Genomic DNA, 57,671 nt, shown 5'->3' on the forward strand with positions numbered 1-57,671 from the left:
GGCTCCCCCCCCGTCCCCCCCCCCTCGCCCTCCCGCCCCCCCCGCGGGGGGGGGGGGGGGTCTTTCATGGGGGGGCCCCCGCGGGGGGGGGGGCCCCCCCCCCCCCCCCCCCCCCACCACCGGTGTATCCGCATACGGTCGTCCCGCTGCGAGCCGCCGGGCAACGGCGGCTGACCACAAGGGAGATCGGGGGGTGTACTCGTGCGGATCGGACTCCTCACGGACGGTGGCTACCCGTACGCGACGGGTGAGTCCAGACTCTGGTGCGACCGTCTGGTGCGCGGTCTTCCCCAGCACGAGTTCGACCTCTTCGCGCTCAGCCGCTCCGCCCAGCAGGAACAGCAGGGCCGGGTGAAGCTCCCCGACCAGGTCGGCCGGGTGCGGACGGCGCCGCTGTGGACGCACGGGGGGAGCGCCCGGCACGCCGGCCGCTCCCGAGGAGGCCTGACGGGCAGACTCGCCACCGGCCTGGGGCGTTCGTACGGACGACGGGACCGACGGCGCTTCGAGGCACACATGACGGCGCTCGTCGGCGCGGTCCGCGCCTGCACGGGGGTCGTGCCCACCGCCGGCGGCCCGGATTCCGAGGCGGCCGCCGGCCTCTTCGCGGACGGCATCTACGGCCTCGCCGAGCTGGCCGGGGAACGCGGCGGCCTGCACGGCGCCCTGCGCTCCGAGACGAGCGTGCGCATCGTGGAGTCGGCCTGCCGTGCCCCGGGAACCGGGCGCACCCTCCACGACGCCACCGTCCCCGATCACCTCGCCTTCACGGCCGAGCTGGAACGCACCCTGCGCCCCCTCTCCCTCGACTGGTACGACGAGGACGGCCTCGGCGCGGTCGATCTCTGCCACGCGGTGTCCGGCGGAGCCGCGGCTCTCCCCGGACTGCTGGCCAAACGCTTCTTCGGGGTGCCGCTGCTGGTGACGGAGCACGGTGTGCCGCTGCGGGCCCACTACCTCGCGGCGTCCGAGGCCCCGCTCGGTGCGCCGGCGCGCGCCCTGCTGGCCGGCCTGCACGGACTGCTCGCCTCCGAGGTCTACCGGCAGGCCGCGCTCATCACCCCCGGCAACACACACGTCCGCCGCTGGCAGGAGCGGCTCGGTGCCGACCGGAGCAAGCTGCGCACGGTCTACCCGGGTATGGAGGCGGAGCGGTTCGGGACCGTCGGCGGCGCCGGGGACGGGGGCGGCCCCGGGACGCTGGTGTGGATCGGGCGGATCGAACCCGCCAAGGACCTGATCTCCCTGCTCCACGCCTTCGCGGAGGTGCGCAGGGCGGAGCCGGACGCCCGGCTGCGGATCTTCGGCGCGCAGGCCCGGGGGAGCGACGGTGAGACCTACCTCGCCCACTGTCAGGCACTCGCCGCCCAGCTCTTCCCCGGCGAGGTCGCGGACGCGCACGCCGTCGGCGGCAACCCGGTCACCTTCGAGGAGATCGGCGGCCCCGAGGCGCCCGGTCTGGCGGAGGCCTACGCCGCCGGCGGCGTCGTCGTCCTGTCCAGCGTGGTCGAGGGCTTCCCCATCAGCCTGGTCGAAGCGATGTTCTGCGGCCGGGCCACCGTCTCGACGGATGTGGGCGCCGTGGTCGAAGTCGTCGGCAGGACCGGGCTGGTGGTGCCCCCGCGTCATCCGCGGGCGCTCGCCGACGCCTGTGTCACGCTCCTGCGCGACCCGGAGCGCCGCGCGCGCCTGGGTGCGGCGGCGCGTGCCAGGGCGCTCGAACTCTTCACCGTCGAGCAGAACATCACGGCGTTCCACGGCATCTACCTGGAACTGGTGGGGCACGCCCCGGCCCGTTGGGCGATGCCGCCGGATCCCCTGGACCCAGCCGTCCCTCCGCGCCCGTTCGCCACGCCCCCGGAGGCCCACGTACGGGGCGCCCTGCCTCCCGCACCGGCCGTCGGGGCCTCGGCCGGTGCCTCCCGGGTGCCGAGCTGGGCCATCGGCGCGGAGAGCGTGCGCGCGGGCGCACACGGAGCGGGGGACGGCGATGCGTGACGACCTGAGCGGACACGACCACGGAGGAGCCCCCATGGGCAGAGCGGCCGGTGCCACGGAAGCCGGTGGCGAGCCGGCGGACGCGGGCACGGGCGCGGCCCGATCCGTCGTCCGGGCGCCCGAGATCAGCTGTCGCCCCGCCCGCGGACCCGCGGGCAGGCGGGGTCCCGCGGACCCGGTGAAGGTACTCATGCACCGGCACCGGGCCCTCTGCGAGCGTGCCGTCGACCCCCTGGAGATCGCGGCCGGTCTCGAGGCGCACGGCCTCACCGACCGGACCGTCGCGCGCTACCGGCACCGGGACGTCTTCTCGCTCGCGGAGGAACTCCACGTCCGCGTCCCCGCCGCGGGCGGGCCCGTACTCCGCGCCCCGGGGCCGGAGCGGGACCCCGGCAAGGGCGCGCGGGCCGGACGGGTGCTCCCGGCGCTGCTGCCCGGAGGCGCCTGCCTCACGACGGCGGGGGTGCTCAGGGCCACCGAGGGAGTGCTCGGCGGCGAAGCCCGGTTCGCGGTGACCGCGGCCGGAGGGCTGCTCACCCTTCTCGGGCTCCGGTTCTGTCTGCGCGGGGGCCCGCTGCACGCCCCGGGTGGTACTGGGGGCATCACGCCGTACGTCTGCTGGCTCCTCGGTTACGCCGTGTACGGCGACGGCCTGCTCGCCCAGGTCATCAGCGGCGGTCCCGACGGTCACTGGACCGCCGTGCCCGGCGCCCTGCTCGGACTGGTGCCGGCCCTGGCCCCCGCAGCCTGGTGCGCCCACCTGTTCGCCACGCGGGCACGCCACCGGCTCGCCGCGGCCCACGGCCTGTCGGAGTTCGGCGCAGGCGTACGTCCCCTGCTCCTCGGCACCGTCGCGCTCTTCCTGTGCGCACTGACCGCGCTGCTGTTCCTGGCCGGCCTCGGCCACCCCGGTGCGAGCGGCGGCCTCGCGGGCCCGGTCGTCCTCGGCGTCCTGCTCTTCCTGGCCCGGCTGCTGGCCGTCCACGGCTTCCCGGAACCCGCCGCCACCGGGCTCGCCGCCGCCTGCGCCCTCGAAGTGGCGGCCCTCTTCCTGGTCCTCGCCGGGCGGCTGCCCGGCCTCGGCCTTCTCGCCCGGCCGGTCGAGGTGACCGTCGCGGCGGCCGGCCCCGGCGGTGTACCCGTCCTCGCCTGCGGCGTCGCCACCTTCGGGCTGCTGGTCCACGCATCGGTCACCCTCACCCGGGCGTCCGCCCACGCCTCGGCCTAGCCGGGCCGCTCCGCCCCGTGGAGCCGACGCCGCAGGCCTTCCGCACCGCACACACCTTCCTCAAGGAGACACCGGACATGATCCCCCGATCCCCCGCACCGGCAGCCCGCCGTCGGCACCGAGGGGGCGCACGATGAGGGTTCTGCTGCTCGGAGCGAACGGATTCCTCGGCCGCTTCGTCGCCGACCGCCTGCTCGCCGACCCTGCCGTGCACCTCACGGCACTCGGCCGCGGCGACGACGCCGACGTGCGCTTCGACCTCGCGAGCGGCAGCCCCGGAGCGCTCACCCGTTTCCTGGACGCCGTCCACCCCGGGGTCGTCGTCAACTGCGCGGGCGCCACCCGCGGTGGCGCCCGCGACCTGACCCGCCACAACACCGTCGCCGTGGCCACCGTCTGCGAGGCCATGCGCCGCAGCGGCTGCAGCGCACGGCTCGTCCAGGTCGGCTGCGCGTCCGAGTACGGGCCCTCGCAGCCGGGCTCGTCCACGGCCGAGGACGCGGTGCCCCGCCCGGGAGGCCCGTACGGCGTCAGTAAGCTCGCCGCCACCGAACTGGTCCTCGGCTCCGGTCTGGACGCGGTCGTGCTGCGGGTCTTCTCACCCGTGGGGCCCGGAACCCCGGCCGGCTCCCCGCTCGGCAGGCTGGCCGAGACGATGCGCCGCGCCATGCAGACCGGCGACCCCGAGCTCAGGCTCAGCGGCCTCGGGGTGCAGCGCGACTTCGTCGACGTACGCGATGTCGCGCGCGCCGTGCACGCCGCCTCGCTCTCCGCCGCCCAGGGCGTCGTCAACATCGGCACCGGCAGAGCCGTACGGCTGCGCGACGCGGCCGCGGTCCTCGCCAGGGTCGCCGGCTACGCGGGCGCACTCCACGAGCTCGACACGCCCCCCGGACGGCTGCCCATCGGTGCCCCCCGTACGTCGGCGGAATCGGGTGTGGAGCACCTCGCGGCGACCCCGTCCCCCTATCCCGACGGCTGCGGTGCCTGGCAGCAGGCCGACGTGCGTACCGCCCGGGACCGGCTCGGCTGGCGTCCCCGCATCAACCTGGAGGAGTCCCTCGCGGACATCTGGATGGAGGCGGCATGCCGCATCTGACCAGTACCGGCTCCACTCTGCGGAGCGGCGGCACGGAGCAGCTCGGGGTCGGGGTGCCCGGTTACGCCCATCCGCTGCTCACGCCCGCCGAATGGGACCGGCTCAGCCGGCCGGACACACCGCTGCACTGGGCCGTCCTCACCCTCGACGACGGACCGGGCACCCGGCCCGACCCACACTGCCTGGAGGCTGCCGGCCGACTCCTCGGCACCCGTGAGCGGGCCCTGCGCGGAGCGGAGCCCGAGAACACCGTCCGGGCCTCGGGCGGCAGGCTGCTGGGCCGCATCGACCTGGCCTTCGGCAGCCGGCCCTTCGGTGAACTGATCACCGAGGCCCGGTCCTGCATCGACTGGTACCGAGTCGGCGGCTTCTACCTGGACCACTGTCCGGCCGAACGCGACGGACTCCCGGCGGTCCGCCGGCTGACCAGCACGCTCTGCGCGCTCCTGGCCGACAGCGACAGCGCGGACGAGGGGGGCGGGCGGATGGTCCTGGGCCACGGCACCCACCCGCACCCGGGCTATGCCGAGGCCGCCGACCAGCTGGTGACCTTCCGGGGGCCGTGGACCGACTACCGCTGGTCGCAGGTGGCCGAGTGGACCGCGGCATACGAACCAGGACGCTTCGCGCACTTCGTCCACGGGGTCCCGCGCACGCATCTGGAGGAGGCCATGCGCATCGCCCGATGGCAGGGCGCCGACACGATCTTCTTCACGGATCGGGACGGCGCACACGGACAAATCGATCCATTCTCGGCACTGCCCAGTTACTGGGACGAATTCGTCTCGCGGATCGGACCCGGTATCTCGGAATGAGGAGCGGCGTGGCAGTGTTACGGGAGAACAACCGTACGTAGACGAAGTACGTAGAAACCGACCACCTGCATTGTTGAGGTTCCTGTGTCGCTGCCACCCTTGGTCGAGCCAGCTGCTGAGCTCACCGTCGACGAGGTCCGCAGGTACTCCCGCCATCTGATCATCCCGGATGTCGGGATGGACGGACAGAAGCGGCTGAAGAACGCGAAGGTGCTCTGTGTCGGCGCCGGCGGCCTCGGCTCACCGGCTCTGATGTACATGGCCGCAGCCGGCGTGGGCACGCTCGGCATCGTCGAGTTCGACGAGGTCGACGAGTCGAACCTGCAGCGCCAGGTCATCCACAGCCAGGCCGACATCGGCAAGTCCAAGGCCCAGTCGGCCAAGGAGACCGTGCAGGGGATCAATCCCCTGGTGAACGTGGTCCTTCACGAGGAGCGGCTCGAAGCCGACAACGTGATGGACATCTTCGCCCAGTACGACCTGATCGTGGACGGCACGGACAACTTCGCCACCCGCTATCTCGTCAACGACGCCGCGGTCCTGCTGAACAAGCCGTACGTCTGGGGCTCGATCTACCGCTTCGACGGCCAGGCGTCCGTCTTCTGGTCCGAGCACGGCCCCTGCTACCGCTGCCTCTACCCGGAGCCGCCGCCCCCCGGCATGGTCCCCTCCTGCGCCGAGGGCGGTGTCCTGGGTGTGCTCTGCGCGTCGATCGGCTCCATCCAGGTCAACGAGGCCATCAAGCTGCTCGCCGGCATCGGCGACCCGCTGGTCGGCCGTCTGATGATCTACGACGCGCTGGAGATGCAGTACCGCCAGGTCAAGGTCCGCAAGGACCCCGACTGCGCGGTCTGCGGCGAGAACCCCACCGTCACCGAGCTCATCGACTACGAGGCCTTCTGCGGCGTCGTGTCCGAGGAGGCACAGGAGGCGGCGGCCGGTTCCACGATCACTCCCAAGCAGCTCAAGGAGTGGATCGACGGCGACGAGAAGATCGAGATCATCGACGTCCGCGAGCCGAACGAGTACGAGATCGTCTCGATCCCGGGCTCCCGGCTGATCCCGAAGAACGAGTTCCTGATGGGCAACGCCCTGCAGGACCTTCCGCAGGACAGGCGCATCGTCCTGAACTGCAAGACCGGCGTCCGCAGTGCCGAGGTCCTCGCGGTCCTCAAGTCGGCGGGCTTCGCCGACGCGGTGCACGTCGGCGGCGGAGTCATCGGCTGGGTCAACCAGGTCGAGCCCGCGAAGCCGGTCTACTAGACCGGGACATGACGTAGGAAGGGGCCGGTTCCTCCGCGGAACCGGCCCCCCGCGTATCCGGGCCCGTGACCTCAGGGACAGGTGCGTCCGTCCGCCGGGACCTTCCCTTCCAGGAGGTAGGCGTCGACGAGCGAGGTCACGCAGGCGCTCTCGCCGTAAGAGCCGTGGCCCTCGCCCTCGTTGGTCAGCATGACGCCGACCCCCTCACCCAGCTCGTCCGCCATCCGCCGTGCGCCCTCGTACGGGGTCGCCGGATCCCCGGTCGTCCCGATGACCAGGACCGGAGCGGCACCCGGAGCGCTCACCTCCGGGGTGTCGTGTTCCCCCTCCACCGGCCACCCCGCGCACCAGCCGGCCGTGTCCCAGGCCAGGAACGGGCCGAAGACCGGCGACAGCTTCCGGAATCCGGGGAGCAGCGCCCGGGCCTCGGCGGCCGTCGGCCTCGCCTTGGCGTCGGCGCAGGAGATCGCCCGCTGGGAGTGGGCCTGGGTGTCGTGGTGCCCGCTCCCGTCACGTCCGTTGTACGAGTCGGCCAGCTGGAGGAGGCGGTCACCTCTGCCGCTTTTCTCGGCCTCGTCGAGCGCGGCCGTCAGGGCGGGCCAGCCGCTCTGCGAGTAGAGGGGGGCCACGATGCCGGTGACGGCGAGCGATTCGTCGAGCTCACGGCCCGAGGCGGTCGGCAGCGGCTTCCTGTCGAGCCGCTCCAGCAGATCCGCGATCCGCCGGGTGCCCGCCGCCGGGTCCTTGCCGCGGTCCTTCAGGTAGTTCTCCAGGGCCCGCTGGAAGCCCGTCGCCTGGTTGCGGGCGTGACCCACCGAATCCACTGTCGGGTCGACGACGGCGTCCAGGACGACTCTCCCGACCCTCTCCGGGAAGAGGTGCGCGTAGGTTCCGCCGAGCTGCGTACCGTACGAGACGCCGAAGTACGACAGCTTCTCGTCGCCGAGTGCCCGGCGGATCGCGTCCATGTCCCTGGCGGCGTTCGTCGTGCCGACGTGGGGGAGCACGGCGGGGGAGAGACGCCGGCAGCCGGCGCCGAAGTCCGCGGCGTCCGCGAGGAACACGGCTTCCTCCGCCGCCGTGTCCGGCGTCCTGTCGACCTCGTGGTAGGCCTTCTCCTGCTCCTCGTCCCCCCGGCAGCGGACCCCCGCGCTGGCGGCGACCCCGCGCGGGTCGAAACCCACCAGGTCGTAACGGGTGTTGAGCTCCCTGTACGAAGTGGCGGCGCGCGGCAGGGTGCCCACTCCGGAGCCGCCCGGTCCGCCGAAGTTGAACAGCATCGAACCGAGCCGCTCGCTCTTCCGCGTGGCCGTCTTGCGGATCAGCGCGATACCGATCGTCTCCCCGTCCGGCTTCGCGTGGTCCAGTGGTACGTCGAGGGTGGCGCACCGCCAGCCGGGGCCGGGGGCGGTGCCGCCCTCCGGGGCGTCGCAGTGCTTCCAGTCCAAAGACCGCGGGAGGCCGGGCGCCCCCGAACCGGCCGCCGGCTCCTTCGACTCCCGCGACGGGCCGTCGTCGCACCCCGCGAGGACCGCCGCCACCAGCAGGGCCGCGACAGGCCCCGCCGAGGCGGCCCGGCCCCGTCCCCGTACGCGCATGCGCGCTCCCTCCCCGTGCCCGGAGGCAGCCGCCCGGGAGCGTCCCGGGCGCCGCCGATGTCCGGCCGTCCAACGAACGGTCACCCGCAGACCGTTCCCGGCTCCGGTACCTTCCCCTCGATCAGATAGCCGTCCACGGCCCGCTGCACACAGGTGTTGCCGCCGTTGTACGCACCGTGGCCCTCGCCCTTGTAGGTGAGCTCGATCCCGACTCCCTCGCCGAGCTCGGCGGCCATCGCCTTCGCGCCGGCGTACGGTGTCGCGGGGTCCCCCGTGTTGCCGATGACCAGGATCGGGGCCGAACCGGGTGCGCTGACGTCCGGGGTGTCCCAGGCGCCCTCGACGGGCCAGCCGGTGCAGGACATCAGCCCCCAGGCCAGGTAGTCCCCGAACACGGGGGACACCTTCCGGAATCCGGGGAGGGCCTTCCTGGTCTGTTCCAGGGTGAACCGCTGCTTCGAGTCCGCGCAGTTGATGGCCGTGTTGGCGGCGTTGGAGTTGTCGTAGCGCCCGTCCTCCGAGCGGCCGTTCAGGGAGTCGGCGAGCGCCAGCAGCAGTCCGCCGTTGTCACCGTCCGCCTCGTCCAGACCCTGTTCGAGCAGCGGCCAGGTCTCCTCGGAGTAGAGGGCCGACGCGATGCCGGTGGTGGCCTGGGTCTGCGTCAGCTCCCGTTCACCGAGTCCGGGGACGGGCTTCTTCTCCAGCTGGGCCAGGAGGCGGGCGATCCAGTCCTGGACCTCCTGCGCGGTGGCGCCGGGGAGTCTGCAGTCGTCGCGTCCGGCGCAGTCGGCGGTGAAGTTGTCCAGAGCGAGCTGGAAACCCTCCGCCTGGCCGAGCGAGGACTGCAACGAGTCCTCCTCCGGGTCGACCACGGCGTCCAGGACGGCCCGGCCCACCTTCCCGGGATACAGGTGGGCGTAGACACCGCCGAGTTCGGTGCCGTACGAGATCCCGAAGTAGTACAGCTTGTCGTCGCCGAGTACCTGGCGCATCAGGTCCATGTCCCGGGCCGCGTTCGTCGTGCCGACGTAGGGGAGCTCGTCCCCGGAGTTCTCCTCGCAGTCGGCGATGTAGGACTCCTGGTCGTCGACGAACGCCTTCTCCTCCTCGGCGTCGTCCGGTGTGCCGTCCTGCTCGTACCGGGCGTCGAGCGTCCTGTCGTCCGAGCACTCCACACCCTCGCTGCGCCCGACCCCGCGAGGGTCGAAACCCACCAGGTCGTAGCGGGTGCGGAGCGTGTCGTAGGCGGTACCGAAGGACGGCAGCGTGGCCACACCGGAGGCACCCGGACCACCGAAGTTGAAGATCAGCGAGCCGATCCGCCGGTCCTGGTTCCTGGCGGCGGCGCGGATGAGGGCCAGTTCGATGGTCCGGCCCCCGGGATCGGCGTAGTCGAGGGGGACGTCCATGAAGGAGCACTCCCAGGCCGCCCCGCCCGGCAGCGGCGAAGGGGATGTGCCACCGCCCTGGGCCTGGTTGGGGGCCGGGCAGGGCTTCCAGTCGAGCTTCTGGGAGGTCAGCTCCTCCGTCGTCGTGGTGGGGGCCGCCGTCGACGCGGCCGGCCTCTCCGTATCCCCGTCGTCACCGTCGTCCGAACAGGCGGCCAGCGACAACAGCACGGCGGCGGTGGCGGCGAGGGCAGCGGTACGCGGAGTGGGAGAGGTCCTCATGGACCCATCGTGCGACGGGGCGCGGGGGAACGCGCGGGACGCGGTCCATGCGAGTGGCGCACCCCGCGCGTGTGTTCTAGAGCTCGCCCTTGCGGGTCAGCTGGTTGAAGCAGATCCAGCCGGGGAGCACCGGCAGCCACAGCGTCATCACGCGGTACAGCAGCACGGCCGGCGCCGCGACCTCCTTCGGGAGGCCCACCGCGATCAGACCCAGGGTCAGCGCCCCCTCGACCGCGCCCATACCACCCGGGGTGGGCGCCGCGGACCCGAGGGCGTTGCCCGCGAGGAAGACCACGGCGATGCTGGCATAGCTGAGCTGGGGGACGTCGGGGCCGCTGAACGCGCGGATCGACGCGTCGAGACACAGCACGAACAGCCCGGTCAGCAGCAGCATGCCGCCGATACCGGTGACCAGCTTCTGCGGACGCTGCACCACGTCGAGCATGCGGGGCACCACACCGGCGAACAGCGACCGCACCCGGGTGACGACGAACTTCCGCAGGAACGGGATCGCGGTCACCACCAGCACGAGGACGGCGACCGTGAGCAGGCCCGCGATGACCGTCCTGGACGGGGTGAGCGAGTCCGGGGTCTTCTCCGTGCCCGTCAGGTACCCGAACAGGGCGAGCAGCAGGATGTGACAGCCGAGGCCGAAAAGCTGGGACGCGCCCACGCTCGCGACGGCCAGCCCCGGGCGTACCCCGGCGCGTTGCAGGAAGCGCGTGTTCAGCGCCACACCACCGACCGCCGCGGGCGCCACGATCTTCACGAAGGACCCGGCCACCTGCGCCAGCACGGTCTTCCCGAAGGCGACCCGCTCGGGAACGAAGCCGAGCAGGCTCATGGCCGCGGCGACGTAGCTCAGGGCCGAGAAGCCCAGTGCCGCCGCCACCCAGCCCCACTCCGCCTGCTCCACGACCGTGCCGAAGTCGGCCTCGGTGACCTGCGAGATCAGGAAGTACGCGGCGATCGCACCCGCGATGAAGCTGAAGAGCGTACGCGGCTTGATGCGCTCCAGCCGCACCGGCTCGACGGGCGCCTGCGGCCTGATCAGCAGCACCTGGCGGCGGATCTGGGCCAGCATGTCCTCCTCGCGGGCCTCTTCCAGGGCATCGTCCATCGCCCGTTTCTCGGCCTGCTTCTCCGTGCGCAGCGACTTGCGGACGGCCTTGCGGCCGCCGGCGTCCGGGCCCGCTTCCCCGGCCTTGGTCTGCTTCGCCGCCTGCGAGGCCTCCAGCACCGCCTCCCGTTCGCGCTGCGAGCGCTCCCGGGCGATCCTGCGCAGCGTCGCCCGGGTGGAGCGGCTGAGCGCGATCGGCTGGAGCAGCGGCAGACAGTCGGCGACGGCGTCCGGCCCGAGCACGGCGAGTGCCCCGGTGACGGCCCGTTCGGCTCCCACCCGGAGCCCGGTGGTGGTGAGCAGCTGGGCGACGTCCATGCGCAGGACCAGGTCGCCGGCCGCGATCTCGCCGCCCCGGAGGTCGGTGACGAACACCGTGCCGGAACCATCCACCAGGAGGGCGTCCCCGGTGAGCCTGCGGTGCGCGATCCGTCGCGACTGGAGCGCCTTCACCTGACGCCAGGCTCCCCGCACCAGGTCGTCGGTGATCTCCTCGTCCTCCATCGCGTCCAGCGAGCGCCCGCCGATGTGCTCGTACACGAGCATCACGGCGTCGGGGCCGAGTTCGGACGTGGCGATCAGCTTGGGCGCGTCGGCGCCGGCGGCGATCGCCGCGTACGCGAGGAGCGCCTCCTGCTCCAGGGCCTGGCGCAGCGACTGGATGGAGCGGCGCTGGGTGATGCTGCGGAGGGTGAGCCTGCGCCACACCCGGTAGAAGAAGCCCTGGGCCTGCTGTTCACGGTCGACGACCGTGACGTCCAGTGGTGGCCCGTCCTCCAGGGTGACCAGATAGCGGCGGCCCCGGTCGCTCTGCTCGACGTGCTCGGGAGCGTCCTCGGTGCGCATCGCGGCGACCGGACGGAACCCGACATGGCGCAGACCGGCCATCAGGTGCTGGCCGGTCGGGCGCACGTTCGGCGAGCCGACCGCGTACAGCGTGCCGTACGCCACCGTCCAGCCGATCAGCACGGTGAGGACGATCGAGAACGGCGTGGTGTAACCGCCGACCAGCATCGCGAAGGCGTCCAGGAGCAGCACCACCCACAGCACGACCCGCCAGCGCGGTCTGCGGGCCATCCCGACCGCCGTCATGTAGGCGATGACGGGCGCGAGATACCCGTGCACGGGGTCGGTGAGCGCGTCCCCCGGCTGGGGCTGGGTCAGGGCCTCCCGGATCGTCCCGGGGGCGGACCGGGCGACCCAGAGGTCGGTGGCCAGGGTCACCCCGTGGGCCAGCACGGCGGCCAGCACCCCGTCCGCGATCCGCAGCCCGTCGCGTTTCACCAGGCGCTCGATCGCGAAGGCGACCGGCACGAGGAGCACGGCGATGCTGGACACCAGGCCCGCGAGTTTGATCAGCAGGTCCGGGGCCTGGTCGGTGCCCTTGGAGATGTCGTCCTCGAGACCGGTGGTGGTCCCCTGGGCGAACGCGGCGAGGAAGAACAGCAGAGCGATCGCGAGGACTCCGACGAGGAGCCGCAGCAGATCGGAGGGACGGTGGACCCGGGCGGGCAGCAGGGGCTCGTCACCCGAGACCCGGTCGGTCAGACCGGCACCGCCCGACGCGAGGGTCGAGCCCGAGAGGTCTTCCTGGGCGCGCGCGGGAGCGTCCTCGGCGTCCGGGGCACCCGCGGTCCGGGCGTCCGGGGTGTCGGACGCGTCCGGACGCGGCTCGGCGTCAGAGGCGTCCGCCGCCTTCGGTGGCTGCACGCCCTGCTCCTTAGCCTCTGATGGATCTTCGTGTTCTCGTATCACCGGTCACCGCCCGCACGATGGTGGCACGGCCTGCAGACAGAGGGGGGCATCAGGGTGCATTGCGCGGGTGCGATGCGCAACATACGCGGCTTCGCCGACGCGCGCACGGTGTGTGACCGGCACGACACCGGGGAGGCCGGTTGTCGGTGGCGTACGGCAGGATGGGCCGGATGAGCGAAGACCGGACCAGCGGCAGCCGGACCGGGGCCGCGCCCGCCGGCCCCGTGACCGCCGAGCTGCCCGTCTACGCAGAGCGGGTCCTGGACGTGGCGGACCTCATTCCGCCCGGCCGCGTCATGACGTACGGCGATGTCGCGGAGTGGCTCGGTGACGGCGGGCCGAGACAGGTCGGCCGGGTGATGGCTCTGTACGGCTCCGCGGTGCCCTGGTGGCGTGTGGTGCGCGCCGACGGGGCCCTGCTGCCGGGCCATGAATTGCGGGCGCTCGGCCACTACCGCGAGGAGGGCACCCCGCTGCGCGCATCGCCGCGCGACACGGACGGGCACGTCCCGCGCCTCGACATGAAGCGCGCGAGATGGGACGGCGTGACCGGCCACCCGGACGAGGAAGCTCACACCTGACAGCTTCCGCCACCGCGCCGCGCCGGGCCGGTGAGCGGGGCGCACCGGCGCGCCGGACTCCACACGGGACGGGGGACGATGTGACCGGGGACGCGTCCCGTCGCCTGATTTCCGCCTCACCGCTGGCGTAGCGTCGTCCACACGCGGCACGCTCCGCTCCCTCATCCGTCTCCCCGTCACCGGGCCGTCTCCACCAGGCCCACGACCCGGCACCGTCCAACGACCACCGACCCGGCCCGTCACCCCACGGCCGGTAACCGCGCAGACCCAGTACACCCACCAGGACCGGCGACCCACGTGAGCTCCTCCTCCACCACCCGGAACAGCCCGCACCGTCAAGCACGGCGGCGGGCCCCGGGCGCGTACCGGCTGGTGCGCACGCCACCGGGCTCCGTGGACCCCCCTCTCCTGGACGCACCGCAGCGCGCCGTGGTTGATCACCGGGACGGCCCGCTGCTGGTCCTCGCGGGCCCCGGCACCGGCAAGACCACGACGCTGGTCGAGACGGTCGCCCGGCGCGTGGCGCGGGGGACCGACCCCGCCCGCATCCTCGTCCTCACCTTCAGCCGCAAGGCGGCGGTCGAACTGCGCGACAGGATGGCGGCCCGGCTCGGCGGCACCCGGGGTCCGCAGGCCACCACCTTCCACTCCTACTGCTACGCCCTGGTCCGTGCGCACCAGGACGCCGACCTGTTCGCCGAACCGCTGCGCCTGCTCTCCGGACCCGAACAGGACGTCACCGTCCGCGAACTCCTCGCCGGCCAGCTCGGCCTGGAGCAGGCAGGGCTGGCCCATGTCCGCTGGCCCGACGAGCTGCGGGCCTGTCTGACCACCCGGGGCTTCGCCGACGAGGTGCGCGCGGTCCTGGCCCGCAGCCGTGAACTGGGCCTCGGCCCGGACGCTCTGGCCGCCTTCGCCCGCCGCACCGGCCGCCCCGACTGGAGCGCCGCCGCCCAGTTCCTCGCCGAGTACCTGGACGTCCTCGACGCCCAGGGCGTCCTCGACTACGCGGAACTGGTCCACCGGGCGGTCCTGCTCGCCGAACGGCCGGAGGTGGCGACGGCACTGGCCCGGAATTACGACGCGGTCCTCGTGGACGAATACCAGGACACGGACCCCGCCCAGGTCCGGCTGCTGCACGCGCTGGCCGGCAACCCGGGGAACGCCGCGCCGGGCGCCGGCGGAGGCCGGACGCTCATCGCCTTCGGCGATCCCGACCAGTCGATCTACGCCTTCCGGGGCGCCGACGTGAACGGCATCCTGGACTTCCCGGACACCTTCCGCCGCGCCGACGGAGCACCCGCCCCCGTCGGGGTCCTCACCACCTCACGCCGCTCCGGCGCGAAGCTGCTCGAGGCCACCCGGCTGCTCACCCGCCGGATGCCGCTCACCCGCCTGCCCTCGGACAAGGTCCGCGCCCACCGCGATCTGTCCGCCGTGCGCGGAGGCGGCCGCGTCGAGACCTACACCTATCCGACGCCCTCCACCGAGCTGGAGAACATCGCGGATCTGCTCCGGCGCGCACACCTGGAGGAGGGCGTGCCCTGGAGGGACATGGCGGTCCTCGTACGCGCCGGCGGACGCTCGATCCCAGCCGTGCGCCGGGCACTCACCTCGGCCGGAGTCCCGCTGGAGGTCGACGGCGACGACCTCCCCCTGCGCCACGAGCCGGCCGTCGCCCCGCTCCTGACCGCCCTGCGGGCCGTCGCCACCGCGGCGCTGCACACCACCGCGCCCGGAGACCCGAAGGACGGTGCCGGAGCCGACGGTGACGAGGCGGCACCCGGCCGGCTCGACACCGAGACCGCCCTCGCCCTCCTCACCTCGCCCCTCGGTTCCATGGACGCCGCCGACCTGCGCCGTCTCGGCCGGGCCCTGCGCGACGAGGAGAGAGCCGCCGGGAACCGTGTACCACCGCCGTCCGGGGAACTCCTCGCCCGGGCGCTCGCCGAGCCCGAGCGCCTCGTCACGCACGACCCGGCGTACGCCCGCGGAGCCCAGCGGCTGGGGACGCTCCTGCGCATGGCCCGTGAGCTCCTCGAGGGCGGCGGCACCGCCGAAGAGGCCCTGTGGACCCTGTGGAACGGCACCCCCTGGCCCGGCCGTCTGGAGCGCGCCGCACTGCGCGGCGGTGCGGGCGGCCGGAACGCGGACCGGGACCTCGACGCCGTGTGCGCCCTCTTCGAGACCGCCGCACGTGCCGAGGAACGTACCGGAGGGCGCGGCGCGCTCAACTTCCTGGAGGAGATCGACGCCCAGGAGATCGCCGCCGACACCCTGTCCCGGCGTGTCGTGCGTCCCGACGCCGTACGCCTGATGACCGCGCACCGCTCCAAGGGCCTGGAATGGCGCCTGGTGGTCGTCGCCGGAGTGCAGGAGGGGCTCTGGCCCGACCTGCGCCGCCGGGGATCGCTCCTGGAGGCGGACCGGATCGGCCGCGACGGTCTCGCCGAACCCCTCACCCCCGGAGCCCTCCTGGCCGAGGAGCGCCGTCTGTTCTACGTCGCCGCCACCCGGGCCCGTGAACGCCTCGTGGTCACCGCTGTCAAGGCACCCGCCGACGACGGTGACCAGCCCTCGCGCTTCCTCAGCGAGCTCGGCGTCGAACCCCGGGACGTCACCGGACGCCCCCGGCGCCCGCTCGCGGTCGCCTCACTCGTCGCCGAACTCCGGGCGACGACCGTGGACCCCGCCGCCTCGAAAGCCCTGCGCGACGCCGCCGCACTCCGGCTCGCCCGGCTCGCGGCGCTCACCGACGACGAAGGCCGGCCGCTCGTGCCCGCGGCGCACCCGTACCGCTGGTGGGGCCTGGACGAACCGACCCGCTCCGAGGTCCCGCTGCGCGACCGGGACCGCCCCGTCACGCTCTCCGGCAGCGCGCTCGACCAGCTCGCCAACACCTGCGCCCTCCAGTGGTTCCTGGGCCGCGAGGTGAAGGCCGACGCCCCGGCGACGGCGGCGCAGGGCTTCGGCAACGTGGTCCACGTGCTCGCCGACGAGGTGGCCTCCGGACGTACCGCCGCCGACCTGGACGTCCTGATGGAACGCCTGGACTCCGTCTGGGACGGCCTGGTCTTCGACGCCCCCTGGAAGTCGCAGCAGGAGAAGGACCAGGCGCGTGCCGCCCTGGAACGCTTCCTGCGCTGGCACGTCATGGACCGCACCGGCCGCACCCCCGCCGCCAGCGAGCACGACTTCGACGTCACGCTCGAAGCGGGCGAGTACGCGGTGCGTGTCCGGGGTTCCATGGACCGTGTCGAACAGGACACCGAAGGCCGGGCCTACGTCGTCGACTTCAAGACCGGCAAGGGAGCACCCACCAAGGACGAGGTGGCCTTCCACCCCCAGCTCGCCGTGTACCAGCTGGCCGTCAGGGAGGGCGCCGTCGACGAGGTCTTCGACGGCCGCCGTCCGGAACCAGGAGGCGCCGAACTCGTACAGCTGCGCCAGCCCGCCCCGAAGAAGGAGGGCGGCGACGCCCTTCCGAAGGTGCAGGCGCAGGAACCCCTCTCCGGAGAATGGGTCCATGACCTGCTGGCCACGGCCGCCGGCCGGGTCCTGGACGAACGGTTCACCCCCACGACCGGCCAGCACTGCACACACTGTGCCTTCAAGAGCTCGTGCAGCGCGCAGCCCGAAGGCCGGCAGATCATCGAATGAGCGTCCCGCGCGGGACCCGCGTGGAACCGCCTTGTCGGTGTGTCCGGATAGCCTCTTCTGAATGTCCTCCCGCATCAGCGATCCCGAGCAGCTCAAGGAGCTCCTCGGGATCCCCTTCACCCCCGAGCAGACGGCCTGCATCACCGCGCCGCCCGCCCCACAGGTGATCGTGGCCGGAGCCGGCTCCGGGAAGACCACCGTGATGGCCGCCCGGGTGGTGTGGCTGGTCGGGACCGGGCAGGTCGCCCCGGAACAGGTCCTCGGCCTCACCTTCACGAACAAGGCCGCCGGCGAACTCGCCGAACGGGTCCGCAAGGCCCTCGTCGCGGCCGGGGTCACCGACCCGGACGTCATCGACCCGGACAACCCCCCGGGCGAGCCCAGCATCTCCACGTACCACGCCTTCGCCGGCCGCCTCCTCACCGACCACGGCCTGCGGATCGGCCTCGAACCCACCACCCGCCTCCTGGCCGACGCCACCCGCTACCAGCTCGCGGCCCGGGTGCTGCGTGAGGCCCCCGGCCCCTACCCCGCACTGACCCGCTCCTTCCCCACCCTCGTCAGCGATCTGCTGGCCCTGGACGCCGAGCTCGCCGAACACCTCGTCCGCCCCGAACAGCTCGCGGTGCACGACACCGGGCTCCTCCAGGCCCTGGAGACGGCGAAGCTCACCAACGCCGAACTGCGCAAGATCCCCGAGACGTCCGGGGCGCGACGCGAGCTCCTCGAACTCACCCGGCGCTACCGGGCGGCCAAACGCAGCCGCGACCTCCTCGACTTCGGCGACCAGATCGCCCTCTCCGCCGAGCTGGCCCTCACCCGGCCCGAGGTCGGCGCCATCCTCCGCGACGAATTCCGGGTCGTCCTGCTCGACGAGTACCAGGACACCTCGGTGGCCCAGCGACTGCTCCTGGCCGCACTGTTCGGCGGGGAAGGCGAGAACGGCACGACAGGCCACGCCGTCACCGCCGTCGGCGACCCCTGCCAGGCCATCTACGGCTGGCGCGGCGCCTCCGTGGCCAACCTCGACGACTTCCCGCACCACTTCCCGCACGCCGACGGCACCCCGGCCACCCGCTACTCCCTCAGCGAGAACCGCCGCAGCGGAGGCCGCCTCCTCCACCTCGCCAACGGCCTCGCCGAACCCCTGCGCGCCATGCACGAGGGAGTCGAGGCGCTGCGCCCCGCGCCCGGAGCGGAGAGGGACGGCACGGTCCGGTGCGCCCTCCTGCGCACCCACGCCGAGGAGATCGACTGGCTCGGCGACTCACTCGCCCACCTCGTACGGACAGGAAAGGCACCAGGGGAGATCGCAGTCCTGTGCCGGACCGCGGGAGACTTCCCCCGCATCCAGGCCGCCCTCGTCGCCCGGGACATCCCCGTCGAGGTCGTCGGCCTGTCCGGACTGCTGCACCTCCCCGAGGTCGCCGACCTCGTCGCCGTCTGCGAGGTCCTGCAGGACCCCGGGGCCAACGCCTCCCTGGTCCGGCTGCTCACCGGACCGCGCTGGCGCATCGGGCCCCGGGACCTCGCCCTCCTGGGGCGCCGCGCCCGCCTCCTCGTCCACCACGCCGCCACCGGCGACGACACCGACCCGGACCGGCGTCTCGCCGAGGCCGTCGAGGGCATCGACCCCGCCGAGGTGATCTCGCTCGCCGACGCCCTCGACACCTTCCTCGAGTCCGGCGGGGCCGAGGACGACCAACTGCCGTTCTCGGCGGCGGCACGCGTCCGCTTCGCCCGCCTCGCCACCGAACTCCGCGATCTCCGCCGCTCGCTGGCCGACCCCCTCATGGACGTACTGCACCGCGTCCTGGCGACCACCGGCCTCGAGGTGGAACTCTCCGCGTCGCCGCACGCCCTGGCCGCACGCCGCCGCGAGACCCTCGCCAATTTCCTGGACGTCGCGGCCAACTTCGCCGCGATGGACGGAGAAGCGAACCTGCTCGCCTTCCTCGGCTTCCTGCGCACCGCCGCGCAGTACGAGAAGGGCCTGGACAACGCCCTGCCCGGCGGCGAGAACACCGTGAAGGTCCTCACCGCCCACAAGTCCAAGGGCCTGGAATGGGACGTCGTGGCCGTCCCCGGCCTCGTCGGCGGCCAGTTCCCCAGCACACAGTCCCGGGACGCGTGGACCTCGCAGCCCCAGGTGCTCCCGCACGCCCTGCGCGGCGACGCGGCCACGCTCCCCGTCCTCCGCTCCTTCGACGCCAAGGGCCTCAAGGCGTTCAAGGAGGAGATGAAGGCACATCAGCACACCGAGGAGCTCCGCCTCGGTTACGTCACCTTCACCCGCCCCCGCAGCCTGCTGCTCGGCTCCGGCCACTGGTGGGGTCCTTCCCAGAAGAAGCCCCGCGGCCCGTCCGCCTTCCTGGACGCGCTGTACGAACACTGCGCGGCCGGGTACGGCGAGATCGAGGCCTGGGCGGACGAGCCAGGCGAGGACGAGGACAACCCGGCGCTCCACGAGAAGGACACCGACCAGGCCTGGCCGCTCCCGCTCGACGCCACGGCGACGGCCCGCCGCCGCGCCGCCCGGGACACGGTGCTGGCCCACCTGGAGGCCCTGGCGGCCACGCCCGTACCGGATGTGCACGAGGAAGCCGCGCACGCCGGGACTCCCGGATACGCCCAGGAGCCGCCGTACGAGGACGAGCCGCCGTACGAGGACGAGCCGCCGTACGAGGAGGAGCCGCCGTACGAGGACGAGGTGCCGCCCTACGCCGGGGCGGACGCCCCGCACGCCCCGCACGAGGACTCGTTCCCGTTCCCGGACGGTGGGTCCGCCACGTCCACCGAGCAGGGACCGTCACCGGAGGACGCCCCGTACCCCGGCGCCGAGCAGGCCACGGGCGGTCCCCGGTCCGCCCCGCACCCAGCGGTCCTCGCCCCGCGCATCCCGGCCGCCCGTGCCCCGGCGGACGCGGATCTCACCCCGGAGGAGTCGCGCACCCTCGCCTCCTGGGACCGTGATCTCGACGCCCTCGCCGGGGAGCTGCGCCGTGCCCGTGCGGCCGTGCACGACGTCGTCGTGCCCGCCACCCTCTCCGCCACCCAGCTCCTGCACCTCGCCGACGACCCCGAAGGCTTCGCACGGGAGCTCGCCCGGCCGATGCCCCGCCCCCCGCAGTCCGCGGCCCGCCGGGGGACCCGTTTCCACGCCTGGGTGGAGTCCCGGTTCGAGGAACTGCCGCTGCCCATGCTGGGTCCTGACGAACTCCCCGGGGGCGACGGAAGCGACGCGGAGATCGCCGACGAGCGCGACCTCGCCGAGCTCAAGGAGGCCTTCGAGCGCACCACCTACGCCCGGCGCACGCCGTACCGCGTCGAGACACCGTTCCAGATCACGCTCGCGGGCCGGGTGATCCGCGGCCGGATCGACGCGGTCTACCGCACGGGCGACACGTACGAGATCGTCGACTGGAAGACCGGCCGGAACCACGCGGCCGACCCGCTCCAGCTGGCCGTCTACCGCCTGGCCTGGGCCGAACTGCACGATCTGCCGCTGGAGGCGGTCACCGCGACCTTCCTGTACGTACGCACCGGGGAGACGTCCCGCCCCGCCGGGCTGCCGGGCCGCCGGGAACTGGAGAAGCTCCTGCTGGACGAGCCACCTCCGCCGGGCCGATAGGCTCATGAGCATGAGCGACACCCCGGACAGCGCCGTCCGTACGTACACCGAGCAGCACCGCACGGCCTTCCTCGAAGACCTCGCCGAGTGGCTGCGCATCCCGTCCGTCTCCGCCCAGCCGGAGCACGACGCGGACGTACGGCGCAGCGCCGAGTGGCTGTCGGGCAAGTTCAAGGAGACCGGGTTCCCGGTCTCCGAGATCTGGGAGACCGCCGGCGCCCCCGCGGTCTTCGCCGAGTGGCCGTCGCAGGATCCGGACGCACCCGTCGTCCTGGTCTACGGCCATCACGACGTGCAGCCCGCGGCCCGCGAGGACGGCTGGAACAGCGACCCGTTCGACCCGGTGATCCGCGACGGCAGGATGTACGGACGAGGCGCGGCCGACGACAAGGGCCAGGTGTTCTTCCACACACTCGGCGTCCGGGCCCACCTCGCCGTCACCGGCCGCACGAGCCCCGCCGTGCACCTCAAGCTCCTGATCGAGGGCGAGGAGGAGTCCGGCTCACCGCACTTCCGCGCGCTGGCCGAAGAGCGGGCCGCCCGGCTCGCGGCCGACGTCGTGATCGTCTCCGACACGGGTATGTGGGACGAGAACACCCCGACCGTCTGCACCGGCATGCGCGGCCTCGCGGAATGTGAGATCGAGCTGTTCGGCCCCGGCCAGGACCTCCACTCCGGGTCCTTCGGGGGCGCCGTCCCCAATCCCGCGACCGCGCTCGCCCGGCTCGTCGCCGCTCTCCACGACGCGGAGGGCAGGGTCGCGGTCCCCGGCTTCTACGACGGGGTCGCCGAACTCACCGACACCGAGCGCGCCCTCTTCGCCGAGCTGCCCTTCGACGAGGACACCTGGCTGCGTACGGCCGCCTCGCACGCCACCGCGGGCGAGGCGGGCTACTCCACGCTCGAACGCATCTGGGCGCGCCCCACCGCGGAGGTCAACGGCATCGGCGGCGGCTACCAGGGCGCGGGCAGCAAGACCGTCATTCCCTCGTCCGCCCTGGTGAAGCTGAGCTTCCGGCTGGTCGCCGGACAGGACCCGGAGCGGATCCAGGAAGCGGTCCGCACCTGGGCCGGGGCCCGGGTCCCGGCCGGTGTCCGCCACCGCATCACCTTCGCCCCGGCCACCCGCCCCTGTCTGACACCCCTGGACCACCCCGCCCTCCAGGCGGTGGCCCGCGCCATGGGACGGGCCTTCGGGACGAAGATCCTCTTCACCCGCGAGGGAGGCTCGGGCCCCGCCGCCGACCTGCAGGACGTCCTCGGCGCACCCGTCCTCTTCCTGGGCATCTCCGTACCGTCCGACGGCTGGCACGGCCCCGACGAGAAGGTCGAGCTCGATCTCCTCCTCAAGGGCGTGGAGACCGCCGCCCACCTCTGGGGCGAGCTGGCCGACGCACTCCGCTGAATCTCTGAACGCCCGATCCGCCCCCGGGGGAGTAGGAAGCACCTGTGAGCACCTTCGACAACGCCACCGCAGACCGCCCGATCGGTCTCACCGCGCCGAGCGGTATCGACCGCGCCGCGCACCACCGGCTCGACGAGGCCTGGCTCGCCGCGGCCTGGAGCCATCCGACGACCAGGGTCTTCGTCGTCTCCGGCGGCCAGGCGCTCATCGACGACACCCCTGACGGCGGCACCGAGCTCGTCATGACGCCCGCCTTCGAAGCGCCGGTCACCGAGACCCACCGCTACTTCCTGGGCACCGACGAGGACGGCGTACGCTACTTCGCGCTCCAGAAGGACTCCCTCCCGGGCCGCATGGACCAGTCCGCACGGCCCGCGGGTCTGCGTGAGGCCGGCATGCTCCTGGGCCCGCGCGACGCCGGACTGATGGTGCACGCGGTGGCACTGGAGAACTGGCAGCGGCTGCACCGCTTCTGCTCACGCTGCGGCGAGCGCACCGTCATCGCGGCGGCCGGACACATCCGTCGCTGCCAGGCCTGCGGGGCGGAGCACTACCCGCGGACCGACCCCGCGGTGATCATGCTGGTCACGGACGACCAGGACCGGGCCCTGCTCGGACGCCAGGTCCACTGGCCCGAGGGCCGCTTCTCGACCCTCGCCGGCTTCGTCGAGCCCGGGGAGTCGATCGAGCAGTCCGTGGCCCGAGAGGTGTTCGAAGAGGCAGGGGTCACGGTCGGCGAGGTCGAGTACATCGCCAGTCAGCCCTGGCCGTTCCCTTCCAGCCTCATGCTCGGCTTCATGGCGCGCGCCGTGTCATCGGAGATCACCGTGGACGGTGAGGAGATCGAGGAGGCCCGCTGGTTCTCCCGCGAAGACCTCACGGCCGCCTTCGACTCGGGCGAGGTGCTGCCCCCGTTCGGCGTCTCGATCGCGGCGCGTCTGATCGAGCTCTGGTACGGCAAGCCGCTTCCCAGGCCGGGCAACGCGGGCTGAGCGGCCGGCGGTGTACGACGAAGGCCCCCGCCCTTCTTGGGTTCAGGGGGTCGTTGCAACACCGCCTGGTTTTAGGTGGTGAGTAGATCACGCAGACGCTCGGCTGGGGTCTCCCAGCCGAGCGTCTTGCGTGGGCGGCCGTTGAGTTCCTGGGCGACGTGTTCGAGGTCTTCGGGAGTGTGGACGCTCAGGTCGGTGCCCTTCGGGAAGTACTGCCGCAGCAGCCCGTTCGTGTTCTCGTCCCGTCCGGGATGCCGGCGCGGCAGACGCACCGAACTCCGCCCGGCCTTCCGGGCCCAGCCGAAGGCGGTGTTCCGGTTCGCCCCCAGTTCCCGGGCCACCACGGTCACGTTCCCCACAACATCCAGCCGGGCAAGGAAACGCTCCCTCAGCCTCGCAACGTCATCGCGTCCAACGACCACGGTCCTCGCAACTCCCACAGATCGCGGGTGTTGCGAGGACCGTTAGAACCCAAGACGGCGGGGGCCTTCGTCACAGGGAGCGCGGTCAGGCGCCGATCTTCTGCTTGACCTGGGCCAGCGAAGGGTTGGTCAGCGTCGAACCGTCCGGAAAGAGAACGGTCGGAACCGTCTGGTTTCCGCCATTCGCCTTCTCGACGAAAGCCGCCGAATCCGGGTCGTGCTCGATGTTGACCTCGGTGTACGCGATGCCTTCGCGATCCATCTGTCCCTTGAGCCGGCGGCAGTAGCCGCACCACGTGGTGCTGTACATCGTCACAGTGCCCGGCATGTCGTCGGTGCTCCCTTGTCTCGTGTGTCCCGCTGGGAAAGGTCTCGCCAGAGGCGGGACACGTACGTCCACGCACCGTCCCGCATGAGGGGAACGTCCCGGGGCGGACCGCCATTCCCGGCCCTGGGGCGGATGGGCCGGCGGCCTCGCTCGCGACCGGTACGACAATCCGCGGCCCCCTGTGGACAACCGCCGCAGAGGCCCCTCGCGACCTGGCAGCATGGCAGGGTGACAGCAGCAACGCACTCCACCCTCTTCCCACAGGTCCCCGACTCCGCGGACGCCGTGCTCGACGGGCTCGACCCGGAGCAGCGCGAGGTCGCGCTGGCCCTCGACGGACCCGTGTGCGTGCTGGCCGGAGCCGGTACGGGCAAGACGCGGGCGATCACGCACCGTATCGCCTACGGGGTGCGTGCGGGGATCCTCCAGCCGGCGACCGTGCTCGCCGTCACCTTCACCAACCGGGCGGCCGGGGAGATGCGGGGCCGGCTCCGCCAGCTCGGCGCGACCGGTGTCCAGGCCCGGACGTTCCACTCCGCAGCGCTGCGCCAGCTCCAGTACTTCTGGCCGAAAGCAGTCGGTGGTGAGCTTCCACGTCTGGTCGAGCGCAAGGTCCAGCTGGTCGCCGAGGCCGCGGCCCGCTGCGGGATCCGGCTCGACCGCAACGAGCTGCGGGACGTCACCAGTGAGATCGAGTGGGCCAAGGTCACCCAGACCGTCCCCGCCGACTACCCGGCAGCGGTCGTGAAGTCCCAACGGGACGCACCACGTGATCCGGCCGAGCTCTCACAGATCTACGCGATGTACGAGCAGTTGAAGCGCGACCGGTCGGTGATCGACTTCGAGGACGTGCTGCTGCTCACCGTCGGCATCCTCCAGGACCGCCACGACATCGCCGATCATGTGCGCCGCCAGTACCAGCACTTCGTCGTCGACGAGTACCAGGACGTCAGCCCGCTCCAGCAGCGGCTCCTCGATCTGTGGCTGGGCGACCGGGACAATCTCTGTGTCGTCGGTGACGCCGGCCAGACGATCTACTCCTTCACCGGTGCCACCCCTGACCACCTGCTGAATTTCCGCACCCGTCATCCGGGCGCGACGGTGGTCAAGCTGGTGCGGGACTACCGCTCCACGCCCCAGGTCGTCCACCTGGCCAACGGCTTGCTGAGCCAGGCCCGGGGCAAGGCCGCCGAGCACCGGCTGGAGCTGGTCTCGCAGCGCGGCAGAGGTCCCGAACCCGTCTACACGGAGTACGCCGACGAGCCCGCGGAGGCCGAGGGAACCGCGCGCCGGATCCGTGATCTGATCGCCGCCGGGGTCCCGGCCGGTGAGATCGCCGTGCTGTACCGGGTCAATTCCCAGTCCGAGGTCTACGAGCAGGCACTCGCGGACGCGGGTGTGCCCTATCAGCTGCGGGGGGCCGAGCGTTTCTTCGACCGTCCGGAGGTGCGGGAAGCGGGCGTCGCCCTGCGTGGTGCCGCCCGGGCGGGGGGCAACGACTCGTTGCTCGACGGCGCCGACGACCTGCCCTCCGAGGTGCGGGCGGTGCTCTCCACCAAGGGCTGGGCCTCCAAGCCGCCCGCCGGTTCGGGAGCGGTGCGGGACCGCTGGGAATCCCTCGCCGCGCTGGTGCGACTGGCCGAGGACTTCGAACAGGCCAGGCCGGGTGCGACGCTCTCCGACCTCGTGGCCGAGCTGGACGAGCGGGCGGCCGCCCAGCACGCACCCACGGTGCAGGGCGTCACCCTGGCGTCGCTGCACTCGGCGAAGGGACTGGAGTGGGATGCCGCGTTCCTCGTCGGCCTCTCCGAGGGGATGATGCCGATCGCCTACGCCAAGACGGACGAACAGGTCGAGGAGGAACGCCGACTGCTGTACGTCGGGGTCACCCGGGCGCGTTTCCACCTCTCGTTGTCCTGGGCTCTGTCCCGGTCGCCGGGTGGCCGCGGGAACCGCCGGGCGACCCGTTTCCTCAACGGACTGCGGCCGGGCTCGGCCGCGGCCGGCCCGCGGGGTGGTACCGGCGGGGCCGGCGGTATCGACCGCGGCTCCCGTACGGGTACGGGCGGCGCGGAGACGCCGGCCCGGCCCGGCCGGAGAGGGCCGGTGCGGTGCCGGGTCTGCGGCAAGACGCTCACCGAAGCCGGTGAGATGAAACTGATGCGCTGCGAGGACTGCCCCTCGGACATGGACGAGGCGCTGTACGAACGGCTGCGTGAGTGGCGCGCCGACCGGGCTAAGGAGATCAGCCAGCCCGCCTACTGCGTCTTCACCGACAAGACACTGATGGCGATCGCCGAGGCGGCGCCGGGGGACGAGGGCGAGCTCGTCGTCATCGCCGGTGTCGGCAACCGGAAGCTGACCAGGTTCGGGGCCGATGTGCTGGCCATCTGCGCAGGCCGGACAGTGGGTCAGGAGCCGGAGGAGGACGGTGCCGGGGTGTGAGAAGAACTCGTCGAAAAAATAGTTTGCGCCCGCAGCAGCAAGCACCATAGGTTCTTAACCACGGGAACAGCGACTTCTCTGAAGCCCTGACTCCGTGCTGTACTTATCCGAATACCGCAGGATCGGCCCCGGCCGGTCCCTTGAGACGCCGAGAGGAGGCGATTGTCGTGATCAGCATCATCAACACCACCAAAGTGACCGATCCGTCGGTCGTCTCCGCCTGCTCGCTCGGCCTCGCCTGCTCTTCGGAGCTCTCGCTTCGTGGCATCCGTGTGTCCGGCGTCTCCGCCGTCAGCCCGCTGTTCCTGGCGAGCCTGCCCGTGCGGGAGCGCAATGAGCGACCGACCGGGGCACCGGAAACAGCGGTAGTGAAGGGACAGGTCTCGGCCTATGCCTTTGCGGCAGCCGCAGCCGGTGCCGGAGCCAAGAAGCAGACGACGCAGCACCACCACATGATGTGGGCCTTCCGTGGGCCTGAACCCTGGAGTGATCCAGCCTGATTCGATCAGGCCGGCGCCTTCAGGGCCGCGGAACCCCACTCGGGATCCGCGGCCCTTTTGTTTTGTCCGAACGGATGAGACGAGACGAAGGAGCCTCGGGACAGCAGGACCTGGTACCAGCCGCCAACCGGCCAACAGGCCGGCACGACCAGACGAGGACAACGCCACCGTGCAACTCGAGACGCACGCCCCGTCCGTACCGCCTTCCGACACGATCTCCCCGCCCGGCCTCACGGAGGACTCCACCTTGCTCCCCCTCACTGCGCTCAGCGCGCTCGACGACGCCATCGAGAACCTCGGCGTGCCCGTGCCCTGCCGTTCCTACGACCCGGAGGTCTTCTTCGCCGAGTCGCCGGCCGACGTCGAGTACGCCAAGTCCCTCTGCCGGACCTGTCCGCTGATGGAGGCCTGCCTCGCCGGAGCCAAGGAGCGGCGCGAGCCGTGGGGCGTCTGGGGTGGCGAGCTCTTCGTCCAGGGCGTCGTCGTCGCCCGCAAGCGTCCGCGTGGCCGTCCGCGCAAGAACCCGGTCGCAGCGTGATCGCCGGCCTGGGGGTCACGGCCCCCGCAGGAAGCAAGCGCATCGGAACCATCGACCGTCCCCAGACTCATGACCCCCGGAATCAGGCACCAATGACCACCACCACGAGGGAGCCCGTCGGCTCCGCGACCCCGGACGTCACCATCATCGGCGCGAACGACTCGCGTCAGAACAGGACCCGCGAAATGCAACTCATCCCAGAAGCCCTGGCACGTGCGCATATGCACGAGCGCCTGAGGGAGGCCGAGGAGGGACGTCAGGCGGCCCGCTTGATGGCCGCCCGGCGGATGCAGCGCCGTGCGGAGCGTGCCTCGATGCGCGCCCGCCGCGCGCTCGCCATGGCCGTCATGCACTGACAGATACACCAGCAGTACGGCGCACCACGGCTGCCGGGCCACCGCTCGGCCTCTCCGGCAGCCACACTCCCCTGTTACGGGGCCGACCCGACCGGGCCGGCCCCGTAGTGCGTTGCCCGCGTGTGCCGTCCGGCCCGCGGGGTGTGGTTCCGAGGTGGACGAGGAGACTCGGGGCTCCTGAGGAATCGGCTGCAGGACACGTCAGGTGTGCCGCTGCGGCACCACCGCAGAGTCGAACCCTGCCTCCGCCTGGCTCTGTTCGGTGGAGAACGGCAGCCGTCAGCACAGCTGCGGCCACTGCGCACACACCCCTGCCAGGGTGCCCGGTAGCCGGCTCGGCTCCGTCCGGGGGGCGACCGCCGGGTGCAGAGGGCGGGCCGGCTCCTACACCTCGACCGCCGCCCCCGCATCGGCACTGTCCTCGTCCGGTTCCTGCTCCTGGAATCCCGGCAGCCAGGACTCCAGTTCGTCCCGGAGACGGACGGTGGCACCCAACTGGCACAGGACGCCGATCGTGCTCAGCGTCACACGGTGAATCAGCAGATAGGACGGGGGCAGATTCAGCTGCTTGCCCAACTGATGCGCCGGAGAGCGGGGATCGGCGATCCGGGCGGCCTGACTGCGCAGCCAGGAGCGGGTGAAGGTGAATTCGTCCGCCTGCGCCGGCTCGATGATGGGGAGCAGGTAGTCGAGCACGGCGTCCGGTTCGAGATCGATCGACTCCCTGACGAAGCCGGCCTCACGAAGCATGGCGTAGACGGCGTCGGCGTCCCTGTCCAACGTCATTCGCAGGGCGTTGCCGATGATCTGCGGCAGACCGCCCGGAAGCCGGTCCACCGTGCCGAAGTCCAGCACTCCCAGGCGCCAGGGGGACGGGCCCCCCTCCTGCGCGTCCATCTCACCGGCAGGCACACCTGACGCACACACATCTGCCGGGGGGAGCAGCCGGAAGTTTCCCGGATGGGGGTCGGCGTGCAGCAGACCGGTGCGTGCGGGCCCTGAGAAGAGGAAACGTGCCAGTAGTTCGCCTGCCCGGTCGCGCTGCTCCGCCGTACCGTCAGCGATCACCTCCGACAGCGGGATTCCCTCGATCCACTCCGTCACCAGAACCTGCTCGGACTGATGCACCACTCCCGGGATCACCACATCCGGATCGTCCTCGAACTCCGTCGCGTGTTCCTGCTGGGCCCGGGCCTCGAGTTCATAGTCCAGTTCCTCGGAGACCCGGTCGCGCAGCTCCGTGATGAGTGGCTTGATGTCCATCCCGGGAACAAGCGGGCCGAGCAGCCGCGCGAAGCGGCTGAGTTGGCTGAGATCGGACAGCAACGCCTTTCCGGCGCCGGGGTACTGCACCTTCACGGCGACGTCGCGTCCGTCGTGCCACACGGCGCGGTGGACCTGTCCGATCGAGGCCGCGGCGGAGGGCCGGTCCTCGAACTCGGTGAAGAGCTCACGCCAGTCCTCGCCGAGCCGCTCCGCCAGCACCGCGTGGACGGTGCGGGCCGGCATCGGCGGGGCCGCCTCCTGCAGTTTGGTCAGTGCCGCCCGGTAAGGGCCCGCGACGTCTTCGGGCAACGCGGATTCGAAGACGGAGAGCGCCTGCCCGAGCTTCATCGCACCGCCCTTCAGCTCACCGAGCACTTTGAAGAGCTGGTCGGCCGTGCGCTGCTGTACCTCACGTGCCACCATCTCGGCGGGCTTCCCGCCGATCCGCTTGCCCAGACCCCATGTGGCGCGGCCGGCGAAGCCGAGCGGCAGCGCTGCCAGCTTCGCGGTACGGGTGACCGCCTTCCGGGGAAGATCAGACATGTGCCCCTCCAGTTCCCAGACTGCGTGTCACGTGGAATTTTGGCTCCGCTCCGTCGGCGGTCACCCGGCCATTGTGTCCTGCGGGGCGCCGGCCGCGGGGGTGAGTTCCACCTCAGTGCCCCCCGCCGCACCGCAGGCGCAGTCGAGGTGCGGACTCAGCCGCTCCGACCGCCAGCCCAGCAGTGGCATGGCGGCCTCCCACCGCGCTCCGGTGCTGGCGGGGAGCTCCCCGTCGAGAAAGGAGAGCGCGTGGGCTGCCGCGAGGCCGACCACCGCTGTCGCCAGGCCCAGATCGCAGGCCTGCACGTATGCACGCCGTCCGGACCTCCATTGTGCGAGCATCCGTGGCCACTGGGGGTCCGCCTCCGCGCGGCACAGCGCCAGACAGCCCGCGCAGCCGGTGCCACCGGGCAGTACCAACGGCCCTACCACTCCGGTGGCTTCGATCACTCCGGCGTAGAGATGCGGCGTGCCCGAAGCGATCCAGGGGGCGGCGGTGTCCGGCTCGGGGGCGTAGACGGAGAGGCCGTCCCTGGGGGCCACCACGATCAGGGACAGTGCGGGTTCACCGCCTCCCGGGGGCGCGCCGGCCCCGCCCTGCCGTGGAGCTCCGCCGACCGCGGACCTGCGCACCAGCTGCCGGGCGGCGGTGTCCCGGCGCTCACCGACCGAGGAAGCCGGGAGCCCGCCCGGTGCCACGTCCCAGGGCTCGGTGCGGCCCCCGTCGAGCACCTCGACGTGACCCACTCCTGATCCCGAGAGCACCGCGGCGATCGCCGCGCCGACCCTCCCCGCGCCACGCACCTGCACCCGCATCGCGCGCCGGGCCGCGAGCCTGCGCAGCCCGCTGCCGGGCGCCGGATGCACCACGGAGAGGGCCGCCGCGTCCGGTCGCTGCCGCTCCAGGGTCTCGGCCCGCCGGCGTAGGACGTCGGCCTCGGGGCCACCCGCGTCCGGATCGTCCAGCAGGCCGGCCTCCGTCAGGCGCGATACGAGAATGTCCACGTGACGGTCCGAAAGATCCAGCGCCCTGGCCTCTTCGCGGAGCAGGGCGAGTCCGCGTGTTCCGTCGAGGAGTTCGAGAAAACTGCCGGTGGCGATATCCATCGGCCCCAGAGTTACCGCGTGCGCGGGTGTCACACCGAATTGCACGGTGTTCCGTCCACGCCAGGCCCGCCGGAGCGCGGGCTTCAACATCGGGTGCATGACTTCTCCAGCTCGGTGTGTCGGGGTCTGTTGCCAGAATGCAGCGTGGCGACGACACGGGCTGAAAGTTATCCACAGGCCGGGGCGTTAGTCGTTCAAATGGTGCGAGCCGAGAAGTGGATCGGCATCGAACCGCCGAGGGGGCGGGACTTCCCCTGCCGCCGGCGGGTAACGTCGTGGCGTGCCCTCAGACTCCCCTCCCGATCTCGCCGGGGAGACCCCCGCGCGCAGAGCCGGACGCCGGCAGCGCAGCGCAGCCACCCAGCAGCCCCGCGCATCGGTGGCGAGCGCGGTCGAGGTCCGCAGGAGCGCCCGGCGCAGCAGAACGGTCTCCGCCTACCGGGAGGGCGATCGCACGATCGTGCTCATCCCGGCCCGGATGTCGGAGGCCGAGGAGCGGCGCTGGGTCGGTGTGATGCTCGACAAGCTCGCGGCGCAGGAGAGCAAGCGCGTCATCGGTGACAGTGAGCTCGGTGACCGCGCCGAGCGGCTTTCCGGCCAGTATCTCGGTGGCCGGGCGCGGCCGGCCACCGTGCGATGGGTGACCAATCAGAACACCCGCTGGGGCTCCTGCACCCCGGCCGAGGGCAGCATCCGTCTTTCGCACCGTCTGCAGGGCATGCCGGAGTACGTCCTGGACTACGTCCTCCTCCACGAGCTGGCCCATCTGCTGGTCCCGGGCCACGGGCCGCGTTTCTGGCAGCTGCTCGAGGCGTATCCCCGTACCGAGCGTGCGCGCGGCTACCTCGAAGGAGTCGTGGCGGCTGCCCGGCTTCCGCAGCCGGCTGCCGCCCTCGAAGAGTGACGTCGCCGATTCTGTACCGGGTCTGTACCGACTTGGCTCGATGTCGCGGTCAGCGGTTAGCCTGACGCGACGCATTCACCTTCGGGATGGGGGACGGTCGTTACGCATGGCCAGGGAATTTCAACGCGGCCACAAGGCCAAGATCAGTGATCTCACGGCAGGGACGGATCTGTACGTAGGCGTGCAGATCGCCGGTCCGGGCCTGACGTTCGACATCAGCTGCTTCGGTCTCGACGCCAATGAGCAGCTCTCCGACGACCGGTATTTCATCTTCTTCAATCAGCCGAAATCGCCGGAGGAGTCCATTCAGCTTCTCGGCCCCCAGGCCGGTGACACCGAGTCGTTCCGCGTCACCCTCGACCGCATTCCGGCGAACATCCACAAGTTGTCCTTCACCGCGACTCTCGACGGTGCCGGACAGATGTCGCAGGCCGGCCCCGGGTACATCCGGATCGTCGCGGGCGGTGAAGAGGTGGTGAGGTATGCCTTCACCGGCTCGGAGTTCACCACCGAGCGTGCGGTCATGCTCGGCGACTTCTACCTGAAGGACGTCTGGCGTTTCGCCGCGGTCGGCCAGGGCTTCGACGGCGGACTCGACGCGTTGCTCAAGAACTTCGGCGGGGAGGTCGCGGAGGAAGCTCCCGCCGCACCGCCCCAGGGAGCCGTACCCTCGTTCGCTCCGCCCGCCCAGGCCTCCGCGCCCCCTGCCTTCGGTGCTCCGGCCGCCCCCCAGGCACCACAGCCCGCACCGGCTTCCGGAACTCCGGCAGCGTCCGCTCCCGCCCCGCAGCAGCCGGTGCACGCCGCGCCGACTCTCGCGGCACCTGTGACGCCGACGCCGCAGGCACCCGCTCCGTACGGGCAGCCGTCCCGGCAGCCGCAGTTCGGACAGGTCCCGGGGCAGGGGACCCCGCCCGCCGCCCCGCCCTACGGCCTGCAGCCCCAGGCCGCCCCGGCGTTCGGCCAGCAGCACCCGGGCGCGCAGCCCGGTATGCCGCAGGGCGTGCCCCAGGGGGTCCCGGCGGGTGGTGCGGGGCTGCAGGCCGCCCTGCAGCCCTACAAGGAAGCGGCCACCGGGCAGCGCTGGACCTCGCAGAACCAGCAGCTCATGCGCGTCGACCTCACGATGGGAGGTACACCGGTGCTGGCCCGTCAGGGCAGCATGGTGATGTACCAGGGCAAGGTCGACTTCGGTTACAAGGGTGCCGGTTTCGCCGGCCGCATGGTCGGCAATGCCACGGGCCAGGAAATGCAGCTGATGCGCTGTACAGGCCGCGGCCAGGTCTTCTTCGCCGAAGAAGGGGCGCACCTGCACCCCATCGAGCTGCAGGGCGACGGCATCTGCGTCTCCGCGGAGAGCGTCCTCGCCTTCGACGAGTCCCTGCAGTACGAGGTCCGCAGGATCGAGGGGCACGGCATCCCGGGCGGCGCCCTGTTCACCATGCAGTTCCAGGGCACCGGCACCGTCGTCGTCAAGACCCATGGTGTGCCGGTCGTCCTGCCGGTCACGCCGACCACCTTCGCCGACTGCAATGCCGTGGTGGCCTGGTCGTCCGCATCCCAGGTGATCATCTCCAGCCAGGTCCGGCTGCGCCGCAACGCGTATCCGGGACACAGCGGGGAGACCGTGAACCTGCAGTTCCGGGGAGCCCCCGGAAACTTCATCGTCGTCCAGCCCTACGAGGTCTGAGGGAGCCCGTCATGAACCAGCAACTCGCGGGCTACGCCCCGACCCCCGTCACGGCCCGGATGGAGAACCACGGCCGCACGATGCTCAAGGTCGCCATGGCCACCGGCCAGGACCTCTACGCGCGCACCGGCTCCATGGTGGCGTACGAGGGCTTCATCCAGTACGAGCCCAACCCGCCCGCCGTCCGTCAGATCGCGTCCCAGTGGATCAGCGGCGAGGGCGCGCCCCTGATGAAATGCGCCGGTGACGGACTGCTCTACCTCGCCGACTACGGTGCCGACGTGGTCGTCATCAATCTCGACAACGACTCGATCTCGGTCAACGGCACCAATCTCCTGGCCTTCGACGGTCACCTCACCTGGGGCGTGGAACGGGTCAAGGGGCTGGCCAAGTTCGCAGGCCAGGGTCTGTGGAACGTCAGGATCCAGGGGACCGGGTGGGTCGCCATCACCTCGCGCGGCACCCCGATCGTCGTCGACTGCGGCCGCGGTGAGGACGAGACGTACGTCGACCCCGACGCCCTCGTCGCATGGTCGCCGAACCTCAAGGTGAAGGGCAAGCGCAGCTTCAAGGCGAGCTCGCTCATAGGGCGGGGCAGCGGAGAGGCGTATCAGATGGCCTTCTCGGGCCAGGGCATCGTCGTCGTCCAGCCGAGCGAGGACAGTACCGACCGCCTCCGGATCCGGAACTGAGCGGGGGAGGGACACATCATGCAGAGTCCGCTTTTCAGCCACACCGAACAGCAGTCGCAGGATCGCTACACCGTTCAGAACCCACAGCTCCTGCGGGTCTCGCTGACCGGGCACGACGATGTCCTCGCCCGTAAGGGTGCCATGGTCGCCTACCAGGGGCTCATGGAGTTCGACGGGGAGCACCAGTCGCAGGGCCAGCGCCGCGCCCGCAGGAACACGGGCGAGGGCCTCGACCTCATGCGTTGCTCGGGGCAGGGCACGGTCTACCTGGCCAACCTCGCCCAGTACATCCATGTGGTCGACGTCGATCACGAGGGCATGACGGTCGACAGCGCCTACGTCCTCGCGCTGGACTCCTCGCTGCACACCGAGGTCATCGCGGTGGACAGCCACTACGGGATCTCGGGCACCGGCAAGTACCAGCTCAACATCTCCGGGAGCGGCAAGGTCGCGCTGATGACCTCCGGCCAGCCACTGATGATGCAGGTCACTCCCGAGAAGTACGTCAATGCCGACGCCGACGCGATCGTCGCCTGGTCGAGCGGGCTGAGGGTGCAGATGCAGGCCCAGACCCACTCCACGGGCGTCCTCAGGCGTCGGGGCAACACGGGGGAGGGCTGGGAACTGAGCTTCCTGGGCCAGGGTTTCGCCCTTGTCCAGCCGAGCGAGGTGCTGCCGCCGCAGAACGCCCAGATCGGCCAGGGGGCCGCGGCCCAGTTCGGTGTGGGCCGGCACGGCGCGCACGGCCAGAACCAGAACAACGCCTGGAACTGAGCCGCTCCGCTCCCGGAGGCATGGCCGGTGAGGGGAGGTTCCCACGGGAACCTCCCCTCACCGGCGTCTAGCGTCCCTGGCGCAGCCGCGCACGGGTGTCCTCCAGGAGCCGCACGACCGAGGCGTCCGCCACCCCCGCCACCTCGTCGTACGGGAACCAGCGCAGATCGAGGGACTCGTCGCTGATCTGCTCCACCGCCCCGGCCGTCGCCGTCACCGCGTACTGCACGTCGAGGTGCCGGTGGCAGGGCGCCGGGATGGGGTGCCGGTCCAGCCGCACCGGACCGCCGGGCAACAGGACGAGCCCGGCGATTCCCGACTCCTCCGTGGCCTCGCGCAGGGCAGCTGCCGCGAGAGTGGTGTCCTGGGGTTCGCAGTGCCCGCCCATCTGCAGCCACATCCGGAGCTTCTTGTGCAGCGTCAGCAGGACCCTGCCGCGCTGCGGGTCGATCACCAGCGCGCTGGCCGTCAGATGCCCGGCTTCACACGCCTTCCACATGCCGTCGGGGTGCCCGGCCAGGTGGTCCAGATACGCCAGACGCAACTCGGCCTGCTGAGCGTCAGCCCCGTCGTAACCGTCGAGGACCGAAACGGCGTCGTCGTGCAGGCTCACCGGCCGGTGTCATCCTCGTCGTCGCTCTTCGGGCCGTCTTCGGGCTCGTCCTTGCCCCGGTCCTCGGCGGCAGGCTTCTGCGGGCCCCTGGCAGCTTCGCCGAGCATCTTGTCCAGCTCGGAGAAGTCCAGCTGCTCGTGATGGACGAAGCCGTCGGGGTCGTCCAGGTCCTGGGCCGTCGGCAGCATGTCAGGGTGCTCCCACAGGCCGTCACGGCCGTCGACGCCCCGGGCATCCGTGAGCGACGCCCACAGCCGCGAAGCGTCCCGCAGCCTGCGCGGCCGCAGCTGGAGTCCGATCAGGGTGGCGAAGGTCTGTTCGGCGGGACCACCGGAGGCCCGGCGCCTGCGCATCGTCTCGCGCAGCGCGTCCGCCGAGGTCAGCCGGGACTTCGCGGCCTCGTGCACCACCGCGTCCACCCAGCCCTCGACGAGGGCGAGGGCGGTCTCCAGCCGGGCCAGCGACGCCTTCTGCTCCGGGGTGTCCTCCGGCTGGAACATGCCCTGCTGAAGAGCGTCCTGCAACTGCTCGGGCTGCGAGGGGTCGAACTGTCCGACGACGTCCTCCAGCTTGCTGGTGTCGACCTTGATGCCGCGGGCGTAGGCCTCCACCGCGCCGAACAGGTGTGAGCGCAGCCACGGAACGTGGGCGAAAAGCCGCTGGTGGGCCGCCTCGCGCAGTGCCAGATACAGCCGCACCTCGTCCTGCGGCACACTCAGGTCCTTGCCGAACCGCTCGACGTTCAGCGGGAGCAGCGCGGCCTTGCCGGCAGGCGCCAGGGGGAGGCCGATGTCGGTCGAACCGACGACCTCGCCGGCGAGCACGCCCACGGCCTGCCCGATCTGCTGGCCGAACATGGCACCGCCCATGGACCGCATCATGCCGATCAGCGGACCGGCCATGGCCTGCATCTCCTCCGGCAGGACATCGCCCATGGCCAGGCCGACGCGTTCGGCCACCGGGTCGACCAGTTGCTGCCAGGCCGGCAGCGACGCCTCGACCCACTCGGCACGGCTCCACGCGACCGTCGAGACGGAACCCGAGGGCAGCGACGTCACACCGTCCAGCCAGAGGTCGGCGAGACGCAGCGCCTCGTCGACGGAGGACCGCTCCGCGGGACCGACGCTCGCGTCCTTGCTGCCGTCCGTGGTGCCCTGCGACACCGTCTGGCGGGCGATCTGCTTGGCCATGTCCCAGTTGACCGGGCCGCCCTCGTAGCTCAGCATCTGGCCGAGCTGCTGGAAGGCGGCGCCCAGGTCGTTCGGGTTCATCGAGCCGAACATCGCGGCGAACGGGTTGTCCCCGCCGGCCCCGGGCCCGAAGCCGAACGGGTTCGCCGGCCCGCCCGAGCCCTGCCCACCACCGGTGGGGTCCTTCTGCTTGCCTTCGTCGCCGTCTTCCGGCTCCTCCGGCGGAAGGCCGAATCCGAATGGGGTGTCACTCACGGGTTTCCTCGGCTCGTAGGGCCGCCGGCTCGAACCGACGGCGACTGCCCGACATCACCATCCAGCGTAGACACCGAAGACCGCTCGGGGCCTCAGTGCTCCGCCGGCTCCCGGCCTGCGGCAGGATGGACGCCACCTGGTACGCACGCGTCATTCGGGTACGTACTGAAGACAACCGCTGGAGACGCCCGGTGAGTTCCCCAGATCCGCAGGTTCGCGCAGCGCGAAACCTGGCCGACCCCTCGCCCGAAAGCAAGCCCACGAAAAATCTTTCCCGAAGCCGCGGCCCCGTCGTCGCGGTCACCGGTGCCGCGACCGGCGTCGGTGAACTGCTCACCGCCCACCTCGCCGCATCCGACGAGATCAAGCAGGTCATCGCCATCGACGAGCGCCGGGGGGACGTCTCCGAGGCGACCTGGCACATCCTGGACGTCCGGGACCCCGCCATCGCCGAGAAACTGCGCGGCGCGGACGTCGTCGTGCACATGGCGCTCGACCTCGACCTGGAGACAGACCCCGCCGCCCGTACCGCGTACAACGTGCGCGGTACCCAGACCGTGCTGACGGCGGCGGCGGCCGTGGGTGTCCACCGGGTGGTGCTGTGCACCTCGGCGATGGTCTACGGCGCTCTGCCCGACAACGACATCCCCCTCGCCGAGGACTCGGAACTGCGCGCCACGGCGGAGGCCACCGGTGTCGGCGACCTGCTGGAGATCGAAAGACTCGGCCGCCGCGCCCCCCGCGCCCACCCCGGCCTCGACGTCACGGTGGTGCGTCCCACGGTCCTGGTCGGCGGCACGGACACGGCGCTCACCCGCTACTTCGAGTCCCCCAGGCTCCTGGTCGTCGCCGGTTCACGCCCGGCCTGGCAGTTCTGCCACGTCGACGACCTGGTGAGCGCCCTGGAGTACGCGGCCCTCGAAAAGATCGAGGGCGAGTTCGCGGTCGGCTGTGACGGCTGGCTCGAGCAGGAGGAGGTGGAGGAGCTGTCCGGAGTACGGCGTATGGAGCTCCCGTCCGCCGTCGCCCTCGGAGCCGCGGCCCGTCTGCACCGGATCGGTCTCACGCCCTCCCCGGCGGGCGACCTCGCCTACACCATGCACCCCTGGGTGGTCAGTGTGAGCCGGCTCCATGACGCGGGATGGCGCCCCCGGTGGACCAACGAAGAGGTTCTGGCAGCGCTCCTGGAGGAGGTGGAGGGGCGCCACACGGTCGCCGGCCGGCGACTGGGCCGCAAGGACGCGACCGCAGCCGGTGCGGCGGGGGCGACGGTCGCGTTGCTCGGCACCGCGGCACTGGTCCGACGGGCCCGCAAGGCCCGCCGTCGCTTCTAGGCGGACGCTGCCCGGTCTCCCCGCCCGGTAGGAGGCTCCAAGCGGCCGGGCGCGCCGCCGGTCGAAAACGCTGTTCCGAGATACCGGTGCCGTGCGGCACGATGGCACCATGGCACGCATCCACGACCACCCCGGCGAGCAGGCCGCCCAGGACCCCATCCGGCTTCTGGGCATCCGTGACACACCGCTCTCCGTCGACGAGATCCTCCGTGCCGTCGGGGACGACGCCGCCGGCGGTACGGCGCTCTTCGTCGGCACGGTGCGTAATCATGACGGCGGCCAGGACGTCGGCTCCCTCGGATACTCCTGCCATCCGACGGCGGGCGACGAGCTCCGCCGGGTGGCCGAGAAGGTGGTGGCGGAGTTCCCGGTGCGGGCGCTGGCCGCCGTCCACCGGGTGGGCGAACTGGGCGTCGGCGATCTGGCGGTGGTGGTCGCCGTGTCCTGCGCCCATCGGGGTGAGGCCTTCGACGCCTGCCGCAGGCTGATCGACGACCTCAAGCACGAGGTCCCGATCTGGAAGCACCAGCGTTTCTCCGACGGTACGGAGGAGTGGGTCGGTGCCTGCTGAGCGCAAACCGCCCCAGGGGACATCAGCCCCGATTTGCGCAACCGCACCCCTGCCGTGAGCGTGGGTTCCGCAGGCGGTTAATCTTCTGATCGTCAGTTGCGGTCGCTCACGTGGTAGGGAGGTCGTGATGGCAGCACTCGCTTGGCTGTTGATTCCGCTCATAGCTGCCCTTGGCGCAGCGATATGGGGCGGGTGGGCAGCCCGCGACCGAACGAGCGGCGATGTCAACGAACTCGCCGGCTACGCCAGGTTCCGTGAAGTGATGGAGAAGCCGCACTCCGGTTCCGAAATCGGCTGAGGCTTTGTGACCGTACGCAGTCGCCGGCTCCGGACCACTCCCCGCACGCGCAGTCCGCGCAGCGAGCGGACCCGCGACGACCCGGCCCCCCGGACCGCCCGGTCGTGCGCCCCGTACGGACCGGCCCCGACGGTGCACCGACACGCCGTTCCCGTACTGTCGTTCCATGCCACGCCGCACCGCGACGATGCTCGCCTCCACCCTCATCCTGATCGCGCTGCTCTGCGCAGGCGTGCTGATTCGTGTGCCGTATTCGGAGATGTCTCCCGGCCCGACCGTGAACACGCTCGGCGACGCACGTGGCGAGCCGGTTCTGCACATCAGCGGGCGCAAGACGTATCCGACCTCCGGGAACCTCAACATGACGACGGTTCGCGTCACCGGCGCGGACTACGACATGAACATCGTCGAGGCCGTCTACGGCTGGCTGGCCCATGACAGCGTGATCGTGCCCCACGACACCCTCTATCCGGACGGCAAGACCGAGGAGGAGTCGACGCAGGAGAACGCCGAGGAGTTCAGCCAGTCCCAGGAGAGCGCCAAGGTCGCAGCCCTGGAGGAGCTGAAGATCCCCGTCACCTCCCGCGTGGTGGTCTCCACGGTCGTCAAGGACGGTGCCGCCGAGGGCGTGCTGCACGCGGGCGATGTGATCGAGGCCGTCGACGGCACGGCGGTCGAGGAGCCGGAGGACGTCGCGAAACTCGTCACGAAGCACGAACCGGGCGAGGACGTCGTCTTCACGGTCATTCCGGCGAAGACCGCGGCCGCCGCCGAGAAGGCGGGCAAGGAGCCCAAGGGCGCACAGGACATCACCCTCACCACGCGGAAGGCCCCCGAGGACCCCGCGAACCCCTCGGAGGACCGGGCGATCGTCGGGATCCAGGCCGGGACGGACCACACGTTCCCCTTCGAGATCGACATCAAGCTGGCCGATGTGGGCGGCCCGAGCGCCGGCCTGATGTTCTCGCTGGGCATCATCGACAAGCTGACGCCCGGAAAGCTGACGGGTGGCGAGTTCATCGCCGGCACCGGCACCATCGACGACGAGGGCGAGGTCGGCCCCATCGGTGGGATCAACATGAAACTGGTGGGCGCGCGCGACGCGGGCGCCCGGTTCTTCCTGACACCGGACGACAACTGCGCCGCCGCGGCGTCCGACACCCCGGCCGGCCTCACCCTGGTGAGGGTGAAGACCCTCGACGACGCCAAGAAGTCCCTGGAGAAGATCCGTGCGGGGGACACGGCCGGCCTGCCGAGCTGTTCGACGGGCTGAGGCCGGCCCCCGCCGCGGAGGTCAGGACTCGAAGGTGGCCGCGAGTGCCTCGGCCAGGCCCGGAACCAGCCCCGCACCGGTCAGGACCTCGGTCGGGGAGTCCTTCTCCCGCAACCGCACGGCGGAGTCCCGGGCCCCGTCCCGCAGCACCGCCACGGTCATCCGTACCTCCTGCCGGTCAGGATGCTCGGCGACCCACTTGGTCAGCTGGGCGTCTGTCAGCCCTTCCGGTACGGACGCCTCCGCGGAGGGCGGCAGCATCATGCGCTCCACGGTCATGGCACAGCCGACCACGGCGTCGGGCCAGGCGATCGTGGCCAGGAATTCGTCCAGAGCGGTGCCTTCGGGGAGCTCCTCCTGCTCGACAGGGGTGAGGGCGGCGGTCGTGGAAGCGGTGTCGTCGAGGCCGAGCTGGGCGGCGAGGCCCGGCTCGTGGGCACGCAGCCGGGCGGTGTCGACCAAGGCGAACAGCCGGGCCGGCTGGTCCCAGCCGAGACCTGAGGCATAGGCGTCGATCTCGAGGACGGCGACGGTGAGTGGGCTCGCGGCCATCGGAGGGCCTGAGGGGGAAACGTTGGGCATGCGCAACATCCTGCCTCCTTCTGCCCCGGGAACGGGAACTAGGTAAAGCCTCAGTAAGTTGCATAGGTGGGCTCTACGATCGCTGAGCCTGCTTCACACGACCGCGAACTTCGAGGTGCGCACGTTGGCTTTCCAGATGCCGGACCGCGGCGGAGGCCCGACCGGGCCACGGATCAGAGTCGGCCGCCCGTCCCGGCGCGTCCGTACCCTGCTCATGACATTGGGCGTCCTGGCGGTCCTCGCCATGGCCTTCGTCATGTTCGCCGGGTTCTGGACGGACTGGCTCTGGTACAGGTCGGTCGCGTTTTCGTCTGTCTTCACCACCACCCTGTGGACCAAGATCGGACTGTTCCTCGTCTTCGGACTGCTGATGGCCCTCGCCATCGGTGTGAACATCTGGCTCGCGCACCGGCTCCGGCCGCCGCTGAGCGCGATGTCGCTGGAGCAGCAGAGCCTGGACCGCTACCGGATGAGCGTCGCCCCGTACAAGAAGTGGGTGCTGCTCGCGGTCACCGCGCTCGTCGGGCTGATCGCCGGCGCCTCCGCGTCCGGCCAGTGGCGTACATGGCTGTTGTACGTCAACGGCGTGCCGTTCGGCCAGAAGGACCCCCAGTTCAAGCTGGACGTCGCCTTCTTCGCCTTCGACCTGCCGTGGTACCGCTTCATGCTCGGGTTCGGCTTCGCCGCGGTGGTGCTGTCGCTGATCGCGGCGGCGCTGACCCACTACCTCTACGGCGGGCTGCGCGTCACGAGCCCCGGCGCGCGGGCCACGGGTGCGGCCACGGGCCACCTCTCGGTGCTGCTCGGCATCTTCGTCGCCCTGAAGGCCGTGGCGTACTGGCTCGACCGGTACGGCCTGGCCGTGAAGTCCAGTGACTTCAAGGCCACGGACAACTGGACGGGCCTGCGGTACGTCGACGCCAACGCCTATCTGCCGGCGAAGACGATCCTGTTCTGCATCGCCGTGATCTGTGCGCTGCTCTTCTTCGCGACCCTCTGGCGTCGTACCTGGCAGCTGCCGGTGATCGGTTTCGGCCTGATGGTCCTGTCGGCGATCCTGATCGGCGGGCTCTACCCGGCGATCGTGCAGAAGTTCCAGGTCCAGCCCAACGAACAGGCCAAGGAAGCGCCGTTCATCCGGAAGAACATCGACGCGACACGTGATGCCTACGACATCGGCGACGCGAAGGTGGACGACTACTCCGGCAAGAGCACGACGACGGACGAAGCCAAGCTCCGCGCCTCAGCGGGCGAAGCAGCGAGCTACCGGGTGATGGACCCGAACGTCGTCTCGCCGGCCTTCCAGCAGCTCCAGCAGAGGAGGAACTACTACCAGTTCCCCAAGACGCTGGACGTCGACCGCTACAAGGGTGCGGACGGCAAGGAGCAGGACACCGTCATCGGCCTGCGTGAGCTCAACCTCGACGGCCTTCCCAAGCGGAACTGGATCAACGACCACTTCACGTACACCCACGGCTACGGCGCCATCGCGGCCCGCGGCACCACGACGGGCACCAACCCGACGGGTTCCCCGGACTTCACGGAGTCGGGTCTGCCGACCACCGGTGAGCTGGGGGAGTACGAGCAGCGGATCTACTACGGTGAGAAGACCGAGCAGTACTCCATCGTCGGCGGGCCCCAGAAGGAGCTCGACTACGAGGAGGACGGTGAGAAGACCACCAGCTACAAGGGCAAGAGCGGGGTCAGCCTCTCCAGCGCCTTCAACCGCGCCGCCTACGCGGTGTCCTTCAGCGAGCCGCAGATCCTGTACTCCGGAGCCATCGGGGACGGTTCGCGCATCCTGTACAACCGGACGCCCAAGGAGCGGGTGGAGGCGGTCGCTCCCTGGCTGACGATCGACGGTGACGCCTACCCGGCGGTGGTGGGCAAGCGCATCCAGTGGGTCGTCGACGCCTACACCACGACCAACGGCTACCCCTACGCCTCGCGTACGACGCTCGGGGACACCACGGCCGACTCGCTGACCACCAACCAGCGCGCGGTCGTCGCCCAGCAGAACCAGGTCAACTACATCCGCAACTCGGTGAAGGCGACCGTCGACGCGTACACGGGCAAGGTCACGCTCTACGAGTGGGACACCAAGGACCCGGTGCTCAAGACGTGGCGCAAGGCCTTTCCCGGCACCGTGAAGTCCCGGGGTGACATCCCGCAGCAGCTGATGGACCACCTGCGGTACCCGCAGGACCTCTTCAAGGTCCAGCGGGAGCTGCTGACGCGTTACCACGTCGAGGACCCCGCGCAGTTCTACAGCGGCAGTGACGCCTGGCAGGTACCGGACGACCCCACCAACAAGGAGCCGGGGGCCGTGCCGCCGTACTACCTGAGCATGAAGATGCCGGGTCAGGACGCGCAGAAGTTCTCGCTGACCACGACGTTCACCCCCAGAGGGCGGCCCAACCTCGGGGCGTTCATGGCGGTGGACGCGGACGCGGCCAGTAAGGACTACGGCACGATAAGGCTGTTGAGAGTCACCAACACGGTGAAGGGCCCCGGCCAGGTGCAGAGCGAGCTCAACGGCAACGACGACGTCGCCGAGTTCGTGAGGAACCTCAAGGGGACCGACTCGGACATCGAGTACGGCAATCTGCTGACCGTGCCGCTCGACGGAGGTTTCCTCTACATCGAACCGGTCTACACGCGCGGTGGCACACAGAACTACCCGCTGCTGCGCAAGGTGGCCGCCTCGTACGGGTCGAAGATCGTCTTCGAGAACAGCCTCGGAGAGGCGCTCAACGCGGTCTTCGGGGTCGAGGAGTCCGATACGCCCACGCCGCCGACGGAGCCCGGTGACACCACGGAGCCCCCGGCCACCGGGGAGGCGGCCCTGAAGAAGGCCATCGCGGACGCCCAGCAGGCGTACACGGAGGGCGAGACGGCTCTCAAGGAGCAGGACTGGGAGGCCTACGGCAAGGCCCAGGCGGCTCTGGAGGAGGCGCTCCGGAGGGCCGCGGCGGCGCAGCCCGAGCCCGGTGGCACCGAAGGTGCCGAAAAGCCGGAGGGCGGCGGCGACCAGGGCAGCTGAGAAAGCCCCACCCCGCGTCGTGGTACTGTTTGAACACAACGACGCGGGGTGGAGCAGCTCGGTAGCTCGCTGGGCTCATAACCCAGAGGTCGCAGGTTCAAATCCTGTCCCCGCTACTGAAAGGCGAAGGCCCGGATCCCAAGGGATCCGGGCCTTCGTCGTGCCGCGAGGTCTTTTCTCAAGTTGTCGGAGTGAAGTGCGGGTCGCGGGGCACGAGTTGAACTCAGTCATGTTTCACTTGTCTCTCTGTGGGCATGTCGACAAAACGCTGAAGTGACCTCACTGGCCGCGATATACCAGGTGTACGCGGGTTGCAGGTGGTGCGACGATGGTATTTATGGGGGACAGGGCAACTCTGTTGGAGACAGGGCGGTTTGTGCAGCGACGCGGCCGAACGACGGAAAACGTGGCAGATGCGGCATTCGCCGCTGTCCCCGCCGGGACCGCTGACACCGCCGACGGCGCCCGCGAGGTCACCGTCCTCACCGCGGACATCGCCGGCACGCCCGGCCGCGCCGAACGCCTCGGCGGCACCGAAGGTGCGGGCGCCGACGAGAACACGGACACCACCGACCCCACGGATCACGCCGACGAGACAGAGGCGCGGCACCGCCGCGCCGCGGAAGCCGGTGACACGGCGTCGATGAGCGTCCTGGGTGCTCTCCTGCTGCGACGCGGTGACCTGGACGGTGCGGAGCCCTTCCTGCGCGCGGCTACCGCGGAGGGCGACCGGGCCGCGGCCAACAATCTCGGTGTGCTCCTCCACCAGAGGGGATACGCGGACGAGGCAGCCGGGTGGTGGCGTATCGCCGCTGTCGCCGGCTCCGCCGCCGCTGCACATGCCCTCGGGCGGCACTTCAGGGAGCGCGGGGACGAGCCCGGAGCCGAGTACTGGCTGCGCCAGTCCGCCGAGCAGGGTCATGCGCTGGGCGCGTACGCACTGGCCGACCTGCTGGAGCACCGCGGCGACGCCGGCGCCGAGCGCTGGCTGCGCGCCGCCGCGGAGCAGGGGCACCGGGAGGCGGCGTACCGCCTGGCGCGGATGATCGAGCGCACGGCCGTCGGCGACGCGCACGATGCCTTCGGTCCGGGCCGTGTCATGGGGGACGGCCGCCGGGGGCTGGACGCCGGTACGCCCGTGAAGCGGGACAGTCCTGTCGCGGGCCCGGACGCCGGACGGGTCGGCGAGGCCGAGCAGTGGTACCGCCAGGCCGCGGCGCGCGGTCACCGCCGTGCCGCACTGCATCTCGGCGCCATCCTCGAACAGCGCGGAGAACTGAAGGAGGCCGGGCGCTGGTATCTCACCGCCGCCAAGGAGGGCGAACCCCGGGCGGCCTGCGCCCTCGGGTTCCTGCTGCGCGACGCGGGTGACGAGGAGAGCGCGGCCGTGTGGTGGCTGCGTGCCGCCCAGGACGGCGACGGCAACGCGGCCAACGCGCTGGGCGCACTGCACGCGGCCAGGGGTGAGCAGCAGACCGCCGAGCGCTGGTACCGGGCCGCCATGGACGCGGGTGACGTCAACGGCGCGTACAACCTCGGACTGCTCTGCGCCGCCCAGGACCGGATACCGCAGGCCGAGCAGTGGTACCGCCGTGCTGCTTACGCAGGGCACCGCGAGGCGGCGAACGCGCTGGCCGTGCTGCTGCTCCAGGCAGGGGACGCGACCGGGGCCGAGCCGTGGTTCTCCAAGGCGGCGGAGGCGGGCAGTGTGGACGCCGCCTTCAACCTCGGAATTCTGCACGCCGGACGGGACGAGGAGGGCGCGGCGCTCGGCTGGTACCAGCGGGCGGCTGCGGCCGGGCACACCGATGCCGCACTCCAGGTGGGCATGGCTCTGCTCCAGGACGGCAAGGAGCACGAGGCCGAGCGCCACCTGCGCTGCGCCGCGGGCGGCGGCAGCGCCGAGGCCGCCTTCCGGCTGGCGGGTCTCCTCGACCTGCGCCAGCCGGTACCGGGGCAGCCCGCGCTGGGGGAGCCGATGCCGGAGAGGACCGAGTGCGAGGAGTGGTACGAGAGGGCGGCCGAGCAGGGTCACCGCCGTGCCCAGGTCAGGGCCGGGATGCTCGCTGCCGCACGTGGTGACATGGCCGGCGCCGCGCGCTGGTACCGCGAGGCGGCGGAGTCGGGCAGCCGCAACGGGGCCTTCAACCTCGGCCTGCTGCTCGCCCGTGAGGGCAGCGAACGGGAGGCGGCGTTGTGGTGGAGCCGTGCCGCCAACGACGGGCACGGCCGGGCCGCCCTGCGTCTCGCCCTCCTCGCCGCCCGCCGTGGTGAGCTCGCCGAGGGGCAGCGCTGGTGTGCCAGGGCGGTCGAGCTGGGGCCGGCGGAGGTGGCCGAGCGGGCCGCGCGTCTGCTGGAGGCGCTGCAGCAGGAGCTCACCGCGTGATGACGGGCCTGCCGGCTCACGGCTGCGCGGGGGCGTACCGGTGAACGAATTTGCTCAGGTCGGCAGGGGTGCCGTAGTGTTGCACTCACAACGACGCGGGGTGGAGCAGCTCGGTAGCTCGCTGGGCTCATAACCCAGAGGTCGCAGGTTCAAATCCTGTCCCCGCTACTGAAAGCCGGAGGCCCGGATCCTTTCAAGGATCCGGGCCTCCGACGTATGTCCGTGCGAAGCCGGCCCTGCGTGCCACGCATGAGCCCGCGCCCCGCAAGTGCCACCCGGCGCGGAAAGCCTGACGCGGGAAACCCGGTGCGGGGCCGCCCGTCCCGTCAGGGCGTGACGGCACAGTTCGGGCAGGTGCCGCGGTAGGTCACCTCGACGTCCGAGACCGTGAAGCCGAAGCGTTCGGTGTCCGGCAGGTCCGCCAGCGGATTGCCGGCCGGATGTACGTCGCGGATCGCTCCGCAGCGCCCGCACACCAGGTGGTGGTGGGGGCGGTGGGCGTTCGGGTCGTACCGCTTCGCCCGGCGGTCGGTGGAGACCTCGATGACCTCCCCGAGGGTGACCATCTCGCCGAGGGTGTTGTACACGGTGGCGCGGGAGATCTCCGGCAGCCGCTCGACGGCCCTCGCGTGGACCTCGTCCGCCGTCAGGTGGACATGGTCTCCCTCGAGGACCTCGGCCACCACGCGCCGCTGCGCCGTCATGCGCCAGCCGCGTCCACGAAGTCGTTCCAGGAGGTCACTCATGAAGCCCAGCCTAGCAGCGGAAAGGGCGAGTTCCGAGTAGGTGTTACTTTGGATGTCAGCTTGACTTAGACAAAGTCCATTATAGGATCGTGAACATATCGGCCAAGGGCAGGCTGCGGCCGAAGACGGGCCGCACGGGGAAAGACGCTGTGCGGACATGACGCAGGAGGCGCGCGTGACTCAGGGACCGCTCACCACGGAGGCCGGCGCTCCGGTGGCCGACAATCAGAACAGCGAGACCGCCGGCCCAGGTGGACCGGTTCTCGTCCAGGACCAGGCGCTCCTCGAGAAGCTCGCGCACTTCAACCGCGAGCGCATTCCGGAGCGCGTCGTGCATGCCCGTGGCGCCGGTGCGTACGGCACCTTCACGCTGACCCGGGACGTCTCGCGGTGGACCCGGGCGAAGTTCCTCTCGGAGGTCGGCAAGCGGACCGAGACCTTCCTGCGCTTCTCCACCGTGGCGGGCAACCTCGGCTCGGCGGACGCGGCCAGGGACCCCCGCGGCTGGGCGCTGAAGTTCTACACCGAAGAGGGCAACTACGACCTCGTCGGCAACAACACCCCGGTGTTCTTCATCAGGGACGCCATCAAGTTCCCCGACTTCATCCACACCCAGAAGCGCGACCCGTACACCGGGTCGCAGGAGGCGGACAACGTCTGGGACTTCTGGGGTCTGTCCCCCGAGTCCACGCACCAGGTGACCTGGCTCTTCGGTGACCGCGGCATCCCCGCCTCGTACCGTCACATGGACGGCTTCGGCTCGCACACCTTCCAGTGGAACAACGAGGCCGGCGAGGTCTTCTGGGTCAAGTACCACTTCAAGACCGATCAGGGCATCAAGAACCTCACCACCGAGGAAGCCGTCCGCCTCTCCGGCGTCGACCCGGACAGTCACCAGCGCGACCTGCGCGAGTCCATCGAGCGCGGTGACTTCCCCTCCTGGACGGTGCAGGTCCAGATCATGCCGGCGGCGGAGGCGGCCACGTACCGCTTCAACCCGTTCGATCTGACCAAGGTGTGGCCTCACGCCGACTACCCGCCCATCGAGATCGGCAAGCTGGAGCTCAACCGCAACCCGGAGAACGTCTTCGCCGAGGTCGAGCAGTCGATCTTCAGCCCGGCGCACTTCGTGCCCGGCATCGGCCCCTCCCCCGACAAGATGCTCCAGGGCCGTCTCTTCGCGTACGGCGACGCCCACCGCTACCGCGTCGGCATCAATGCCGACCACCTGCCGGTGAACCGCCCGCACGCCGCCGAGGCGCGCACCAACAGCCGTGACGGCTATCTGTACGACGGCCGGCACAAGGGGTCGAAGAACTACGAGCCCAACAGCTTCGGCGGCCCCGTCCAGACGAACCGGCCGCTCTGGCAGCCCGTCCCCGTCACGGGCGGAACGGGCAACCACGAGACGCCGCTCCACGCCGAGGACGACGATTTCGTGCAGGCCGGCAACCTCTACCGGCTCATGTCCGAGGACGAGAAGGTCCGGCTGATCGACAACCTCGCCGGATTCATCTCCAAGGTTTCGCGCGACGACATCGCCGACCGCGCGATCGGCAACTTCCGTCAGGCCGACGGAGACTTCGGCAAGCGGCTGGAGGTCGCGGTCCAGGCCCTGCGCGACCAGTAGCCCTTGTCGTCGGCGGTGGGGCCGGACTCCCCGGGTCGTCCGGGGACCCGGCCCACCGGCGTCGGCGGGGCCGGGAGGGGTGCGCAGTTCGGAAACGGGGAAAGTCAGGCTGTCAGGCCGGCGGCATGTCGTCTGTCCGGCACCCAGCACCTGATGATGTCGCGCACCGAGACGATGCCCACGGGGCCGTCGCCGTCCAGCACGACCAGATGCCGGAAGCCACCGTGCGTCATGGCTTCCGCGGCCTCCTCGAGGGTCCAGACCGGAGTGGCGAAGACCACGTCGGTGGTCGTGTGGGTGGACGCGGTCTCGGTATCGGGATCCAGCCCGGCGCCGATCGCGTCGAGGACGTCGCGCTCGGTGAGGATGCCGAGCCCGCAGGTGTCAGGGTCGTGCACGACAGCTGCTCCGACACGTCGGGCCGACATCAGCCGGGCCGCCTGACGGAGCGTATGGGCAGGGCCGATGGTGAGGACCAGGGTGCTCATGGCGTCGCGGACGAGCATGCGGGGAGCCACCTCCTTCGGAAGCGACCTGTGAGGGCCTGCGTGAGGCGATTCACAAGTTCACAAGTGGGGGTTCCCAGAGTCGCACCGCGAAGGGGGCCGGACAAGGGGGCGTGCGCTCGATCCGGAGGCGCACGGGAGCGCGGAGGTCACAGCGCCCGTACGGGGTGACGCGTCATGCCTGCCTCACTCGAAACAGCGCGGAGGTCGAGACGGCTCCTGGGGGCGGGGCCTCCGTCCTCGCGATCAGTCGTGATTGCGGCCTGGCGTAAGTGTTCCGCTCGGACCGTGTCCTGCATGACGAGGCGGACGAGCCGCTTGTGGTCGCACGCTTCGAGGTGCTGCGGACCGAAGTGCCGACGGGAAACGGCGGTCCGTCCACGTCCTGGGGAACCTGCGTTCTGGAACCAGGCGCGCCGCGGTCCCACGGAGCTCGGCCCCGTGGTTCCGCCTGCACATCCCCTCGTGTGCGGAGTCGAGGAGGCGGCGCGGCGATCGGCCGCAGCCCGTCCTGCGCGCTCCGCGTACCAAGTCCCCTGTGTGCCTTGCGGTCCACCGTCTGGCGGCCGGTACTCAGCCGTCGCCGGCGCGAGCCGGTCACGCGGCGGCGCGGCTGCAGCCGCCGAGCCGGGGCGCGAAAGGTGCAGCTGGACACGTCGGCGCCGACCGGGCGGGCAAGCAGGCGAAGCCTCTGGTGGAGACGGCTCTCCTGGCCGAGAAGCCATCGGCCAGGGGCTTCGCTGCGTTGCCGCCCCAGCCGGCCACGCCTGGAACCGGGTTGGAAAGACCTCGCTGCACAGGGCAGGGTCCGTATCGCCAATCGAAAGCATGAAATATTCTCGGTGCTCTCGTTGTGTCGCTTTTAGGCGAAATCTAATCCATTGACGCACTCGAGGGGCAGTTGTAAGATCAACTACTGGAAAGCTGGCGCGGAGAATCTGGGCCGGTGCATTTCGGTTCATCGGGGGAATCAATGAATAAAATGGCGAAAGTCGGCATGCTGACCGGCGGGGCCCTCTTGTTTTCGGTACTCGGGGTGGGGCCCGCAAGCGCTGCTACCGCCTATGGGAGCTGCGCCACCTCTCCGCTCAGCTCGAGCGGATCCGTGAATATCGCGAACTGGCCTTACACAGGGACGGTTACCGGTATCACGATCAAGCTCTACGACGAGAAGCCGGACGGCCACCATGTTCGCGTCAGGCTCGCTGAGCAGTGGACCACGGGCAAGAGGATCTACTACTCATGGCGTAAGAATTTGGACGGGTACGGCACGTACAAAACCTGGAGCACCTACATGAACACCACAGGTGCGAATAACAAGATAAGCAATATTGTGCTCCAGGTCGCCACCTATGAAGGTGATACCCAGTTGCAGTACTGCGAGAAGAGGTTGGAAAATCCCGCGGGGGCGTGACCTTCAAGGCCGTTTTCGAGGGCTCGTCATGCGTGGGTGGAGTTCCGTACCGGTGATTCCATGACGTGATCGGCGTCGGGCCTCCTCGCGGTGTCTCCGGCAAGCTGCAGGCCGGGGTGTGAACACGCCGTGGAATTCGGTGCGACGCTTCCGTCGGACGGCCAGGCTCTTGAAGTGGTGGAGCAGCGCGAAGGGCTGCTCCACCACGTGACGGAACCCGGCCGGGCTCTCGGTGCTCGGTGATCCCTTGCGGGCCGTGCCGGGCACGGTCTCCCGGCGACGCAACCGGTCACGGTGCGCATGAGAATTCTTTCGCCGGTCGACCTGCGCGGACCGGTGCCGGGTCTCCCTTCTCGGTGTGGGTACGGGAGTTCGCGAGGCGTGAGCCGTCGCGCCATTCGTGGCAGAGGACGAACGGGAGGCCCGGCAGGCAGGGCTTCCCGGCGCCGGCCGGGGCCCCGGTCAGTAGCGCTGGTTGAGATAGCCGAGCAGCTCGTGGTGCAGCAGCCCGTTGGACGCCGCCGCGTTGCCGCCGCCCGGACCGGACACCCCGTCCAGGCTGGTGAACCGCCCGCCGGCCTCCTGGACGATGATCGCGTTCGCCGCCATGTCCCACAGGGAGAGCTCCGGCTCCGCACAGATGTCCACCGACCCCTCGGCGACCATCATGTACGGCCAGAAGTCCCCGTAACCCCGGGTGCGCCAGCAGGCACGTGTCAGGTCCAGGAAGCCGTCGAGCCGCCCCTGGTCCTCCCAGCCGGTCATCGAGGCGTACGCGAACGAGGAGTCCGCGATCCTCTCGACCTTCGACACGTGCAGCCGCGTCGCGGAGGTCAGGCTGCGGCCGGAGAAGGCGCCGGCGCCCTTCGCCGCCCACCAGCGGCGGTTCAGGGCGGGGGCGGACACCACACCGACCACCGGCTGGAAACCGTCCTCGCCCGCCTCCATCAGGGAGATCAGCGTCGCCCAGACGGGCACACCCCGTACGTAGTTCTTGGTGCCGTCGATCGGGTCGACGACCCAGCGCCGTGGCCCGCTGCCCTCGATCCCGTACTCCTCGCCGAGGATCGCGTCACGCGGACGGGCCCGGTGCAGGTGACCCCGGATCAGCTCCTCCGCGTGCTTGTCGGCCTCGCTCACCGGAGTCATGTCCGGCTTGGTCTCGACCTTGAGGTCCAGAGCCTTGAACCGGTCCATCGTCGCCGCGTCGGCGGCGTCCGCCAGTACGTGGGCCAGGCGCAGATCATCGTGGTAATCGGGCATGCCGTTCACAGTATCCACAGCCACCCGCCCGGGCTACACGGACCCGGGCGGGGCCCAGGTCGCGTCCGGGCGGCGGCCGCGACGCGCGGGCCCCCAGCAGAGGAGGCGACGATGCCCTCAGTGCGAGAAGTCCTGCTGGACTCCGCGCACCCGGCGCTCTCCACGCGGCCCCGGCCGGCCGTGCGCATGGCCGAGGTGGCGGCCCGGGCAGGGGTCTCCCGGCAGGCCCTCCGCCACGGGCCCGCCGGCAAGGACGGTCCGGCCCACGCACCGGACCGGTGTGCGGCCGACGATCACCCGGCGGCGCGCACAGGCACTCGGTACCCACCGCACCAGAGGGAGGGCTGCTGGAACCCGTCCGCCGGACGGTCCGGGCGGCCCGCGCGGACGCCCCGGTCAAGGCACTGTTCACCGGCGTACGGGACGAGTGCTCACCCGGCCCGGGGGCCCCGGCCGGTACGGCACCGCTCGCGCCCACCGAGCCGCTCGCGCCCGTCGGGGACCGGGCCGTGACCGTGCTGAAGGGCGGCTCTGCGCCGTGCGGCCCCGTGGAGCCGGCGATGGCCTGCGAGGTCGCGCTCCGGCTCGTCCTGTCGTACGCCCTGGTCCCGGCGGAGTGCGCCGGCCCGTCGCGTGGGCTCAGTGCGCCGAACCGGACAGCTGCAGACCGATCACACCGATGATCACCAGTGAGATCGACACCAGCTTGAGCGTGGAGACCACGTCGTCGAGGAAGACCATCCCGTAGATCGCGGTCCCCGCCGCTCCGATACCCGTCCACACCGCGTAGGCCGGGCCCACGTCGAGCTTCTTGAGCGCCATCGTGAGCAGACCGAAACTGCCGAGGGCGAACGCGCAGAACGCGATCGTCGGCCAGATCCGGGTGAACCCGTGCGAAAGCTTCAGACACACGGCGAAGCCGGTCTCCAGCAGTCCGGCGACCACGACCAGCAACCACGCCATCGTCAGTGCCTCCCACATAGGTGACGCTTCGTCCCGCTTGCGCGATTATGCCCTTACCAGCCGTGGGAACCCGCAAACGTGCGCGAGTCGGGCGCCGGAGCCGACCGCCGTTCCCTCAGTCGCCCTCGCGCCGTTCGCGGGTCGAGAGCAGCCTCCGCAGTGAGTCGAGCCGCGCCGGATCGGCGCTCCCCTGTGCCACCCACGCGTCCAGGGCGCACTCCGGCTCCTGGCCGTCATGGGTGCAGCCGCGCGGGCAGTTCTCCGTACCCGGCTGGAGATCGGGGAAGGCGTTGATGACCCGGGAGGGATCGACGTGGTGCAGCCCGAACGACCGCACGCCAGGAGTGTCCACGACCCAGCCGCGGCCGTCCGGCAGCGGCAGCGCGAGCGCCGACGTCGTGGTGTGCCTGCCACGCCCCGTCACGGCGTTGACCACTCCGGTCGTCCGCCGCCGGTCCTTCGGCACCAGGGCGTTGACCAGTGTCGTCTTGCCGACCCCGGAGTGCCCCACGAAGGCGGTCACCCGGTCGTTCAGCAGCTCCCGCACCCGGTCGGCGGCGTCGCCGTTCTCCAGCTCCTCGCGACTGGTCACGATGTAGGGGACACCCAGCGGGGTGTACGCCTCCAGGAGCTTGTCCGCCGAGGCCAGGTCGGACTTGGTCAGTACCAGGAGCGGGGTGAGCCCGCCGTCGTACGCCGCCACGAGGCAGCGGTCGATCATGCGCGGGCGGGGTTCGGGGTCGGCGAGCGCGGTGACGACGGCCAGCTGGTCGGCGTTGGCGACGACCACGCGCTCGAACGGATCGTCGTCGTCCGCCGTGCGGCGGAGCACCGACGTACGCGCGCCGATCCGCACGATGCGCGCGAGAGTGTCCTTGTCGCCGGAGAGGTCACCCACCAGGGAGACCCGGTCGCCCACCACGGCGGCCTTGCGGCCCAGTTCGCGCGCTTTCATGGCCGTCACCGCGCGGCCGTCGACGAGACAGGTGAGCCTGCCGCGGTCGACGGTGAGGACCATGCCGTCCTGGGCGTCCTCGTGCTTGGGGCGTGTGTGGGTGCGGGGCCGGTTGCCCTTGGGGTTGGGGCGGACGCGGATGTCGTCCTCGTCAGGGTTCTTCCCGTAGCGGCGCATGCCTCAGACCCCGCGCCTGGCCGGCGAGGCGGTGGTCGCACCGGGCGAGACACCGACGGCGCCCGAGGGCTCCCCGAGCATGCCGGTCCACATGTCCGGGAAGTCCGGCAGGGTCTTGGCCGTCGTGCCGACGTTCTCGATCTCCACCCCCGCCACGGCGAGGCCGATGATCGCACCCGCGGTCGCCATCCGGTGGTCGTCGTACGTGTGGAAGGTGCCGCCGCGCAGCGGGCGCGGCCTGATCCGCAGGCCGTCGGCGGTCTCCGTGACGTCACCGCCGAGACCGTTGATCTCCTTGGTGAGCGCCGCCAGCCGGTCCGTCTCGTGCAGCCGCAGGTGGGCGACACCGCTCAGGGTGGACGGGGAGTCCGCGAGGGCGGCGAGGGCCGCGATGCCCGGCGTCAGCTCACCGACCTCGCCGAGGTCGATGTCGATGCCGCGGACCGTGCCCGAGCCGGTGAAGGTGAGACCGCGCTCGGTCAGCTCGCACGCGCCACCCATCGCGGTGAAGATCTCGCGCAGCGCGTCACCCGGCTGGGTGGTCCGCAGGGGCCAGTCGGGGATCGTCACGCGGCCGCCGGTCACCAGTGCGGCGGCCAGGAACGGCTGGGCGTTGGACAGGTCGGGCTCGACGGTCAGATCGCGGCCCAGCAGGGCGGAGGGGGAGACCCGCCAGACGTCGGGCTCACCGCCCGACTCCGGCTCGTCGACCTGGGCGCCGACCGAACGCAGCATGTCGACGGTCATCCGGATGTGGGGCATGGACGGAAGGGCCGAGCCCGTGTGGCGCACCTCCACCCCCTGGTTGAACCGGGGCGCGGACAGCAGCAGGGCGGAGACGAACTGGGAGGACGAGGAGGCGTCGACGGACACCGCGCCCCCGTCCAGTGCGCCCGCGCCGTGCACGGTCAGCGGCAAAGTTCCCCGGCCGTCGTCGTCGATGCGGGCGCCCAGGGACTTCAGCGCGCCGATCACGCCGTGCAGGGGCCGCTCGTAGGACCGGGGGTCCCCGTCGAAGTGGACGGGGCCGTCCGCGAGGCAGGCCACGGGCGGCAGGAAACGCATCACCGTCCCCGCGTTGCCGACGTCCACCCGGGCCGGGCCGTGCAGACCGGCGGGGATGACCCGCCAGGCCTCGCCCGAGCCGTCCGGGCCCACGCCCTCCTCGATGCCCACGCCCATCGCGCGGAGCGCCTGGGCCATCAGCAGGGTGTCACGGGAACGCAGGGGGCGGCGCAGCCATCCCGGCTCCGAGGACAGGGAAGCGAGGACGAGGGCGCGATTGGTGACCGATTTCGATCCGGGCACGGTGACGGTCGCGTCGACGGCTCCGGTCGCTCGGGGGGCGGGCCAGAGGGCGGGGTGCACGGAACTTTCGGTCATGCCCCTCACTTTAGTGGCTCACCGCAAGCCCAGATCCTGAATAAAAAGGACGAAACCGGCGTGTAACGCAAGGGTGGTAACGGCGTGCTCCCCGCTCGCGCACCCTCACAGTCCGAGGAGCCAGCGTCCGCCGCCGGTCAGCGAGCAGAGCGACACCGCGTGGAAGAGGAAGAGCCAGATCGCGGCCGGTGCGTGCGTCAGCCGGGCGAGCTGGTCGGCGTCCGAGTCCGGTGCGCCGCCGTACCGGCGCTTGGACTGCAGCTCGAACGCCGGGCGCACGCCGCCGAGCAGCAGGAACCAGACGACGGTGTACGCGAACGCCGACTGGACGTCGGCCGGGGTCAGCCAGGACACCAGCAGGAAGACCGTGCCCGTGAGGATGACCGTCAGCGCCCCGTACAGGTTGCGGATCATCACCAGCATCACCGCCAGGAGTGCGGTCGCCAGCCACAGGAGCAGCGTGATCCGGCCGTCGGCCAGCAGCCAGGCGCCGCCCAGTCCCAGCAGAGGTGGCGCCGTGTACCCGGCCGCCGCCGTGAGGATCATGCCGATGCCGGTGGGCCTGCCGCGGCTGACGGTGAGGCCGCTGGTGTCCGAGTGCAGCCGGATGCCGGAGAGCTGCCGCCCGGTGAGCAGGGCGACCAGGCCGTGCCCTCCCTCGTGCGCGATGGTGATGGCGTTGCGCGAGAGCCGCCATATGAGGTTCGGCACCACCGCGACGAGCGCCACCGTGGCCGTGACGACCACCAGCCACTGCTCGGGAGCGGGCTGGGTGCCGAAGACGCGATCCCACAGATCGCCCAGTGCGGTGCTGTCCATGGTGCGGGCGGCTCCTTGATGCTCGGGGGAGAGGTGTCCACTCGACGGCGGGTCGTGGCAGTCTGGCATTTATGTGCGGACGGTATGCAGCGAGCCGGCGGCCGGAAGACCTGACCGGACTCTTCGGTGTGGACACATGGGAACGGGCGGAAACCTTGGAGCCCGACTGGAACGTCGCGCCGACCAAGGAGGTCTACGCGGTTCTGGACCGTCCTGTGAAGGACGCAGACGACCAGCGTCCGGTTCGCCAGCTGCGCGCCCTCAAGTGGGGACTCGTGCCGTCCTGGGCGAAGTCGCCGGAGGGTGGTGCCCGCATGATCAACGCCCGTGCGGAGACCGTCCACGAGAAGCCGTCCTTCCGCCGCCCCTTCGTGTCGAGGCGCTGCATCCTGCCCGCCGACGGCTACTACGAGTGGGTCACCGGGGCCGACGAGCGGCAGCTGGAGGAGAAGGGGAAGAAGAAGCGGCCGCGCAAGCAGCCGTACTTCGTGACGCCCGCGGACGGCTCGGTCTTCGCCATGGCCGGCCTGTACGAGTTCTGGCACGACCGGACACTGCCCGACGACCATCCGCAGGCCTGGTGGGCGACCTGCTCGGTCATCACCACCGAGGCGGAGACGGCCCCGCTCGCCGTGGCGCCCGCGGACGGGCCCGCCTCGCTCTCCGAGATCCACCCGCGGATGCCGCTGATGCTGACCCAGGACCGCTGGGACGACTGGCTCGACCCCTCGCACACCGGCGTCGAGGAGCTGAGGGCGCTGCTGGAGCCGCCGCCGGGCGGACTCATGCGGGCCTATCCGGTGAGCACCGCCGTCAGCAACGTCCGTAACAACGGCCCGGAACTCCTGGAGGAGCTGGCCGCGCCGGAGGCGGGCACGCTCTTCTGACCGGCAGGATGGGCGCGTGAGCCGTACGACAGGGACAGCGCGGAAGACGGAGAGTGTCGGCACGGACGCCGGAGAGGCCAGGATCACCTGGCTCCCCGCGAAGGGGGCCCGTCTCGTACTCGCCCTCGGCCACGGAGCCGGTGGCGGCATCGAGGCCCGTGACCTCCAGGCCCTGGCCACGGTGCTGCCGGGCCGCCGGGTGACCGTGGCACTGGTGGAGCAGCCGTGGCGGGTGGCCGGGAAGAGGCTGGCGCCGGCGCCCCGGACCCTGGACACCGGCTGGCGGGGGCTGTGGCCCGCGCTGACCGCCCCGGAGCTTCCCGTCGTCGCCGGGGGACGCAGCGCCGGCGCCCGGGTCGCCTGCCGTACGGCGCCGGAACTCGGGGCCCGTGCGGTGCTCGCCCTGAGCTTCCCGCTGCACCCTGCCTCGAGCTCTCACCTCCGCTCGAGCGAAGGGGGCCCCACCGGCAGGCCAGGGAAGTCCCGTGCGGACGAACTGCTCGGCACCGGTGTCCCCACCCTTGTGGTGCAGGGCGGGCGGGACCCCTTCGGGCGGCCGGAAGAGTTTCCTCCGGGGGAGCACGGGCTCGTCGAGGTGCCGTACGCGGATCATGGCTTCGCCGTGCCGAAGAAGGTGCCGCTGACCCAGGATCAGGCGATGGACCTCCTCACCGGTGCGGTGGCCGGGTGGCTGGACGGGCTCCCGGCGGCTTAGCCCCCGGACCCGCGCGAGCTCCGGGAATGCGCCGTGCGGGGCGACTGTTGTGGGTGATGTCGGTGCAGCAACGTCCTACGTGGAGAGGGAGTCCGTCGCATGGGTTCGACCATTTGCCCGAGCCGCTCGAACGCCGCAGAGCTGGAGTGGACGGTGCTCCACGCGGCCAGGAGCACTCCGGCGCACGGTCCGGGCGGATCCGATCGACAGCCCGCTCGCAAGCAAGGTCGACTATTCTCCGATGCGAGCGGGTCCGGTTTCGGTTCCGCCACATCGTTGGAGGAGGTG

Annotated in this window: 45 protein-coding genes, 2 tRNA genes and 1 pseudogene (1 of these 48 running past the window's edge); 31 read left to right on the top strand and 17 right to left on the bottom strand. The window is 71.1% G+C overall.

What is annotated here, in order from left to right; all coding sequences use genetic code 11:
- Window positions 1-201: 201 nt before the first annotated feature.
- The 5 genes from ACF1FZ_RS27265 to moeZ all read left to right on the top strand — a co-directional run bounded on the left by ACF1FZ_RS27265 (window position 202) and on the right by moeZ (window position 6,403).
- A complete protein-coding gene (locus ACF1FZ_RS27265) occupies window positions 202-1,998 on the top strand; it encodes a DUF3492 domain-containing protein (protein WP_391776034.1) in 1,797 nt (598 codons plus the stop codon).
- 34 nt (window positions 1,999-2,032) lie between these two features.
- On the top strand, window positions 2,033-3,226 hold the full coding sequence (locus ACF1FZ_RS27270; protein ID WP_391776035.1) for a hypothetical protein: 1,194 nt from the start codon (window positions 2,033-2,035) through the stop codon (window positions 3,224-3,226).
- 133 nt (window positions 3,227-3,359) lie between these two features.
- Window positions 3,360-4,325, top strand: coding sequence for an NAD-dependent epimerase/dehydratase family protein (locus tag ACF1FZ_RS27275; protein ID WP_391776036.1), 966 nt, complete (start codon window positions 3,360-3,362; stop codon window positions 4,323-4,325).
- Complete coding sequence (locus ACF1FZ_RS27280; RefSeq protein WP_391776037.1) at window positions 4,313-5,140, top strand: spherulation-specific family 4 protein; 828 nt, start codon at window positions 4,313-4,315, stop codon at window positions 5,138-5,140. The genes ACF1FZ_RS27275 and ACF1FZ_RS27280 overlap by 13 nt, the downstream gene beginning before the upstream one ends.
- A gap of 84 nt (window positions 5,141-5,224) precedes the next feature.
- A complete protein-coding gene (gene moeZ / locus ACF1FZ_RS27285; protein WP_391776038.1) occupies window positions 5,225-6,403 on the top strand; it encodes an adenylyltransferase/sulfurtransferase MoeZ in 1,179 nt (392 codons plus the stop codon).
- 71 nt (window positions 6,404-6,474) lie between these two features.
- Here the strand turns inward: moeZ and ACF1FZ_RS27290 are convergent, their stop codons facing one another.
- The 3 genes from ACF1FZ_RS27290 to ACF1FZ_RS27300 form a co-directional block, all read right to left on the bottom strand.
- Window positions 6,475-8,001 (bottom strand): alpha/beta hydrolase, encoded by a 1,527-nt coding sequence (locus ACF1FZ_RS27290; protein WP_391776039.1) that lies wholly within the window; start codon window positions 7,999-8,001, stop codon window positions 6,475-6,477.
- Window positions 8,002-8,081: 80 nt separating this feature from the next.
- Window positions 8,082-9,671, bottom strand: a complete 1,590-nt coding sequence (locus ACF1FZ_RS27295) for an alpha/beta hydrolase (protein WP_391776040.1) — start codon at window positions 9,669-9,671, stop codon at window positions 8,082-8,084.
- Window positions 9,672-9,747: 76 nt separating this feature from the next.
- Window positions 9,748-12,501 carry a lysylphosphatidylglycerol synthase domain-containing protein gene (locus ACF1FZ_RS27300; protein WP_391776041.1) on the bottom strand — a complete coding sequence of 918 codons (2,754 nt, stop codon included), beginning with the start codon at window positions 12,499-12,501 and terminating at the stop codon, window positions 9,748-9,750.
- 215 nt (window positions 12,502-12,716) lie between these two features.
- Here ACF1FZ_RS27300 and ACF1FZ_RS27305 point away from each other — a divergent pair, with 215 nt between their 5' ends.
- The 5 genes from ACF1FZ_RS27305 (at window position 12,717) to nudC (ending at window position 22,815) form a co-directional block, all read left to right on the top strand.
- Window positions 12,717-13,127 carry an MGMT family protein gene (locus ACF1FZ_RS27305; protein WP_391776042.1) on the top strand — a complete coding sequence of 137 codons (411 nt, stop codon included), beginning with the start codon at window positions 12,717-12,719 and terminating at the stop codon, window positions 13,125-13,127.
- 297 nt (window positions 13,128-13,424) lie between these two features.
- Window positions 13,425-16,787, top strand: a complete 3,363-nt coding sequence (locus tag ACF1FZ_RS27310; protein WP_391776043.1) for an ATP-dependent helicase — start codon at window positions 13,425-13,427, stop codon at window positions 16,785-16,787.
- 61 nt (window positions 16,788-16,848) lie between these two features.
- A complete protein-coding gene (locus ACF1FZ_RS27315) occupies window positions 16,849-20,418 on the top strand; it encodes a UvrD-helicase domain-containing protein (protein ID WP_391776044.1) in 3,570 nt (1,189 codons plus the stop codon).
- Window positions 20,419-20,428: 10 nt separating this feature from the next.
- Window positions 20,429-21,823: a dipeptidase gene (locus ACF1FZ_RS27320; RefSeq protein ID WP_391776045.1), complete on the top strand. Its 1,395-nt coding sequence runs from the start codon at window positions 20,429-20,431 to the stop codon at window positions 21,821-21,823.
- Window positions 21,824-21,867: 44 nt separating this feature from the next.
- Window positions 21,868-22,815 (top strand): NAD(+) diphosphatase, encoded by a 948-nt coding sequence (gene nudC / locus ACF1FZ_RS27325; protein WP_391776046.1) that lies wholly within the window; start codon window positions 21,868-21,870, stop codon window positions 22,813-22,815.
- Between the two features lie 71 nt (window positions 22,816-22,886).
- Here nudC and ACF1FZ_RS27330 read toward each other — a convergent pair.
- Window positions 22,887-23,063 (bottom strand): annotated as a pseudogene (locus tag ACF1FZ_RS27330) (transposase); the annotation flags it as partial.
- Window positions 23,064-23,322: 259 nt separating this feature from the next.
- Window positions 23,323-23,565, bottom strand: a complete 243-nt coding sequence (locus ACF1FZ_RS27335; RefSeq protein WP_014154194.1) for a mycoredoxin — start codon at window positions 23,563-23,565, stop codon at window positions 23,323-23,325.
- A 228-nt stretch (window positions 23,566-23,793) separates the two neighbouring features.
- Here ACF1FZ_RS27335 and ACF1FZ_RS27340 point away from each other — a divergent pair, with 228 nt between their 5' ends.
- The 4 genes from ACF1FZ_RS27340 to ACF1FZ_RS27355 all read left to right on the top strand — a co-directional run bounded on the left by ACF1FZ_RS27340 (window position 23,794) and on the right by ACF1FZ_RS27355 (window position 27,404).
- Window positions 23,794-26,010, top strand: a complete 2,217-nt coding sequence (locus ACF1FZ_RS27340) for an ATP-dependent DNA helicase UvrD2 (protein WP_391776047.1) — start codon at window positions 23,794-23,796, stop codon at window positions 26,008-26,010.
- A gap of 167 nt (window positions 26,011-26,177) precedes the next feature.
- The gene (locus tag ACF1FZ_RS27345) at window positions 26,178-26,510 is read left to right on the top strand and encodes a hypothetical protein (protein ID WP_391776048.1); all 333 of its coding nucleotides are present in this window, start codon (window positions 26,178-26,180) and stop codon (window positions 26,508-26,510) included.
- Between the two features lie 169 nt (window positions 26,511-26,679).
- On the top strand, window positions 26,680-27,048 hold the full coding sequence (locus tag ACF1FZ_RS27350) for a WhiB family transcriptional regulator (protein ID WP_391776049.1): 369 nt from the start codon (window positions 26,680-26,682) through the stop codon (window positions 27,046-27,048).
- Window positions 27,045-27,404 (top strand): hypothetical protein, encoded by a 360-nt coding sequence (locus ACF1FZ_RS27355; protein ID WP_391776050.1) that lies wholly within the window; start codon window positions 27,045-27,047, stop codon window positions 27,402-27,404. The genes ACF1FZ_RS27350 and ACF1FZ_RS27355 overlap by 4 nt, the downstream gene beginning before the upstream one ends.
- A gap of 384 nt (window positions 27,405-27,788) precedes the next feature.
- Here ACF1FZ_RS27355 and ACF1FZ_RS27360 read toward each other — a convergent pair whose 3' ends face one another.
- Together ACF1FZ_RS27360 and ACF1FZ_RS27365 are read right to left on the bottom strand one after the other, a co-directional pair.
- Window positions 27,789-29,213 carry an ABC1 kinase family protein gene (locus tag ACF1FZ_RS27360; RefSeq protein WP_391776051.1) on the bottom strand — a complete coding sequence of 475 codons (1,425 nt, stop codon included), beginning with the start codon at window positions 29,211-29,213 and terminating at the stop codon, window positions 27,789-27,791.
- A gap of 60 nt (window positions 29,214-29,273) precedes the next feature.
- The gene (locus ACF1FZ_RS27365) at window positions 29,274-30,419 is read right to left on the bottom strand and encodes a ThiF family adenylyltransferase (RefSeq protein ID WP_391776052.1); all 1,146 of its coding nucleotides are present in this window, start codon (window positions 30,417-30,419) and stop codon (window positions 29,274-29,276) included.
- Window positions 30,420-30,600: 181 nt separating this feature from the next.
- Here ACF1FZ_RS27365 and ACF1FZ_RS27370 point away from each other — a divergent pair, with 181 nt between their 5' ends.
- The 4 genes from ACF1FZ_RS27370 (at window position 30,601) to ACF1FZ_RS27385 (ending at window position 34,380) form a co-directional block, all read left to right on the top strand.
- Complete coding sequence (locus tag ACF1FZ_RS27370; protein ID WP_391776053.1) at window positions 30,601-31,224, top strand: M48 family metallopeptidase; 624 nt, start codon at window positions 30,601-30,603, stop codon at window positions 31,222-31,224.
- A gap of 106 nt (window positions 31,225-31,330) precedes the next feature.
- On the top strand, window positions 31,331-32,914 hold the full coding sequence (locus tag ACF1FZ_RS27375; protein WP_391776054.1) for a TerD family protein: 1,584 nt from the start codon (window positions 31,331-31,333) through the stop codon (window positions 32,912-32,914).
- Window positions 32,915-32,925: 11 nt separating this feature from the next.
- A complete protein-coding gene (locus ACF1FZ_RS27380) occupies window positions 32,926-33,606 on the top strand; it encodes an AIM24 family protein (RefSeq protein ID WP_391776055.1) in 681 nt (226 codons plus the stop codon).
- An 18-nt stretch (window positions 33,607-33,624) separates the two neighbouring features.
- Window positions 33,625-34,380, top strand: coding sequence for an AIM24 family protein (locus ACF1FZ_RS27385; protein ID WP_391776056.1), 756 nt, complete (start codon window positions 33,625-33,627; stop codon window positions 34,378-34,380).
- A 67-nt stretch (window positions 34,381-34,447) separates the two neighbouring features.
- Here ACF1FZ_RS27385 and ACF1FZ_RS27390 read toward each other — a convergent pair whose 3' ends face one another.
- Together ACF1FZ_RS27390 and ACF1FZ_RS27395 are read right to left on the bottom strand one after the other, a co-directional pair.
- Window positions 34,448-34,993 (bottom strand): NUDIX hydrolase, encoded by a 546-nt coding sequence (locus tag ACF1FZ_RS27390; RefSeq protein ID WP_391776057.1) that lies wholly within the window; start codon window positions 34,991-34,993, stop codon window positions 34,448-34,450.
- Entirely contained in the window at window positions 34,990-36,438 is a 1,449-nt protein-coding gene (locus ACF1FZ_RS27395) for a zinc-dependent metalloprotease (protein WP_391776058.1), read from the bottom strand. The genes ACF1FZ_RS27390 and ACF1FZ_RS27395 overlap by 4 nt, the downstream gene beginning before the upstream one ends.
- A gap of 191 nt (window positions 36,439-36,629) precedes the next feature.
- Here ACF1FZ_RS27395 and ACF1FZ_RS27400 point away from each other — a divergent pair, with 191 nt between their 5' ends.
- The 4 genes from ACF1FZ_RS27400 (at window position 36,630) to ACF1FZ_RS27415 (ending at window position 39,914) form a co-directional block, all read left to right on the top strand.
- On the top strand, window positions 36,630-37,772 hold the full coding sequence (locus ACF1FZ_RS27400) for an SDR family oxidoreductase (RefSeq protein WP_391776059.1): 1,143 nt from the start codon (window positions 36,630-36,632) through the stop codon (window positions 37,770-37,772).
- A 109-nt stretch (window positions 37,773-37,881) separates the two neighbouring features.
- Window positions 37,882-38,343, top strand: coding sequence for a molybdenum cofactor biosynthesis protein MoaE (locus ACF1FZ_RS27405; protein WP_391776060.1), 462 nt, complete (start codon window positions 37,882-37,884; stop codon window positions 38,341-38,343).
- Between the two features lie 127 nt (window positions 38,344-38,470).
- Window positions 38,471-38,641, top strand: coding sequence for a hypothetical protein (locus ACF1FZ_RS27410; RefSeq protein ID WP_391776061.1), 171 nt, complete (start codon window positions 38,471-38,473; stop codon window positions 38,639-38,641).
- A gap of 166 nt (window positions 38,642-38,807) precedes the next feature.
- A complete protein-coding gene (locus ACF1FZ_RS27415) occupies window positions 38,808-39,914 on the top strand; it encodes a PDZ domain-containing protein (RefSeq protein WP_391776062.1) in 1,107 nt (368 codons plus the stop codon).
- 21 nt (window positions 39,915-39,935) lie between these two features.
- On the opposite strand, the gene ACF1FZ_RS27420 is transcribed toward ACF1FZ_RS27415, so the two are convergent.
- Window positions 39,936-40,505 (bottom strand): PPA1309 family protein, encoded by a 570-nt coding sequence (locus ACF1FZ_RS27420; protein ID WP_391776063.1) that lies wholly within the window; start codon window positions 40,503-40,505, stop codon window positions 39,936-39,938.
- Between the two features lie 127 nt (window positions 40,506-40,632).
- Here ACF1FZ_RS27420 and ACF1FZ_RS27425 point away from each other — a divergent pair, with 127 nt between their 5' ends.
- From ACF1FZ_RS27425 to ACF1FZ_RS27440, 4 genes are all read left to right on the top strand, one after another.
- Window positions 40,633-43,539, top strand: a complete 2,907-nt coding sequence (locus tag ACF1FZ_RS27425; RefSeq protein ID WP_391776144.1) for a UPF0182 family protein — start codon at window positions 40,633-40,635, stop codon at window positions 43,537-43,539.
- 42 nt (window positions 43,540-43,581) lie between these two features.
- A tRNA-Met gene (locus tag ACF1FZ_RS27430) sits at window positions 43,582-43,655 on the top strand.
- Between the two features lie 212 nt (window positions 43,656-43,867).
- Window positions 43,868-45,925 (top strand): sel1 repeat family protein, encoded by a 2,058-nt coding sequence (locus ACF1FZ_RS27435; protein ID WP_391776064.1) that lies wholly within the window; start codon window positions 43,868-43,870, stop codon window positions 45,923-45,925.
- A 94-nt stretch (window positions 45,926-46,019) separates the two neighbouring features.
- Window positions 46,020-46,093, top strand: a tRNA-Met gene (locus ACF1FZ_RS27440).
- Between the two features lie 158 nt (window positions 46,094-46,251).
- Here ACF1FZ_RS27440 and ACF1FZ_RS27445 read toward each other — a convergent pair.
- Complete coding sequence (locus ACF1FZ_RS27445) at window positions 46,252-46,671, bottom strand: Fur family transcriptional regulator (protein WP_391776065.1); 420 nt, start codon at window positions 46,669-46,671, stop codon at window positions 46,252-46,254.
- A 175-nt stretch (window positions 46,672-46,846) separates the two neighbouring features.
- On the opposite strand from ACF1FZ_RS27445, the gene ACF1FZ_RS27450 reads away from it, so the two are divergent.
- Window positions 46,847-48,301, top strand: a complete 1,455-nt coding sequence (locus tag ACF1FZ_RS27450; RefSeq protein ID WP_391776066.1) for a catalase — start codon at window positions 46,847-46,849, stop codon at window positions 48,299-48,301.
- 104 nt (window positions 48,302-48,405) lie between these two features.
- On the opposite strand, the gene ACF1FZ_RS27455 is transcribed toward ACF1FZ_RS27450, so the two are convergent.
- Complete coding sequence (locus ACF1FZ_RS27455) at window positions 48,406-48,807, bottom strand: cyclic nucleotide-binding/CBS domain-containing protein (protein WP_391776067.1); 402 nt, start codon at window positions 48,805-48,807, stop codon at window positions 48,406-48,408.
- A 1,105-nt stretch (window positions 48,808-49,912) separates the two neighbouring features.
- Between ACF1FZ_RS27455 and ACF1FZ_RS27460 the strand changes: the two genes are divergently transcribed.
- Entirely contained in the window at window positions 49,913-50,221 is a 309-nt protein-coding gene (locus tag ACF1FZ_RS27460) for a hypothetical protein (RefSeq protein ID WP_391776068.1), read from the top strand.
- Window positions 50,222-50,683: 462 nt separating this feature from the next.
- On the opposite strand, the gene hisN is transcribed toward ACF1FZ_RS27460, so the two are convergent.
- From hisN to ACF1FZ_RS27485, 5 genes are all read right to left on the bottom strand, one after another.
- A complete protein-coding gene (gene hisN / locus ACF1FZ_RS27465; RefSeq protein ID WP_391776069.1) occupies window positions 50,684-51,484 on the bottom strand; it encodes a histidinol-phosphatase in 801 nt (266 codons plus the stop codon).
- A gap of 639 nt (window positions 51,485-52,123) precedes the next feature.
- Window positions 52,124-52,447, bottom strand: coding sequence for a DMT family transporter (locus tag ACF1FZ_RS27470; RefSeq protein ID WP_391776070.1), 324 nt, complete (start codon window positions 52,445-52,447; stop codon window positions 52,124-52,126).
- Window positions 52,448-52,562: 115 nt separating this feature from the next.
- Window positions 52,563-53,579, bottom strand: a complete 1,017-nt coding sequence (rsgA, locus tag ACF1FZ_RS27475; protein ID WP_391776071.1) for a ribosome small subunit-dependent GTPase A — start codon at window positions 53,577-53,579, stop codon at window positions 52,563-52,565.
- A gap of 3 nt (window positions 53,580-53,582) precedes the next feature.
- Window positions 53,583-54,962: a 3-phosphoshikimate 1-carboxyvinyltransferase gene (gene aroA, locus ACF1FZ_RS27480; protein WP_391776072.1), complete on the bottom strand. Its 1,380-nt coding sequence runs from the start codon at window positions 54,960-54,962 to the stop codon at window positions 53,583-53,585.
- A 105-nt stretch (window positions 54,963-55,067) separates the two neighbouring features.
- A complete protein-coding gene (locus tag ACF1FZ_RS27485) occupies window positions 55,068-55,781 on the bottom strand; it encodes a M50 family metallopeptidase (RefSeq protein WP_391776073.1) in 714 nt (237 codons plus the stop codon).
- Window positions 55,782-55,852: 71 nt separating this feature from the next.
- Between ACF1FZ_RS27485 and ACF1FZ_RS27490 the strand changes: the two genes are divergently transcribed.
- The 3 genes from ACF1FZ_RS27490 to ACF1FZ_RS27500 all read left to right on the top strand — a co-directional run.
- Window positions 55,853-56,668, top strand: coding sequence for an SOS response-associated peptidase (locus ACF1FZ_RS27490; RefSeq protein ID WP_391776074.1), 816 nt, complete (start codon window positions 55,853-55,855; stop codon window positions 56,666-56,668).
- Between the two features lie 16 nt (window positions 56,669-56,684).
- Window positions 56,685-57,383 carry an alpha/beta family hydrolase gene (locus ACF1FZ_RS27495; RefSeq protein WP_391776075.1) on the top strand — a complete coding sequence of 233 codons (699 nt, stop codon included), beginning with the start codon at window positions 56,685-56,687 and terminating at the stop codon, window positions 57,381-57,383.
- A 285-nt stretch (window positions 57,384-57,668) separates the two neighbouring features.
- Window positions 57,669-57,671, top strand: partial view of a sigma-70 family RNA polymerase sigma factor gene (locus ACF1FZ_RS27500; protein WP_391776076.1) — the 5' end (the start) only. 654 nt of this gene lie beyond the right edge of the window; only the first 3 of its 657 coding nucleotides appear in the window; it begins with the start codon at window positions 57,669-57,671; its stop codon lies off the right edge, out of view.

The sequence above is a fragment of the Streptomyces sp. NPDC014623 genome, assembly GCF_043088245.1.
Taxonomy (GTDB): domain Bacteria; phylum Actinomycetota; class Actinomycetes; order Streptomycetales; family Streptomycetaceae; genus Streptomyces.

Excerpts from the sequence above, each read along its gene's own strand:
- ACF1FZ_RS27270 (WP_391776035.1), top strand. The coding sequence starts at position 2,033 with ATGGGCAGAGCGGCCGGTGCCACGGAAGCCGGTGGCGAGCCGGCGGAC.
- ACF1FZ_RS27275 (WP_391776036.1), top strand. The coding sequence starts at position 3,360 with ATGAGGGTTCTGCTGCTCGGAGCGAACGGATTCCTCGGCCGCTTCGTC.
- ACF1FZ_RS27280 (WP_391776037.1), top strand. The coding sequence starts at position 4,313 with ATGCCGCATCTGACCAGTACCGGCTCCACTCTGCGGAGCGGCGGCACG.
- ACF1FZ_RS27290 (WP_391776039.1), bottom strand. The coding sequence starts at position 8,001 with ATGCGCGTACGGGGACGGGGCCGGGCCGCCTCGGCGGGGCCTGTCGCG.
- ACF1FZ_RS27295 (WP_391776040.1), bottom strand. The coding sequence starts at position 9,671 with ATGAGGACCTCTCCCACTCCGCGTACCGCTGCCCTCGCCGCCACCGCC.
- ACF1FZ_RS27305 (WP_391776042.1), top strand. The coding sequence starts at position 12,717 with ATGAGCGAAGACCGGACCAGCGGCAGCCGGACCGGGGCCGCGCCCGCC.
- ACF1FZ_RS27315 (WP_391776044.1), top strand. The coding sequence starts at position 16,849 with ATGTCCTCCCGCATCAGCGATCCCGAGCAGCTCAAGGAGCTCCTCGGG.
- ACF1FZ_RS27320 (WP_391776045.1), top strand. The coding sequence starts at position 20,429 with ATGAGCGACACCCCGGACAGCGCCGTCCGTACGTACACCGAGCAGCAC.
- ACF1FZ_RS27335 (WP_014154194.1), bottom strand. The coding sequence starts at position 23,565 with ATGCCGGGCACTGTGACGATGTACAGCACCACGTGGTGCGGCTACTGC.
- ACF1FZ_RS27360 (WP_391776051.1), bottom strand. The coding sequence starts at position 29,213 with ATGTCTGATCTTCCCCGGAAGGCGGTCACCCGTACCGCGAAGCTGGCA.
- ACF1FZ_RS27365 (WP_391776052.1), bottom strand. The coding sequence starts at position 30,419 with ATGCACCCGATGTTGAAGCCCGCGCTCCGGCGGGCCTGGCGTGGACGG.
- ACF1FZ_RS27375 (WP_391776054.1), top strand. The coding sequence starts at position 31,331 with ATGGCCAGGGAATTTCAACGCGGCCACAAGGCCAAGATCAGTGATCTC.
- ACF1FZ_RS27380 (WP_391776055.1), top strand. The coding sequence starts at position 32,926 with ATGAACCAGCAACTCGCGGGCTACGCCCCGACCCCCGTCACGGCCCGG.
- ACF1FZ_RS27385 (WP_391776056.1), top strand. The coding sequence starts at position 33,625 with ATGCAGAGTCCGCTTTTCAGCCACACCGAACAGCAGTCGCAGGATCGC.
- ACF1FZ_RS27405 (WP_391776060.1), top strand. The coding sequence starts at position 37,882 with ATGGCACGCATCCACGACCACCCCGGCGAGCAGGCCGCCCAGGACCCC.
- ACF1FZ_RS27410 (WP_391776061.1), top strand. The coding sequence starts at position 38,471 with ATGGCAGCACTCGCTTGGCTGTTGATTCCGCTCATAGCTGCCCTTGGC.
- ACF1FZ_RS27415 (WP_391776062.1), top strand. The coding sequence starts at position 38,808 with ATGCCACGCCGCACCGCGACGATGCTCGCCTCCACCCTCATCCTGATC.
- ACF1FZ_RS27420 (WP_391776063.1), bottom strand. The coding sequence starts at position 40,505 with ATGTTGCGCATGCCCAACGTTTCCCCCTCAGGCCCTCCGATGGCCGCG.
- ACF1FZ_RS27425 (WP_391776144.1), top strand. The coding sequence starts at position 40,633 with ATGCCGGACCGCGGCGGAGGCCCGACCGGGCCACGGATCAGAGTCGGC.
- ACF1FZ_RS27435 (WP_391776064.1), top strand. The coding sequence starts at position 43,868 with ATGGTATTTATGGGGGACAGGGCAACTCTGTTGGAGACAGGGCGGTTT.
- ACF1FZ_RS27445 (WP_391776065.1), bottom strand. The coding sequence starts at position 46,671 with ATGAGTGACCTCCTGGAACGACTTCGTGGACGCGGCTGGCGCATGACG.
- ACF1FZ_RS27455 (WP_391776067.1), bottom strand. The coding sequence starts at position 48,807 with ATGCTCGTCCGCGACGCCATGAGCACCCTGGTCCTCACCATCGGCCCT.
- hisN (WP_391776069.1), bottom strand. The coding sequence starts at position 51,484 with ATGCCCGATTACCACGATGATCTGCGCCTGGCCCACGTACTGGCGGAC.
- ACF1FZ_RS27470 (WP_391776070.1), bottom strand. The coding sequence starts at position 52,447 with ATGGCGTGGTTGCTGGTCGTGGTCGCCGGACTGCTGGAGACCGGCTTC.
- rsgA (WP_391776071.1), bottom strand. The coding sequence starts at position 53,579 with ATGCGCCGCTACGGGAAGAACCCTGACGAGGACGACATCCGCGTCCGC.
- aroA (WP_391776072.1), bottom strand. The coding sequence starts at position 54,962 with ATGACCGAAAGTTCCGTGCACCCCGCCCTCTGGCCCGCCCCCCGAGCG.
- ACF1FZ_RS27485 (WP_391776073.1), bottom strand. The coding sequence starts at position 55,781 with ATGGACAGCACCGCACTGGGCGATCTGTGGGATCGCGTCTTCGGCACC.
- ACF1FZ_RS27490 (WP_391776074.1), top strand. The coding sequence starts at position 55,853 with ATGTGCGGACGGTATGCAGCGAGCCGGCGGCCGGAAGACCTGACCGGA.